The sequence below is a fragment of the Thiomicrospira cyclica ALM1 genome, from assembly GCF_000214825.1.
GTDB classification, from domain to species: domain Bacteria; phylum Pseudomonadota; class Gammaproteobacteria; order Thiomicrospirales; family Thiomicrospiraceae; genus Thiomicrospira; species Thiomicrospira cyclica.
This window is the reverse complement of sequence record NC_015581.1, coordinates 1,786,799-1,842,638: the sequence shown is the minus strand read 5'-3', so window position 1 is coordinate 1,842,638 and position 55,840 is coordinate 1,786,799. Positions and strand designations below refer to the sequence as shown.

The following is a 55,840-nucleotide window of genomic DNA, read 5'->3' as shown; positions in this document are numbered from 1 at the left end:
ACGACCTTCAAAACCGGCACGATAGCCGCCCCATGGATCGGTACCTTCACCAATTTTGTTGGCGACAATTTTAATCGGCTTAGTGACACCATTAAGGGTAAAGTTACCTTTAATAAGTTTCGTGCCATCGGGTTGGTTAGTGACACTCGTACTCACAAATTCAGCCTGTGGATGTTGCTCGACATTCAAAAAATCATCACTGCGTAGGTGATCATCGCGCTCGCCGTGATTCGAGTTGACGCTACGGGTATCAATACGCACCACAACCTTCTCATTAGCGGCATTCGTTTCGTCATGGATAAAATAGCCTATTTGACAAAATACTTTTTCCATACAGAAATCTTAGCTCATAAAAAACCCCAGTGATACGATCAACTGGGGTTGGTTTATGTCCTGGTTTTAAAATCGCTCGGTTCAGGCGAGTGCTTTTAGCGCCGCTAAGGCTGCATCATAATTTGGCTCTTGGGCAATTTCAGGCACCAACTCGGTATAGGCAATTTTTCCCTTGGCATCAATAATAATCACCGCACGCGCCAGTAGGCCTGCTAATGGGCCATCAACAATAGTTAGACCATAGTGGTTGCCAAAATCGGCATTGCGAAAGCTCGACAAGGTTTTAACCTTATCTAAACCTTCGGCACCACAAAACCGTTGTTGCGCAAAGGGTAGATCGGCAGAAATACACCAGACTTCGGCATCACCGATTTGAGCGGCTAAGGCATTGAACTGGCGCACCGATTCGGCACATACACCGGTATCGATGCTTGGAAAAACATTCAGGAGTAAGGCTTTACCGCTTGCGAAACAGGTTTCTGATAAATCAGCGGCTACCAAACAAAAATCAGCCACAGTGCTTCCTTGTGAAGGAAGTTCGCCTACGGTATTGATAGGGTTACCTTTTAGAGTGATTTTAGCCATACTGCAACTCCATAATAAGTGGGTTGAATCAATATTTAATCAGGCCATACACGGCGTGATGAGAAAATACGGCGAGGTTCTTCCTCTTTTTTGAGTTCCGCAGTTGGTGCGGTTTTTGCATCCGCTTTTGGTGCGGTTTTAGCGGCTGGTTTTACAGCAGCGTTGCTTTTAGGTTCTGGAGCGGTAGCCGTTTCTTCAACGGTTGTTGTGGTTACCGTTTTCTCTTCGGTGGGTTTTGCAGCAGTAGCGGTATTACGCGCTGATGTTTGGCGTGTGCGTGGGGTACGTTTAGTGACCATGGAGTTCCTCCCATAATTGATTAATTTCAAATTTAGCTTTGTCATTGTCCATTTCAACCACGCCTTTACCCAGGCCCATGGCGTCACGGTAGACTTTACGATCTCTTATTATACTGCTTAACAGCTTAATGTCTCGATAATCACTGATATAGTCCTGAGCTTCCTCGATTTCACGGATCGATGGATTGGTCGGTGCCAGAGTTAGAATGGCGCTCACCTGTAGGTTAGGATTGAAGTCTTTGGAGAGCTGAATCACCTCTTGTAGTTGCGGTAAGACATCTAAATCTGGCTGTGAGGGTCGAAAAGGAACTAATAATCTATCGACTGCTGTTAAACCGGTGCGTAATTCGCGCCCGTCTTGACCTGCTGAATCAACAATCACGTACTCATAGCGTTTGCCGAGATCCTTAACGGTATCGCGGATATTGTCAAATACCTGCACATGATTAACGCGAGGTAAACCGGTTTCATTACGGTCTAGCACCCAGTTCGATGAGGTGGCCTGGCGGTCGGCATCAATAATGATGACATCTTTCCCTAGGTTAGCAAGCAGTGCGGCTAAATTCACACTGACGGTACTTTTACCGCAACCGCCTTTAATATTGCCGATTTGAATGATCATAGAGGCCTCTTAACTAAGACAAAATTTCGCGAATTTTAGGTAAATAATATTGATTCTAACCGAAATTGTGGATTCTGGCGCGATTAATCTTGATGCCAAAACGGGGTGCCGAGGGTGGGAGTGGAGGCACTGGCGAAATTGCGTTGTGGCATAGCACCGGCTTCATAGCCCAACCGCCCGGCGTCAATTGCGTATTTAAAGGCGCTGGCCATTTTTACTGGATCATTGGCGAGGGCGACGGCGGAATTAAGTAATACGCCATCAAATCCCATTTCCAAGGCTTGCGCCGCGTGCGACGGTTTACCGATACCGGCATCGACAATCAGAGTCGTGTCAGGCAGTCGTTGGCGAATTAATTCCATATTGTAGGGATTCATTATGCCTTTGCCCGAACCAATAGGGGATGCCCAGGGCATGACGATGCGGCAACCGACATCGACTAAACGCTGACATAAAACAAGATCATCGCTGGCGTAAGGGAAGACTTCAAAGCCGTCTTCAATTAAGGCTTGCGCCGCTTTGACCAAATCAAACGGATCGGGTTGTAAGGTGTAATCATCGCCGATCACTTCGAGTTTAATCCAATTTGTACCAAAGATTTCACGCGCCATTTGCGCGGTGGTAATGGCTTCTTTGGCATTTCGACAACCGGCGGTATTCGGCAGAATATGACAACCCAGCGATTGGATAATTTGCCAAAAGGCTTGCCCACTTTGATCACCTGGGTTTTGGCGGCGAATCGACACCGTGACCACTTGGCTGCCACTGGCTTCAATCGCTTGACGCATAATATCCGGTGACGGATAAAGCGCAGAGCCAATCAGTAAACGGCTGTTAATTTCCTTATCATCGATTAACCAGGTTTTTATGCCCGTAGGGGTATGGTTGTTCATATATTTTCTACCTTAACTATGTATGGCTATTGCAGGATTTGCTCCTGTTGCAGAATCGGGGTAAAACTAAAGCTTGCCTTTTGGCTTGGCACAACTCGCTTCACCTGCAATACCGCCCGCTTGATTCAATATTCAAAACGAAACACTCACCACTAGAAATTAACCGCCTTGCATTGGGGCGACGATCTCTATGCGGTCGTTTTCCGCTATGGGTGTATCGGCATATTGGCTTTTGGGTACAAAGTTTTCATTAAGCGCCAACGCAAATGCGCCCTCAATATTCAGCTTTGCCACCAGGCCTGCTAGGTTGGTGGAAATTGTGTCAGTTGGTTCACCATTAATGATGACGATCATTTTTTAATCCTGTTTTAGTTGCTTGATAGTAGGTAGCGCGTAGCCTTGTGTACTTGCTCCTTCGGCTTTTTGCTGCGCAAAAAGAGGCGTCACTAGCACACAAGAGCGAAAGCGCGTTCAAGCAAGCTGCGCCAAAGCTTTTTCAACACTCGCGGGCGAAAACAAATAGCCGTGGCGATATAAGCCGTTAATGCGTGTCACGCCGTCTTGTTGCTCGATACGCGGTAAATTATCGCCCAACGCCGGGCGGCAATTAGTCAACTGATTGACAATTCGCGCTTCGGCAAAACCTGGATGTACGCTATAGGCCGCCGATAATAACTCCAAGCTGGAGCGCACCGACATCGGACTGCGGTCTTCGCTTTCGATTTCACTCGCGCCAATCACATAACGCCCATTAGCGCGCGGCACGATATAAATGCGATAACGCGGGTGCATTAAGCGCACTGGCCGCGAAAGTTTAACTTCGGGCGCATCCAGCCAAAACACCTCGCCACGCACACCGCGTAAATCCGGAATAGCCGCTTTCGCGCCTAAACCACGACAGTCAAACACCCAGTCGAATGCTTGACCGTCAATTTGATGGTTTTCGACCTTCTCAACAGGCTGGTTTTCTCTCCACTCAACCAGCGGATGATTTTTCAGCAGCCGTTCGCTTTGGGTAAAAAATTGCATCGAATCCACCTGACCTTCGTTGGGTAATAACCAGGCCTGGTGGTGATGGGCGAGTTCCGGTTCGAGTTCAGTAATACGTGCATTATTGAGTTGTTCAACCCGATAGCCCGCCGGTAGTTTATGCTGCAGTTGACGCATAAAATGTTGCAGGTCGGCACGATCATTAGGGTGCGCTAAAATCAGACTGCCGCGTTGTTGAAAATCGACCGCGCAATCCTGTTCGGCCATCCATTGCACCAGGCCTGGCCAAAGTTCAATCGAGCGCACACCAAGCTGAAAAAGTTCGGCATCCATCAGTTCCAGTTCAGCATAGGGTGACAGCATACCTGCCGCCGTATAGCCAGCCGCATTAGGTGGGGTGATGGCGCTATCTTTTTCATAGAGCGTAACTTGGATGCCGCGCTGAATTAAATTCAACGCCAAAACCCGACCCACCAGGCCTGCTCCGGCAATCCCGATGGAATGCATTTCTGACCAACGTTTCATTGCTTTAAGCCCCTTAAGCCAGCTTTTGAATTTTATCAACCGGCACCGAAATTTCACTACCGAGTTCTTTAAAGGCTTTGGCCTGTTCCGCCATGCCCGCTGCCAGCGCGGCTTTTTCATCGACGCCCATTTGGTCGGCGTAATCACGCACTTCTTGGCTGATTTTCATCGAACAGAACTTCGGCCCACACATCGAGCAGAAATGCGCTACTTTCGCCGAATCACGCGGCAAGGTTTCGTCGTGATAGGCCATCGCGCGTTCTGGGTCAAGGCCAATATTAAACTGGTCCATCCAGCGGAATTCAAAGCGGGCTTTACTCATCGCATCGTCGCGGTAACGCGCGCCCGGGTGACCCTTGGCGACATCGGCGGCATGGGCGGCAATTTTGTAGGCCATTAAACCTTCTTTCACGTCTTCGCGATTCGGTAAACCTAGGTGTTCTTTCGGTGTGACATAACAGAGCATGGCGGTGCCGTACCAACCAATCATCGCCGCGCCAATCGCCGAGGTGATATGGTCGTAACCGGGTGCAATATCTGTGGTCAAGGGACCGAGGGTGTAAAACGGCGCTTCGTGACACAGCTTGAGTTGCAAGTCCATATTCTCTTTAATCTTGTGCATCGGCACATGGCCAGGACCTTCGATAATGGTTTGCACATCGTGTTTCCACGCGATTTGGGTCAATTCGCCCAGAGTCTGCAGTTCGGAGAGTTGCGCTTCGTCATTGGCATCGGCAATCGAGCCCGGACGCAAACCGTCACCCAACGAAAAGCTGACATCATAAGCCTTCATAATCTCGCAAATTTCTTCGAAATGGGTGTAAAGGAAGTTTTCTTTATGATGCGCTAAACACCATTTCGCCATAATCGAGCCGCCACGCGACACAATCCCAGTCACACGTTTGGCGGTCATTGGCACATAACGTAATAGTACCCCGGCGTGAATGGTGAAATAATCCACCCCTTGTTCGGCTTGTTCAATCAAGGTATCGCGATAGACCTCCCAGGTGAGGTCTTCTGCAATGCCGTTGACCTTTTCCAAGGCTTGATACAAAGGTACGGTGCCAATGGGCACCGGCGAGTTGCGGATAATCCAGTCGCGGGTGGCGTGAATGTTTTTGCCAGTCGATAAATCCATCACCGTATCACCGCCCCAGCGGGTTGACCAGACCATTTTTTCGACTTCTTCGGCAATTGACGAGGTAATCGCTGAGTTACCAATATTGGCATTAATTTTGACCAGGAAATTACGACCGATAATCATCGGCTCGGATTCAGGATGGTTGATATTGCACGGAATCACCGCACGACCGGCGGCGACTTCAGCGCGCACAAATTCTGGCGTAATCAATTCCGGCAGGTTCGCGCCAAAGCTTTCGCCTTTTAAACGCGCTTCGCGTTCGGCGTCGATGACTTCTTGGCGGCGTTGGTTTTCACGAATCGCGATAAATTCCATTTCCGGCGTAATGATGCCCTGGCGCGCATAGTGCATTTGGCTCACATTTTTGCCCGTTTTGGCGCGAAGAGGGGTGCGTTTTAGCCCTTGTTCGGCTTTTAAGAGTGCCCCCGGTACATCGGTTTCACGTTTGTAGCCGTTATCGACCGCCAGTGTTTGACGACCTTCGTATTCTTCAACATCGCCGCGCGCCGCAATCCAGACCTGGCGAATCGGTGTTAAGCCCTGGGTTAAGTCAATGTCAGCGTTCGGGTCGGTATAAGGGCCGGAGGTGTCGTAAACCGTCAGGGTTTGACCGTTGGTGAGTTCAATTTCGCGCATCGGCACACGGATGTTCGGATGAATGTCGCCCGCAATATAGATTTTTTTCGACGCCGGAAACGGGTTACGGGTGATTTCACTGTGTTCAGCGGTATATTTTGTGTTTTGAGTCATGTTTTCTCCGATTAGCCCTAGGTCTTAGGACGCTTTCGCCTTGTGTACTTGCTCCTTCGGCTTTTTGCTGCGCAAAAAGAGGCGTCGCTAGCACACAAGGCTGCGCTTTATATAAAGCATAAGGTAAAAAATAAAGGTAGAAAAACAGCGTGAAAAGTCGGTGTATTAACAGGTGTTGAATAAGGCGAGTTGATGTGTGATCACCAGGCCTGGTCTATCAACACGCAGGCACCGGAGGCATTCAGAAACGGCGAGAAAAGGTTACAAAAATTGAAACACACGCCGATTAAATGATTCTCTTCCCTACGCTGGTTCTAACCAGTTCAAGTTCAGCGGGTTCGGTCATTCGACCATCTCAGCGCAAACGCGCACCCCGAGAGATATCATGCAGGTTAAACAAGCCGGGCAAAATTGTCAAGCACCAGGCCTGGTGATGGGCGGTTTAACAGGTGAAATCTACAAATCGGTGGAGAGGTGTCTGGAAATATCCATTTGCTGATGAAGAATACGAATGACGGTGATAGTGTCTGAAGCTTGTTTAAAAAAGATGACATGTGAACCGGTTTGTATTTTGCGGTAACCCGCTCTAACAAAATCGATACTTTGTGAAGAGTTGTAACTGGATTTTAAACTTTCAATAGCATGCCAAATGTTGCGAACGTAGGTTTCAGCTTGCATTGTGCCCCATTGGTGGTAGGTGTAGTCCCAAATATAACTTAAATCTTCTTGCGCTTTGGGTGATAGTTCAATCTTCATTGCGCAGCTTGTTTTTTAGTGTTGATAAACGCCTCGATATCAAATTCACATGCAAAACCGGACTTTTCACCTTCGATTAACGCTTGGCGTAACGCCGCCATTTTTTGATGATCCTGACGAATTAGGTCACGAACATAATCCGATGCATTGGCATAAAGCCCTGTTTGCACCGACTCTTCAACCCAGTCTTTCATTTTATCCGGTAACGAAATATTCATAGTCGCCATAATATTACTCCGATTAATTTCGATGATTCTAGATTATGGCAATCTTTGCCATAGGTCAAGATTTGGTTTGAGCTTGAGCAAAGGCGAATACGATTTCACCGACCATTTTGCGTTTCTCCGCCGGCAGGCTCATAAAGGTTTCCACCACCTGGCGTTCTTGCGGGGTCATATTCGCATCCCAGCGTTTGCGCTGTTGTTGCACCGAGCCGGATAATTTCTCCCCAAACCGCAACCAATGCGGATCGACATTTAACCATTCAGCGAGGACTTGTAGGCGGTCTTGTGTAGGAACTGCTTCACCATGCAACCAACGACGTGCAGCTTGGAAGGAAATCGATTTACCCCAATAGCGTTGATTAAACTCGCGTTCAATTACGATTGGGCGTAATTCATAGCCATGATTCTGCATGGCTTCTTGTAGGCGTAGACTAAACATTTGGGCTTCATTCATGTAACAAAAAGTTAAATTAAAACACTGAAGTTAATTAACTAGTAGTTAACTTAAAATTAACTAACTAGTTAATTTTTGTTAAACTTCGGGTTTTATTTCTAATGCCTAAGTAATATGAACCACCTACCTTCTCCCGTACTCTACCGCGAAGACATTAACGGCCTGCGTGCCTAAGCTGTGATTGCCGTATTGTTATTCCATTTCCAACTACCAGGCCTGTAAGCCGGTTTTCTTGGGGTGGATATTTTCTTTGTGATTTCCGGTTTTTTAATGACCGCGATTATTGTTAAAGGCTTAGAGCGCAATAACTTTTCGATTTGGAAGTTTTATATGGCGCGTGCGCGACGCATTTTGCCGGCATTGATGTTGGTGATTGCGGTGTTACTGGTTTTAGGTTGGTTTTTCTTGCCCGCGCCGGATTATCAAACTTTGGGTGCACAGTCGGCTTATTCGCTGTCGTTTTTATCTAATATTCATTTCTGGCGTTCAACCGGTTATTTTGATGCTGCCGCGCATGAAAAGTGGTTGTTGCATACTTGGTCGTTAGCGGTGGAAGCCCAGTTTTATTTGTTGTTCCCCATCTTTTTAATCATTCTATGGAAAATTAAACCGCAGCTTAAAACCCTGTTTTGGGGGTTGGGTTTGGTGTTTGTCGCTTCACTGGTTTTGAGTATAGTCGCAAGTGAATGGAAACCAACGGCCGCGTTTTATTTATTACCGACACGCGGCTGGGAACTCGCCGCCGGTGGCTTAGCATTTTTAATTGGCCGCGAAATGTTCAGTTTACAAAAATACAGCAAACCGCTGTTATGGAGTGGATTTGGATTATGGGCAATAGCGATGTTATTGCTCGATAGCACTTATGCGTGGCCAAGCGGTTGGGCGCTCTTGCCGGTGCTGGGCACGGTATTGATTATTCTCGCCAATCAAACCCAAGGAACACAAGCTAAATTAACGGTGAATCCGCTCGCGCAATGGCTTGGCGACCGTTCGTATTCGTTGTATTTATGGCACTGGCTGTTGGTGGTGGCGTTGTATTTTGCGGGATTACAAAACGATTGGCTGTGGGTCAGTGGCGCGATTGCTTTGAGTTTGGTTTTAGCGCACTTATTTTACCATCTAGTCGAAGTGCCAACCCGATCTTATCTATCGGCATCCAGCCTCCGCAAAGAAATCTTCGCCATCGCCTTGGCAGGCCTGGTAATCGGCTTAGCAGCGGTAAGCGTCAGAGTGCTTACCTTTGAAAACCGCTTGCCACCAGCGGTTGAATTAGCCGCAGCGGCGGCAAATAATAAAGATCCAAGGCGCAAAGAGTGTTTTGAATCTGCAGCAGGCAATAGTTCACCGGGATGTGTTTATGGAGAAGGTGCTGTTGGCGCAATTTTGTTGGGAGATAGTCATGCTGCTTCAGCTATTACAGCAGCAGAAACGTCAGCATCGAATTACAAAAATTCTGTACTTTTTTATGGACTAAGTGGTTGTGCAACTATACGTGGAATCAAAAGAACTAACGATGAAGGTCGTTGCTATTCGTTCAATAACTGGTTGCTTGATGATCTTATCCCAAACAAAAACTCTGTTCCTCCTTTAGTGTTAATAAGCCGAACAAGTGTATATACAAAATGGCACAACGAACAATAGCCTGAGCCCATTGCATATTTTGACAAGCCTTTTACTGAATTAGAAAACCCTATCTACTGGTCTAGGTTTCAAGATGCGTATAAAAAGACTGCATGTGAGCTTCAAAAAATTAATCAGGTGTATTTGGTCAGACCAGTACCCGAATTGGGTGTTCATGTTCCAAACCAACTAGCTAGAAATTTGATGTTTAGCCGCGGCAATGACGACATCAAAATCACGCTTGAGGAATATGACCAGCGCCATAAATTGGTATGGGAAGCACAAGACCAAGCGGTAGAACAATGCGGGGTAAAAATCCTCGATCCATTGCCGTATTTGTGTGACGATCAATATTGCTATGGCTCCCGCAACGGTCGCCCGCTTTACTATGACGATGACCACCTCAGCGAATACGGCAATAAATATCTCCTGCCGATGTTTGAGCAGGTGTTCCGCGATCAGTTGGCAAAAGACTAGGCGCAAATTCAAACCAAGCCGACAATTCCAAAGCATTTCACAACCAGGCCTGGTTGTTTTGTTATCAAAGTCGATTGAGTTAATTGATGACAGGCAGTTTGGAGTCTAAATCAAGGTGTAAAGGTGAGATGTTAGGCTTTGTTCGCCAGGCGCGATATAATGCCCGCCAAGTTTTTAGTAAGAGGGTGGTGGCATGCTGTGTCAGGTTTTTCCGCAACAATATCAACAACAGTTGGCCGATAAACAGCAGCGTTTGCTTGATTTGGTGCCTAGTATAGCGGACTCGTTGCAGGTTTACGCGTCACCCCCCAAACATTATCGTCAACGCGCAGAGTTTCGGATTTGGCATACGCCGGAGCGTTTGTTTTATGCGATGTTCGACTCAGCCAATCCAAAACAGCCGATAGAAATTACATCCTGCCCGATGGCATGTGAAGCAATTGATCAGTTGATGCAACCGCTGTTGGCGGCAATCAGTGACAGTGACACGCTCAAAAACGGTCTGTTTGAAATCGATTTCTTAGCGACCTTGAGTGGCGAAATGCTGGTTACGCTCATTTATCGAAAAAAAATCGATGAGCAGGTCTGGTCCTTAGCTGCTCAAAAATTGCGCGAAACCTTGCCGATTAATCACCTGATAGGTCGTAGCCGCAAACAAAAAATTCTACTAGATCAGGATTTTGTTATTGAGCGTTTAGCGACCGATAACCAGGCCTGGTTATTCCAACAAATCGAAAACAGTTTTACCCAGCCGAATGCTGAAATGGCGCAAAATATGCTCGCATGGGCGCGCGAACAAAGTCGTCAAATTGTGGCGCAGCAGCCGAGTGATTTGTTAGAGCTCTATTGTGGTAATGGCCATTTTTCGATTGCCTTAGCCGATATTTATTCAAGCGTGTTGGCCACTGAAATTTCCAAAACCTCGGTGAAATCGGCCCAGTTCAACCTGGCTCAAAACGCCATTGCTAATGTAACGGTGGTTAAAATGGCAGCGGAGGAAGTGGCGCAGGCGCTTGCGGGGAAAGCGTTTAATCGCATGGCCGATGTCGATTTAAATCGCTACAACTTCAAAACTATTTTTGTTGATCCACCGCGCTCAGGGCTTGATGATCTGACTCGAGGGATGGCGACATACCACGATAACATTTTATATATTTCCTGCAACCCAGAAACGCTTGCGCATGATCTAGACACCTTGTTAACCACTCATGACCTTGTCTCGGCCGCGCTGTTTGATCAATTTCCCTATAGTCATCATATTGAGTCTGGCGTCTGGTTAAGACGCAAGGCGTAGGTGTATATCCGTCATTATTTAAAATGAGATTTTTGTTAGTGGCTTGTTTATACTGTTGTTCTTTTCACGTTAATGTGTGTTATGAAAATCAAACCTCCTAAAAAAATCCTCCAATCGGTTGGGCGCGCTATCGCGCAATACAAAATGTTGCGCGACGGTGATCGCGTACTGTTAGGCTTATCCGGTGGCAAAGACTCCCTGGCGCTGTTGATGGTGTTAAAACATTTGCAACGCCATGCCCCGATTAAATTTGAGTTAGCAGCCTGTACCATTGACCCAGAAATACCCGGCTTTGACCCATCACCACTGAAGGCTTTTTTGGCCGATCTTGACGTGCCGTATTTTTATGAATCGGAAGATTTGGTTGCGCTGGCTAATCAATATATGAAAGGCGATTCATTTTGTAGTTTTTGTTCACGGCATAAGCGCGGCAAGCTTTACACCGTCTGTCGTCGTGAGGGCTATAACGTGTTGGCCCTAGCACAGCATCTCGACGATTTGACTGAAAGCTTTGTGATGTCGGCGTTTAATGCCGGTCAGTTGCGCACCATGAAAGCGCACTATCTTAATAACGAAAAAGACATTCGCATAATTCGTCCGTTTGTGCGGGTGCGCGAAAATCAAACCCGTGATTTTGCGGCATCAGCAGGCCTGCCGGTGATTCCGGATAACTGTCCCGCGTGTTTTGCCAAGCCGCAAGCCCGTCAGCATTTTAAAGACCTTTTGCTGGCAGAAGAACAACGTAATAAACACCTCTATGCGAATTTATGGACGGCCATGCAACCCCTTATTGGTGATGACAATCATGCGGGTTTAGCAGGCCTGGTCACGGAGGATGTTGATGAGTAAAACGCTGGCTTCGAGTGACCGTCATCCTATTGCAGGCGTATTGTTTAAAGGTTTAATTTGGGGCTTTTCTAAATTGCCTTTGGGATTGAATCGTCGATTGGGGCAGGGGTTAGGCTGGTTGCTGTGGCGTCTGCCTAATAAGGCTAAACGCATTACCTTGATCAATTTGGCTATTGCCTATCCTCAACACGACCAGGCCTGGCGTGATCAAATGGCCAAGCAAAGTTTGGTCGAGTTAGGCAAAACCGTTACGGAATTAGGGCCTTTATGGCTCTGGCCAAAAGAGAAATTATTACCCTTGGTAAAAGAGGTGCGTGGTTTAGAGCAACTCGAAGCAGGTCTGGCAAAGCAACGAGGCGTGATCGTGTTGTCGCCGCATTTGGGCGCTTGGGAATTGATGGGCTGGTATTGGTCGGTTAAATATGGCATTACCAGTTTGTATCGGCCGCCGCGGATGGCGTCTATTGAAACTTTTATGCGTGCCGTGCGTGAGCGGGGTGGTGCCGATCTTGTACCCACAGATATGAGCGGTGTAAAGGCTTTGCGACGCGCACTTAAAGACCAGCAAATGGTTGGCATTCTTCCCGACCAGGATCCTGGTGCCAGTGGCGGTGTGATTGCGCCATTTTTTGCGCAGCCAGCGAATACCATGTTGTTAGTGGCTAAATTAGCGCAAAAGGCACAGTGTCCGGTTTTTTATACCTTTACGGAGCGCTTAGCCGGTGCTGATGGCTACCGTGTTCACGTGATTCCAGCGACTGATTTAGTTAGCAGTACCGATGATATTGAGGCAGCAGCAGCATTAAATAAAGGGGTTGAGCAAGCTCTGAGCTTATGTCCAGCGCAATATCAATGGTCTTATAAGCGCTTCAAAAACGTACCCGGTCAAAAAATATATTGATATGGCTATAAGCTTTTATAAAACTTCCTTGATTTAGACATAGTCTTTTGTCTAGCTTAAATTAACATCTGCTAGTGAAGTTTATTTTTAATCGGGAGTTTAGCAATGCATAAGTCAATTTTAAGTGGTGTGTTATTCGGTTTAATGGGAATGAGCTCAATGGTTGTTTATGCAGAAGCAAAAAAACCTTTGACGGCAGGTGAAGCCCAAACAATTCGTATCATGGCTGGCGCTACTATCGGTCAAGTTTTGCAGGGCGCTATGAATGTAAATAATCTGGGCATTATCAGTAATCGTTCTCGTATTTGTGGAACCCTAGTAGGCGGTATTGGTGGTGGTTATTTAACCAAAAAAGGTGATGCTAATTTAGTTTTTGAGTCTGTTGCAACAGACGAAGACGCTAAAATTGCTGTTGCACGAATTATGGATCAAGAGGCCGTTTTTCTAGCGTTTGGCGGTGAATTCCTGCGTGATGATAATGTTGAAATACTTGAGCAAACTTTAGTTGCACTTGCTGATGCGAATTACCAAGGCACTGTTGTGTTTCATGCGACCACCTGGGCACAACAGCAGCCGCAGGATATTTTGAAAAATAACGCTAAGGTTGCGAGTTATTTAGCGAGTGCAAAATTAGCTGCGATTACTCTTGATATTCCTAATTCGCAAGCAGCATTACAAAAGGTGACCGTAACAGGAACAGACGTTAAGCTTGAAGAAATGGGTCGTGTAGATTTACGTGATGACTTAGTAGCTCTTTTCCGTCGTGCTTAATCGCGCTTTGAGAATTTAACAATCATAAAACAACGGCCCTAGTCGCTTTAAAACCTCTAGAGGTCGTTTCTTAATGCGCCTGGTCCCAGTTATCGCCCTGACCGATTTCCACAATCAGCGGCACATTCAGCGGCATGGCGCTTTCCATCAGGCGTTTGATTTCAGGTTTGATCTGTTCCAGCTGTTCAGTTTTGACTTCAAACACCAATTCATCGTGTACCTGCATCAGCATCCGAATATCTAAGTCACTTTGTTCAATCCAGCGATCAAGCCCTATCATCGCTTTTTTAATAATATCCGCTGCCGTGCCTTGCATCGGCGCATTAATTGCGGTGCGTTCGGCATGTTGTTTGCGTGGGCCACGGGCTTTAATATCAGGCAGATAAAAACGTCGCCCAGCGAGGGTTTCGACATAACCGTAGTATTCGGCATCGGCCTTGGTGGTGTTCATATAGGCTTTTACACCCGGATAGCGATCAAAATAACGGTCGATATAGGCTTGTGCCAAGCCTCGGTCAATTCCCAGTTGGTTGGCCAAGCCAAATGCCGACATGCCATAAATTAAGCCAAAGTTCACTGCTTTGGCGCTGCGGCGTTGTTCGCTGGTCACCTCGTTCAACGGCATATCAAAAATCTCAGCTGCGGTCGCTTGGTGAATATCCTTGCCTTCGGCAAAGGCTTGCACTAGGCCTGGATCTTCGCTTAAATGCGCCATAATCCGCAACTCAATTTGCGAGTAGTCGGCGGCGAGGAGTTGATAGCCCGACCTGGCGATAAAGGCTTGACGAATACGACGACCTTCGGCGGTACGAATCGGTATATTTTGCAGATTCGGCTCGGTTGACGACAAGCGTCCGGTCGAGGCCACCGCTTGTTGGTAAGAGGTGTGCACCCGTCCGGTTTGCAGGTTGATTTGCTTGGGCAAGGCATCAGTATAAGTGGACTTGAGTTTGGCCAAACTGCGATGCTGGGTAATCACCTTCGGCAGTTCGTGGCCTTGTTCTGCTAGTTCCGCCAAAACCGGTTCAGCGGTAGAGGGCACGCCTTTCGGGGTTTTTTTTATCACCGGCAGTCCGAGTTGTTCAAACAGAATCTCTTGCAGTTGCTTGGGTGAGCCGAGGTTAAATTCTTGCCCCGCAATGCGATAGGCCTCGTTTTCCAGCGTGGTGATTTTTTTGGCCAATTCGCCGCTTTGAATCTTCAGCAGATCCTTGTCGATTAACATGCCGTGGCGTTCCATTTTCGCCAGCACCGGCATCAGTGGCATTTCAATCTCGTTTAAAACCTGCGCGAGATCGGCTTTTTCGGTCAGTTGTGGATACAGGGTTTGATGGAGTTGCAGGGTTATATCCGCATCTTCTGCGGCATAGGGCGCAGCCTGTGCAAGGTCAATCTGGTTAAAGGTTTTTTGCGCCTTACCTTTGCCGGCAATGTCTTCAAAGGTAATCGTGGTTTTATTGAGGTAATGCTGTGCTAGATCGTCCATATTATGCCGAGTCGCAACCGAGTTCAGCACATAGGATTCCAGCATGGTATCAAACGCCATTCCGCGTAATTGAATGCCGTGGTTGGCCAACACGTGCCAATCGTATTTCAGGTTTTGACCGACTTTCTGCGGTTGTTCGGATTCCAACAGCGGTTTCAGATTGGCGAGGGTGGTTTCAAAATCCAGTTGGGTCGGAGCGCCGTCATAGTCATGTTTCAGCGGTAAATACGCCGCTTCCACCAGGCCTGTTGCTGACTCGACCGCAAAACTCAATCCGACCAACTGCGCGTGCAGGGGTTCAAGTGAGGTGGTTTCGGTGTCCAGCGCAAACAGTTCGGCTTGCTGAAGCTTGGTCAGCCAGGTGTCAAACTGCGCTTGGGTCAAAATGGTTTCGTAATCGGCTGAGTTGATTTGCAAGGCGGCTTGTTCGTCACTCACCAGACCTTGTTGAGCGCTTTCTTGGGTGCTGCTCGTCGTGTTTTTGGCGGCCGGTTTGGCGTGGTGGTTTTGTTGGCGACTAAACGGCAACTGCCCGTCTTCTAACTGTTTTAGCCAGTTTTTAAACTCATATTCCGCAAGCAGGGTTTTTAGCGCGTCGATATCTGGTGCTTGGCGGGTTAAATCCGGCAGATTAATCGGCAAATCGCAATCAGTGCGAATGGTGGTCAACTGACGCGACAAGGCTAAATGCGGAATATGCTCACGCAGGGTGTCACCAATTTTTCCTTTGATCTCATTCGCATGCGCGATCAGATTATCCATGGTGTCGTAAGCGGTCAGCCACTTTACCGCGGTTTTTGGCCCACATTTTGGAATCCCTGGAATATTGTCGGAGGTGTCGCCCATCAGCGCCAGATAATCAATAATTTGATCAGGTCGAATGCCGAATTTTTCCACCACCTTGTCGGGTGTCATTAGCGTATCGGTCATGGTATTAATCAAGGTGATATGTTCATTCACCAGTTGCGCCATGTCTTTATCGCCGGTCGAAATCAATGCATCCTTTTTGGCCTGGGTTGCTTGCACAGCCAGCGTACCGATCACATCGTCCGCCTCCACGCCCTCTATCACCAGCAGCGGCAACCCCAGTGCTTTGACAATCTCATGAATCGGCGCAATTTGCACCCGCAATTCATCCGGCATCGGTGGGCGATGGGCCTTGTAGTCAGCGTATAAATCATTGCGAAAGGTTTTACCCTTGGCATCAAACACCACCGCGATCTGTTCCGGCTGATAGGTTTCCAACAGCTTGCCAATCATATTGGTCACACCATAAATCGCACCGGTCGGATGGCCTTCGCGATTGGTCAAAGGCGGCATCGCATGAAAGGCGCGGAATAAATACGACGAACCATCAACAAGAATAATTGGAGCAGAATCGGTGTGCGTCATAAGAAACCCTTTTCAACATACAAAACTTAATTAATAGCCTAATGTTTGATGAGCATCAGGCTCTGACTGGGATTCGGCAAACTATTGTTTATTAAATATCAAATCCCATACGCCATGCCCTAAACGATGGCCGCGCTGTTCGAATTTGGTGAGTGGGCGATAGGCGGGGCGTGGGGTAAATTGACCGTCACCGGCGGCATTGCGATAATCGGGCGCGGCGCTCATGACTTCCATCATGTGCAACGCATAATCTTCCCAGTCGGTGGCCATGTGAAATTCGCCGCCTATTTTCAGATGTTGCGCCAGTTTGGCGGCAAATTCAGGTTGTACAATGCGGCGTTTTTTATGACGCGCTTTGTGCCAAGGATCGGGGAAAAACAAGTACACGCCCGCCAGACTGTTCAGCGGAATGCGTTTTTCCAACACGTCAATCGCGTCGTGATTAAAAATTCGAATATTGGTTAATCCCTGTTCTTCAATCAGTTTGCATAACGCGCCGACGCCGGGACGATGGACTTCAATACCAATGTAGTTGCGATCAGGGTTATCCGCTGCCATTTGCGCCAAGCTCGTACCCATCCCAAAACCGATTTCGACATAGGTGTCGGCATCACGACCAAACAAAGCCATTAAATCCAAGCTCGCCCCTGCCGGTTCTAAGCCATACACTGGCCAAAGGCGTTCTAATGCGCCTTGTTGCGCTTTGGACATGCGGCCTTGGCGCAGTACAAAGCTTTTAATCCGTCGCGCTAAACCGGTTGGCTCGCCTTGGTTTGAGGTGTTTAATGCTTCAGTAGAAAGGTTGGGGGTCTGGGCAGAATGTTCAGTCATGTTACGCTTCTTTAGCAGCCATTGAAAAGTTTGATAGTATAACCGACTTAGGAAAGCTTGTCCTTGGAGGGTAGAGTGAGTTTTGTTGCGCCTTTATTAGCCTGGTTTGATGACCATGGTCGTCATGATTTGCCGTGGCACCAGCCACGCACCGCTTATCATGTTTGGGTGTCAGAAATTATGCTGCAACAAACTCAGGTGCAAACCGTTATTCCTTATTATCAACGGTTTATGCAGCGTTTTCCTGATGTGGCCAGTTTGGCGGCGGCAAGTCAAGATGAGGTTTTAGCGCACTGGTCGGGTTTAGGCTACTATGCTCGCGGTCGCAATTTGCACCAGGCGGCACAGCAGATTATCAATCAGCATGATGGCAAGTTTCCGCAAGATTTTGCGGCGATTTTAGCCTTGCCTGGGGTCGGGCGGTCAACTGCAGGCGCGATTCTAGCCCAGGCTTTTAATCAGCCCTATGCTATTTTAGATGGCAATGTTAAACGAGTATTAGCGCGTTATTTTGCGATTGCGGGTTGGCCCGGCACTACAGGGGTTCAACAGCAGTTATGGCAACAGGCCGAGCAACTTTTAAGCGAGGTACCAACACATCGATTGGCAGACTATACCCAAGCGCAAATGGACTTAGGTGCTACGCTTTGTACACGCTCCAAGCCGCGCTGCCAGCAGTGCCCGGTACAAGCGACTTGCCAGGCCTGGCAAACCGTTCAAGTGGCTAGCTTGCCGAGTACGAAACCTAAAAAAACGCGACCTACCAAGCAGACCTGCTGTTGGCTTCTGCGTAATAAACAAGGCCAGTTATGGTTGCAACCTCGGCCTGGGCAAGGGATTTGGGGTGGTTTGTATAGTTTGCCTGAAACGCCTTTGGCTGACCCAGAGGAACTTAATCTTGCGATGTTTGAGTCAGCGGTTGAGTCTTTGGTAGAATGGCCTAGTCTTAAACATAGCTTTAGTCATTATCATTTGATGATGTATCCAGTAGAAGTGATGCTAGACGTGACGCTGGGTGATTCGATAGCAATCCAAAAGGATCAGGTCTGTGAAGGGGTGCCTAATTATGCGGCAGCACTGGATGCAACAGGCAGTTGGTTTAACCTACCGGATGCCTTAGAACTGGGTTTACCCGCGCCCATTAGACAGTTGATTGAACAGCTACAAGCACGCGAAGCGTAAAGAATTTAATGAAGGGGAGTAACCATGGCTAGACGAGTACAGTGTGTCAAGTTGAAGCAAGAGATGGATGGTTTGGATTTTGCACCATTTCCAGGTGAGTTGGGCCAGAAGGTGTTTGATAATGTATCCAAAGAAGCCTGGAAGCAATGGTTGGGTCAGCAGACGATTTTGATTAACGAGTATCGTTTATCGAGTTTAGATCCGAAAGCGCGCAGCTTTTTACAGGAAGAAATGCAGAAGTTTTTATTTAGCGATCAAGAGGTTGAATTACCAAAAGAATTTAATCCGGTTTGAGCGTGTTGTATAGCTAGGTAGGTCTGGTGGTTAACCAGACCTACCTAGACCTGCCAGCGGATTAAGCTTAATGGTAGGCAGGACTTAAAGCCACCACGGCTTCAATGAAGGCACGAGCATGTTCTGGATCGACTTCTGGATGAATGCCGTGTCCCAAATTAAACACATGACCAGAGCCGTGACCGTATTGAGATAAAATACTGGCGACTTCTTCACGAATACGTGCTGGGCTGGCATAAAGCATACTTGGATCCATATTGCCTTGCAGGGCGACGCGATCACCAACGCGACGACGCGCCTCACTAATATCGGTGGTCCAATCTAATCCGAGCGCATCAGCACCAGTATCAGCTAGGGCTTCCAACCACTGGCCGCCACCTTTGGTAAACAAAATCACCGGAATTTTCTGACCGTTATGTTCACGCTTTAAGCCATCAACAATCTTCGCCATATAGTTAAGTGAAAATTCTTTGTAATCGCGTGGTGTTAATACGCCACCCCAGGTATCGAATACTTGCACCGCTTGAGCGCCGGCTTCAATTTGGGCATTAAGGTAGGCAATGACGGAATCCGCCAACACATCTAAGATATGATGAAGGGTAGCGGGTTGATCATACATCATGGCCTTGACAATCGAGAAGGTTTTGCTTGATCCGCCTTCTACCATATAGGTGGCGAGTGTCCACGGACTACCTGAAAATCCAATTAAGGGTACACGGCCATTGAGTGCCTTGCGAATCGTGCTGACCGCATTCATCACATAACCTAAATCGGAACCCATGTCAGGTACATAGAGTTTTTTGGCATCCGCCATCGAGCGCACGGGTTTGTCAAAAATCGGACCTTCGCCTTGTGCAAAACGTAAGCCTAAGCCCATCGCATCAGGAATTGTGAGAATGTCGGAGAACAAAATAGCGGCGTCCAGCGGGAAACGCTCTAGCGGCTGCAGGGTGACTTCGCAAGCCAATTCAGCATTACGGCATAAATCCATAAACGACCCTGCTTGGGCACGGGTTGCGCGATATTCTGGCAAATAACGTCCAGCCTGACGCATCATCCATACAGGTGTGCGATCTACTGGTTGACGAAGCAGGGCGCGAAGAAAACGATCATTTTGCAATCCAGACATTGGGGCTGCCTTTATAAAAATTCAAAAGCAATATTCTAGCTTTATTTCAATCCACTGTCACGGTAAGACTGCGCGATAGCGGTTAAGCTTGTGCTCAGCTAATCGGTTATTGAAAACAAGATTGTGTGGTGAAAATAAAAAAACCGGCAGGCTAAAAATAGCACGGCCGGTTTTTTTAAGATAAAGATTCGCTTAGCGACGAAGTGAACCGTATTTTTGACGGAACTTCTCAACGCGACCTTCGGTGTCAACCAAAGTTTGCTTGCCAGTGTAGAATGGGTGCGAAGCACTTGAAACTTCTACACGAACTAAAGGGTAATCTTTACCGTCTAGGGTGATAGTATCACCAGAAGTTTTAATGGTAGAACGTGTTTTAAACGTCTCACCGGTTGAAATGTCTTGGAAGACCACTTCGTTGTATTCTGGATGAATGTCTGCTTTCATAGTGACGGTCCAAATTAAAATGTGGATAAAAATTTTGAAGACGTGATTCTAACAGAAAGATTTGTTATTTCAAGCCTTCAAAGCGTTTTTTAACGTTTCATGGATGTAAAGAGTTGCGCATTGGTTTTGCTGACCTTCATTTGGTCAATCAACGTTTCAATGGCTTCAATTTCATTCATGGTATGTAAGAAGCGACGCAGAATCCAAATGTTCTGCAACTCTTCAGGTGTGGTTAGCAATTCTTCTTTACGTGTGCCAGATTTGGTCAGATTAATGGCAGGGAAGGTACGTTTCTCAGCAATCGCACGTGATAAGTGCAATTCCATGTTACCGGTACCTTTAAATTCCTCAAAGATGACCTCATCCATTTTAGAACCGGTATCTACCAACGCGGTAGCAATGATCGTCAGTGAACCGCCTTCTTCAATATTACGTGCCGCACCAAAGAAACGCTTTGGACGGTGTAGCGCATTGGCATCTACACCACCGGTTAAGATTTTACCTGATGCCGGCACCACGGTGTTGTAGGCACGTGCTAAACGAGTAATCGAGTCAAGTAAAATGACCACGTCGGTTTTGTGTTCCACTAGGCGTTTGGCCTTTTCAATGACCATTTCTGCTACTTGCACATGGCGAGTGGCAGGTTCGTCAAAGGTTGAAGCAATCACCTCACCCTTAACGGTGCGCTGCATTTCGGTGACCTCTTCTGGGCGCTCGTCAATGAGTAGCACAATCAAATAACATTCTGGATGGTTTTCCGCAATTGATTGCGCCAGGCTTTGTAATATTACCGTTTTACCTGATTTAGGCGGTGCGACAATCAAGCCGCGCTGACCCTTACCAATCGGCGAAGCTAGATCAATGATACGAGGAGTGATGTCTTCGGTGCTACCGTTACCAATTTCCATTTTGAGGCGTTGCTCAGCATGGAGCGGGGTTAGGTTTTCGAAGGCGATTTTTTTACGAGCAACATCTGGGTCTTCGAAATTGATTCTATCAACTTTTAGTAAAGCAAAGTAACGTTCGCCCTCTTTTGGTGGGCGAATTTTGCCTTGAACAGTATCGCCTGTGCGTAAACCGAATCGACGGATTTGAGAGGGTGATACATAGAGGTCATCGGGACCGGCAAGGTAAGAGCCATCACCGGAGCGCAAGAAACCGAAGCCGTCGGGCAAAATTTCAAGAACGCCTTCGCCAAAAATGTCTTCGCCCTTTTGAGCGTGACCCTTAAGAATGGCAAAAATAATGTCTTGTTTACGTTGACGAGCTAGGTTATCAAGCCCCATGTCGTTGGCCATATCAAGTAGCGATGCGGCAGAAAGTTTTTTTAGATCTGTTAGATTCATAATCAGTTGGTATCACATATAAGTGTTGGAATAAGGTGAGTCAAAAGGAATTAAGCGTTGTGAGCTGAGGCTAAATAAAAAAAGGGCCTTTGGGGCCCAAATAACGTGTGTATTACAAATTGTTATCTAAGAAGGTGCAAAGCTGCGATTTAGAAAGCGCGCCAACCTGAGTCGCATCTACTTCACCATTCTTAAATAACATAAGTGTTGGAATGCCACGAACACCATATTGCGGTGGTGTTGATGGGTTTTCATCAATATTTAATTTAACCACTTTAACTTTGCCCGCATATTCGGTAGCAATGTCGTCAAGAATAGGGGCAATCATTTTACATGGGCCACACCATTCTGCCCAAAAGTCAACAAGTACAGGTAAGCTTGAATTTAATACTTCCGCTTCAAAATTGGCATCTGAGGTTACAAAAATTTTGTCACTCATAAGGTAACTCCTTATTATTATTTTATTTGGGTACGACTACCCTAAATATTTGTAATATTTAAGGGAATTAGAGGCGTTCGTACGGAATATGGCAGATTGCTTAAATTAAAAATTTCTTTGTAAGCATATTAACTTAAGCGGGGGATCTGTATAGTCTAAAACTAAGAGAGCATTTTTACACCAAAGGGTTTAATGTTGCAAGCTTTATCATAAAAAAAAACTTATAAACAGGGTTTTTTCACTTTTGGTTCAAATTCGCCTAGCATAGTAGCGAATTTAGTCGGTTGAGTAGAGATAGAATATGGATGTAAATTATATTTTGGATGGTTTAAATGATGCGCAGCGCCAAGCGGTCACACTAGAAACAGGCCATGGCTTGGTGTTGGCTGGTGCCGGTTCGGGAAAAACCCGTGTATTGGTGCATCGAATTGCCTGGGTGGTCGAAGTGCTAGGCGCCAGCCCCTACAATGTGTTGGCGGTGACGTTTACCAATAAAGCCGCACGCGAAATGCGCGGACGCATGGAAGCACTGATGGGGCCGGCGGCTAAAAGTGTCACCATGGGCACTTTTCATGGTATTGCTTATCAGCTCCTACGCCAGCACTATCAAGCAGCAGGCCTGCCGCAAGCCTTTCAGATTTTAGATAGTGACGATCAAAAGCGGATGGTTAAACGCTTATTAAAAGCCATGAATCTTGATGAAACCCAGTGGCCAGTCAAGCAGGTGGTCGGATTTATTAATAGTGAAAAAGAAGAGGGACGACGTGCTAAACACGTTGATGCGGGTCATAACCCCTATTTAAAAACCCTGGTAGCGGTTTATGAATCTTATGAACAACAGTGCCAACAAGCAGGCCTGGTTGATTTTGCCGAATTGTTATTGCGTGCGCACGAACTTTGGTTGCGCTCCCCCGAGGTGTTGGCCTTTTATCAACAGCGTTATCAGCACATTTTGGTGGATGAGTTTCAAGATACCAATAGTTTGCAATATGCTTGGTTGCGTGTGCTTGCTGGTGGTCGCGGGCGTTTGTTTGTCGTAGGTGATGATGATCAGTCGATTTACGGCTGGCGGGGTGCCAAGGTCGAAAATATCCGCTTATTTGAGCAGCAGTTTGCCGAGGTGGCCTTGGTGCGCCTTGAGCAAAACTATCGGTCGACTAATCGCATTTTGCTGGCCGCCAATCATTTAATTTCACACAACACCGAGCGGATGGGCAAAAATCTGTGGAGTGACGGCGAGCCGGGTGAGCCGATACTCATCTATGAGGCTTTTAATGATTTGGATGAGTGTCAATATGTTATTGAGCAAATCCAGGGCTGGTTGCGTGAGGGTGGTACACGGGAACAGGTTGCCATTTTGTATCGCTCTAATTCGCAATCGCGGGTGTTTGAACAGGGTTTACTGCAAGCGGAGATGCCCTATCGTATTTATGGTGGTTTGCGCTTTTATGACCGTGCTGAAATTAAAGATGTGTTGGCCTATTTACGCTTGATTATGAACTCGGCGGATGATGCCGCTTTTGAGCGAGTTTACAATCTGCCAACTCGTGGCTTGGGTGATAAAACCATGCAACAGGTGCGTGATTTGGCGCGTGACCAGGCCTGCTCAATGTGGCAAGCGAGTGAGTTACTGCTTAACCAAGGTGGATTAGCTGCAAGAGCTAAAGGTGCGTTGCAAGGCTTTTTGAATTTAATTACCGAGTTGGCAAGCTTGCAACCGAGTTTGGCTTTAGCGGATTTTGTATTGCAGGTGATGCAGGATTCGGGGTTACAGGCACATTACGAAAAAGATCGCTCCGAGCAAGGTCAATCCAAATTAGAAAACTTAGACGAGCTGGTTAACGCGGCGGCGAGTTTTGAAAAACGCCAAGATCTGCAGGCGGATACCGATAACGACAATAGTCTGCTCAATTTCTTAGCGCAAGCGACCTTGGAAGCAGGCGATAATCAAGCAAGTGCTGGGGAGTCGGCTATTCAGTTGATGACGTTGCACGCTGCAAAAGGCTTGGAATTTCCCTTAGTCTTTATGGTGGGTATGGAGGAAGGGCTGTTTCCGTCACAGTCGTCACAAGACGATCCTTCGCGCCTTGAGGAAGAGCGGCGGTTGGCTTATGTGGGCATTACCCGGGCGGAGCAACGTTTGTTTATGTGTGCTGCGCAACGCCGTCGGTTACATGGCAATGAGATTTACAGCCAGCCATCGCGATTTTTGCGTGAGTTACCCGAAGATGCGGTGAACTGGGTGCGCATGTCTGGGCGCGTGCAACCCACTCGTGCTTGGGGTAATGAAGCCTCGACACAAAACGCCGCCACGAATGAGACGGGGTTATCTTTAGGCCAAGCTGTATTCCATCAAAAGTTTGGTCAGGGGGTGGTAATGGCCACGGAAGGCAGTGGCGATCATACCCGTATTCAAGTGTCGTTTAAGCATGCCGGTGTAAAGTGGTTGGTGATGGCCTATGCGAATTTAACTCCCGCCTAGTCGATATCTGTGTGATTTGGTGATCCCGAAAAAGTATGATTTAATAAAAATAACTTATTACTAAGCGCGGGGGATCACCATGATTGATTGGTTGATCACGACGGATCTAGACGGTACGCTGCTCAATCATCATACGTATGATGTCTCGGGAATTGCCGAGATTATTGAGCGCCTGCAAAGCCAGCATATTCCCGTTATCCTGAATTCCTCAAAAACTCTGGCTGAGCTGTCTGCTTGGCGCCATCAATTAAATTTATCCTCACCGGTTATTGCTGAAAATGGCGGCGTTGTCGCACATCATGCCACGACTTGTTACGGCGCCTTGTTGACAGATTTTTTACCGAAATTACACCATTGGCGTGACCAACAGGAGGAGGCTAGCTTTGTGGGTTTTAGCGATTGGTCAGTGGCCGAGGTGGCGAAAGCAACTGGGTTGTCTGTGGAGGAAGCCCGTCTAGCCAAAACTCGCTGGGTAACGGAACCGATTCAGTGGTTGGGCACTGAGGCGCTGTTGAAACAATTTCAAACTTTTATTGCCTCACTGGGGTTGCAATGTGTGGCCGGTGGTCGATTTTATCATCTGATGGGACACCATTCGAAGTCGACAGCATTACAGCACTTACTGGCCGACCCACACAGCGGGTTGCCAACCGCAACTTATAAAGTTTTAGCCCTAGGTGATGGTGAAAACGACCGAGCCATGTTGATGGCGGCTGATGTGGCGGTGGTGATGCCCAAGCCAGACGGTTCTTATCTCAAACTTGCGACCAGGCCTGGTTATGAGGTCATTTATAGTCCACTGGCAGCACCTAACGGTTGGATTCAGGCAGTTATTCAGCGTATTTTTCAGGAGGCAATATGAGCGATTTTTTTCAAAATGGCACGGTAACCACGTTTCATAATTTAACCCAGCGTTCGGTTGAAGCATTAGAAAAAGACTTGATGCAGTTTAGCCAGTCGCGTCCAATGACATTAATTTTGCCCTCGTTATTCAGTGAGTTATCTGGCGCCGCCTTGAGCAAAATTGTTGATGAGCTGGCGCAAGTGCCTTATTTGACCGAAATTGTGATTGGCCTAGACCGTGCCAATCAGCAAGAGTTTGATTTTGCCAAACGGTTTTTTGCTCGCTTACCGCAAGCCCATAAGATTTTGTGGAACGATGGCCCCAACATCCAAGGCGTAATGCAACCTTTAGTCGATTTGGGTTTAGCACCGCAGGAGCCAGGTAAAGGCAAAAACGTTTGGGGTTGTTTTGGTTATGTGTTGGCCTCGCAGCGGGCGCAAGTTGTCGCGTTGCATGATTGCGATGTTATTACCTATGAGCGTGAGATGTTGGCGCGCTTATTCTACCCTGTGGCGCACCCAACCTTTAACTTCGTGTTTTCAAAGGGCTACTATGCGCGTCATGCCGATGGCAAGCTTAATGGTCGGGTGGCGCGTTTATTGGTCACACCCTTATTACGCGCTTTGGAAACCGTGTTAGGGCCAGATGACTTATTAGCCTATTTGGATTCCTTTCGATATCCCTTAGCCGGTGAGTTTGCGCTTGAAGTGAATGCCTTGCGTGATGTTCGTATTCCAAGCGACTGGGGACTGGAAATTGGGATATTGGCGGAAATTCGGCGTAATTTTTCGAATCGTCGCGTTTGTCAGGTAGAGATTGCGGATCGCTATGATCATAAACATCAACAGGTTTCGTTTGATGATGCCAACGGTGGCTTATCGCGGATGAGTCAGGACATTGCAAAATCCTTGTACCGTAAATTAGCGACCAGCGGACATCAGTTTTCACGGGCGACCTTGCGCTCGATTCGTGCGGTCTATCATCGAACCGCGTTGGACCAGTTAGAATCCTATGCCTTTGATGCTGAAATGAACGGTCTGACACTTGATCGTCATGAGGAAGAGCGCGTGGTGGAACTGTTTGCGGACAATATTATTAGCGCCGGTGATGCGTTTATTGCGATGGTCGATGAGCAGCCTTTTGTGCCTAACTGGAACCGGGTAATTAGTGCCCGACCGAGTATTTTGCAAGAGTTGCGTGAAGCCGTTGAACGAGATAATAGCTAACGTTTGGAGTGAAATATGTCAAGCTTAGACCCCCATTTAGCCCAAATACTGGCCCGTTTGCAGCGATTGTATCCAATGGAGCAAGCTCATGCGTGTTTTGAGCAGCTTTGTAATGCCATGCAAACGTCGCGGAGTCGATTAGCCACGTCAGATAACTCGGAGCAAGTGCAACAGTCATCACCGAGCTGGTCGCAGCAGGATGTCGTGCTGATTAGTTATGGCGACAGCATTTACGATGCCAGCGCGGGGATGCCACTGCAGGTATTAGATGCGTTTTTGCAAAAGCATGTACAGGATGCGATTAGTCACGTGCATCTGCTGCCCTTCTTTCCCTATAGTTCCGATGATGGGTTTTCCGTGATTGATTATTTGCAAGTCGATCCCGATTTGGGTGACTGGGCGGATATCGCCGCTTTGCATAAACGCTATAAATTGATGTTTGATTATGTGCTGAATCATGTATCGCGGGAAAGCTTATGGTTTACTGACTTCAAAGCAAATGTAGCGCCGTTTAATCAGTTTTTTATTGAGGTAGACCCAAGTACCGATGTGTCGATGGTCGTGCGGCCACGCAATACCCCGTTGCTAGTGCCAGCTTATACTCATGCTGGGCGCAAATGGGTTTGGGCTACCTTTAGTGCCGACCAAATCGATCTCAACTTTGAGAATCCGGCGGTGTTGCTTAAGATGCTGGAGGTGTTACTGTTTTATATTGAGCAGGGTGCGGAAATCGTTCGTTTGGATGCGGTGGCGTTTTTATGGAAAGTATTGGGTACTCCGTCGATTCATCTGCCACAAACCCATGAGGTGGTAAAGATGATTCGTGATGTGATGGCCTGGGTGAGCCCAAATAGTTTGGTACTGACTGAAACGAATGTGCCGCATCAAGAAAATGTTTCGTATTTTGGGGCCGGGGATGAAGCGCATCTAGTCTATCAGTTCAGCCTGGCTCCATTGGTGTTGCACGCGCTGTATCGTGGGGATGGCAACTATCTGACGGCTTGGGCGCAGGATTTAGCCGCGCCCCCGCCAGGCTGTAATTATTTAAACTTTACCGCATCGCATGACGGTATCGGTTTGCGTCCCGTCGAAGGTTTATTGCCAGAACGTGAAATCGAAGACCTTATTGCCGGTATGCATCGGCAAGGCGGCTATGTGTCAATGCGCAGTCGTCCAGATGGCACTCAGTCACCCTATGAAATTAATATTTCATTATTTAGCGCATTTCGAGAAACCTGTCATGGCTTAGGGCCAGATCAATGGCAAGTTGACCGTTTTATTTGTTCTCAGTTGATTATGTTGAGTTTGCAAGGGATACCTGCGCTCTATATTCATAGCTTGCTGGCCACGGTGAATGATCAAGAGGGTGTTGAGCGCACGGGGCGCACGCGTTCGATTAATCGACGCAAATGGGAGCGACCTTATCTGGAGGCGTTATTGGCGCGTGAGCATTCGCCAAATGCCAAGGTTTTAAAGCGCTTAGTCGCGGTTTTAAAACGACGTAAAAAACATCGCGCCTTTCATCCGGACACTAGACAGCAGGTGCTTGATTTAGGGCCGGCATTTTTTGCGCTATGGCGAGGTTTGGAGGAGCTGAAGTTTCCTCTGTTGGCGGTGTTTAACTTAACCAATGACTTTCAGAATTTTGATTTAGTTCATCAGCTAGCCGATTTACCTATGGTTGCATCGCAAAATGATCAGTGGGTGAATTTATTGGATCAACAGACCTATGATACCGCCGAGAATCAACTGTTAATGGCGCCTTATCAAGTGCTCTGGTTGATGCCAGCGCAGATTGATGATGTGAATCCGCTTTGGGCGATGCAGACGGATTAGTGGGGTGATTACCAGCAGATTAGCGAGCCGATTCAGCCGCGATAGAAAAGTTTGAGCGCTGAGTAGAGGCGTTGTTCTAGCCAAGCCGGTGCATTGTCTAGCGCATGAGTTTCCGTAACCAGGCCTGGTACTAAGCTAAAAATAGCTAAAAACTCATTGAGCTCATGGGGCGCAACGGCTAATTGACCACAGAGTGCGAGGGTAGGAACTTGGTGCTGTTGAGCTAATTGCGCGACTCGCATTGGGAGTTTGCCATGGCGTGTCTGGGCATCAAGCTTACCTTCGCCGGTAATCACTAGGTCTATTGGCTGATTCGGTTGCTCAAATAACTGTTTAAATTCGGTTGCTTCGGCCAAAAGATCAAAACCATTCTGAGTCTGTGCGCCGAGTATGCCAATAAATCCACCCGCCATGCCGCCAGCCGCACCCGCTCCAGGTTGGGTTAATATCGCACGACTAAATTGCTGTTTCACCAAATCCGCAAAGTGGGCTAGTCCGTTTTCTAAGATGGTAAATTGTTCCGGTTGTAGCCCCTTTTGTGGGCCATAGACGGCCGTTGCGCCTTGTGGTCCTGTCAGCGGGTTAGTGACATCGCAGGCTATTAGCCATTCTATCTTTTGTAAGTGGGGTGGAATCTCTCCAATGCTGGCTAAATGCTGTAGTGCGCCACCACCTTGTGAAATCGCTCGTCCCTGTTTATCTAAACAGGGAATCCCTAACGCCTGCAAAGCGCCAACGCCGCCGTCGTTGGTGGCACTGCCGCCAAGTCCTAAAATAATCCGCTGAGCGCCTCGTTCAATGGCCGCTTTGATAATTAAGCCAGCGCCATAACTACTGGTGTGCAGTGGGTTGCGTTCGTTAGGCGCTAATCTGGGCAGACCAGATGCTTGGGCCATTTCAACAATGGCGGTTTGGGTGCTCGCCTGCCAAGCATAGTGCGCAGTGACGTTTCGACCCAGAGGATCTTGTGTTTCAACCGACTGGCTTTGTGCCAAGCCGGCATAGCAGAAGGCATCAACAAAACCTTCACCCCCATCTGAGAGTGGTCGAGAAATGACCGCGACTTCCGGCCAATGTTGCTGAATTAATTGTTGGCTGATGCGGCAAAAATCGACGGCAGATAACGAGCCTTTAAAGCTATCGGGTGCAATTAAGATGCGCGGCATAGGGGAACTCTCTGACTAATCTTTTTTATCATACTAGCATAGCTAACTTGATGATTTAACGTGTTTTTGCCAAAGCCCAGGCATGAATTTCTAAGCGAGGATGGTGTTTTTTAAGCTGTTGGGCGGCGGCCTGCAGGGTAGCTCCGGTGGTAATGACATCATCAATAAGGGCGATGCGCTGGAGCTTAAGCAGTTCGGCTTGCTGATTGGGTTTGATAGCAAAGGCATTGACGAGATTTTGTTGGCGCTGGCTGCGGTTGAGTAAGGTTTGACTCGAGGTGGCTTGTTGGCGAACGAGACCGCTGTAGATTGGAATCTGGAGGTTTTTACTTAAAACACGAGCGATTTCATAGGCTTGGTTATAGCCACGTTGAGTGAGTCGGCGCGGGTGTAATGGAATGGGTACGAGTGCATCGACCGGCTCTAGTCTGAGTTGTTGTTGCATCAGTGTGGCAAATAGTCGGCTTAAGTGCAGTTGTTCCATGTATTTAAACTGGTGTACCAGTTTGCGAAGCTCACCCCGAAAAGCAAAAGCAACTTGGGTGTAATTGATTAATCGAGGCGTTGTATTTTGGCATTGAGCGCAGATTTTGCCTTGTGGACTTAGCGCCGCACAGCAGGGGCAAGCGTCACCATAGCGTTGCCACTGTTGAATAAATCTAGGGTCGAGGTCAAGCCTATCCGTTGGTGCGCTAGTTACAACACAACAGGGCGGAAATAACCATTTCTCTAGCCAATGCATCGGCATCTCCATGTGCTTGGGCTATAATAAGCCTTTATTTTTAGGTTTAGGTGTCGCTATGCAGCAAGTTGATTCGCTACGTCATGATTGGTCGGTCGCTGAAATTCGGGCCATTATGGCGCAACCTTTTCATGATCTTATGTTTCAGGCTCACGGTATTCATCGTAAGTATTTTAACCCATCTGAGGTTCAGGTGAGTACGTTGGTTAACATAAAATCAGGCGGTTGTGCTGAGGACTGTGCTTATTGCTCGCAAAGTGCACGTTATGACACCGGCCTAGAAAAGCAAAAAATGCTGGCGGTACAAGAGGTGTTAGACAAAGCCATGCAGGCGAAAGCACAAGGCGCCACGCGTTTGTGTATGGGTGCGGCTTGGCGCAACCCGAATAAAAAAGATTTTCCAGTGGTGCTGGAAATGGTGAAGGTAGTGCGTGATTTGGGCATGGAAACCTGTATGACCCTTGGTATGTTGGATGATGAGCAAGTACAACAGCTAAAAGAAGCAGGCCTGGATTATTACAATCATAATTTGGATACCTCTGAAGCCTATTATCCGCAGGTGATTACCACGCGCTCGTTTCAGGATCGTTTAGATACTATTGATAAAGTGCGTGATGCGGGGATTAATGTCTGCTCTGGTGGCATTATTGGGATGGGTGAAGCCCAGCAGGATCGGGCCGAGTTGCTAAAAACCTTTGCCAATATGAGTCATCATCCAGATTCGGTACCGATTAATCTATTGGTGCCGATTGATGGTACGCCGTTAGCCGAGATGCGGGATAAAACCGATCCGTTTGATTTTATTCGGGTGATTGCGACGGCGCGAATTTTAATGCCTAAGTCGTATGTGCGTTTATCGGCGGGGCGGATGTCGTTGAATGAACAGGCGCAGGCCTGGTGCTTTTTTGCCGGCGCGAATTCAATTTTTTATGGTGATAAGTTGCTGACCACCGATAATCCTGAAGCGGATCACGATCACCAGTTGTTTAAAAAATTGGGAATTAATGTTCATTTGACAGCCAAGGCGGAGATGGCTGTGTCGACTGCGGCTGTGTCTGCTTAGCCTAAGAGGGATAGGTGACGATGACCGGCTCTATCGCACAAAGGTTTGGTCCGCGTTTAGCGGAGCGTCGAGCGCAAGCCTTGTATCGACAGCGGCCTATTGTATCGAGCCCTCAGGGTGTAACGATGGTTGTCAATGGCCAGCCCTATATTAATTTTTGCGCCAATGATTACTTGGGGCTGGCGAGTCATGCAGCGATCAAGCAGGTGTTAGCGGCAGACTCAACAGCGGGATGGGGCTCGGGTGCCGCGCATCTGGTCACTGGGCACCATGAGTATCACCATCAACTTGAGCTGGCGTTGGCCGAATGGTTAGGTGTCGAGCGGGCGTTGCTATTTTCTACCGGTTATATGGCCAATTTGGCGGTTCAACAAACCCTGTTGCAGGCCGGCGACCTAATTGTAGGCGATAAGCTGAATCATGCCTCCTTAATCGATGGGGCGCTGGCATCAGCGGCCGCGTTTAAACGTTACCCTCATTTGGATTATCAGGCTTTGGCGCGGCGGCTGGAACGGGCGGAAGGTCAGTCGATGATTGTGACCGATAGCGTGTTCAGCATGGATGGTGACTTAGCGGATATTGTGGCTTTGGCGAAATTAGCCCATGAGCACCAGGCCTGGTTACTGGTTGATGATGCGCATGCGATGGGTGTATTGGGTGAGCAGGGGCGCGGCAGCTTCAGTTACTTTGGGCTGACCCCTGCGGCGGATCACGTATTGATGGGTACCTTTGGTAAAGCGTTTGGCACCAGTGGTGCGTTTGTAGCCGGGAGTGAGGTGCTTATTGAGAGTTTGATTCAGTTTGCAAGACCGTTTATCTACACCACGGCGATGTCACCATTAAACGCCTTAGCAACGCTGAAAGCCTTAGAGCTTGTAATGGAGGGAGATGATCTTAGAGCCCAGTTGAATGCTAATATTGCCCAATTGCGCAGCGGTTTAAGTGCGCTAGGATTAGATTTGACCGCCTCGCAAAGTGCGATTCAACCGGTGTTGTGTGCGAGTTCCGAACAGGCGTTAGCCTGGAGTGAGCAATTAAAACACCAAGGTTTTTGGGTGGCCGCCATCCGACCACCCACAGTAGCGCAAGCACGTTTACGAATTACGCTCAGTGCCGAACATCATCCTGAGCAGATTGCTCGTTTGATTGAGGCCTTTGCTGATATTACCAAGCAATAAATGCAAAGCCATTGGCTTGTAGCTCCATTAGGGCCGATGCACCCACTTCAACATATTCAGCAAATGGGCGCATATCGTCGTGTTGCCAACCAATAGAGTTCATAGTGTTGCCGCAAGCAATCCAGCGTACGTTATAGTCATTGGCAAAACTTTCAACCCGTTCGTAAATTAAAGGATCGACTTCACGCTGTGGTTCTTTCGCTAACACGTGAATTCCTGGACCGATCACCACCACCGCAATCTCGACATCGTCGTCATACATTCTTAGCATGGCTTGAATAGAATTAAGAATCGATGTTTGATAGTCATTATCTGCCTGATTAAACATATAGACGACTTTGTGCGTGGCGGGGTCGCCCGGGAAGCGGTCTTGCGTTGGGCCTTGGATTTCTGGAACGGGTTTGAGGGTTTGGGCTTGAATCGGCATCGCGAGTCCAAGAAAAATCATCATCGGCAATACAAAACGGGTTAAGCGTGCCATGGAATGCTCCTTCATGTATCTTATATATTTTATGGGTATAAAAAAACCGTGGAGTTGAAAACTTCACGGTTTCGATTGCATTAACACAAGGTTTAGTGCAATTAAATTTACAGCGCGGTAACGTTATCCGCTTGTAAACCTTTATCACTTTCAGTGATGTTGAACGTCACAGCTTGACCTTCAACTAAAGTTCTACGGCCACTACCATTGATTGCGCGGAAATGGACAAATACATCTGGACCATTTTCTTGTGCTAGGAAACCGAAACCTTTTTCATCGTTAAACCATTTAACGGTGCCTGTAACTAAATCTGACATAACTACCTCAAAATACAAAAAATTCATCATCGGATTTGATGACGTGAGTTAATCCTACCACAGTATTTTTCTAAAAGACTACTTAGTTTTCAAAACTTAGGTGTTTTTTATGTTTTTTTTTATTAAAACTTGTTTTTTTCAAATTTAGTGGCTATTTTTGCCTAATTTATAACCACTTGTTCAGGCTTTGTTGGGAGAGTTTAATGGCAGTAGAGCGAGATAGGCCTAGTTTAGTCCTAATTCATGGCTGGGGAGCTGATAATCAGGTTTGGCAGGCTTGGGCAGAAAAATACTTGGCAGAACTCTTTAAATTGCATTTTATTGAATTACCTGGGTTTGGTGAGCAGGCGGAAATAGCTTTATCGTTAAGTGCAACAGCAGGTCAAGTGAACCAGGCCTGGTTGGCAGACTTGGTCGCCAGATTACCCGATCAACCGACTTGGTTACTGGGTTGGTCTTTGGGTGGTTTGATGGCTCAGCAAATATTTTTACAGAACCCGGAGCGTATTTTGGGTGTAGTGAATTTGGCATCCACCCCCTGTTTTCAGCAAGCACAGGGGTGGCGTTATGGCGTGGCACCAACGCTCATGATAGATTTTATTCATGCGTTGCAAGAAGATGGTAAAGCGCTACTGCATAAGTTTTATGCATTGCAGTGCCAAGGTGGTGATCAGGCACGAGTATTTACTAAACAACTTCGAGAGCAATATTTAGGTCGAAAACTTGCCACTTTTAAAGGGCTTTACCAGGGCCTACAGCTACTGCAGTCACTAGACCTGCGAGAGAAAATGAGCCACAATAAACGACCTTGTTTGTGGCTGCTGGGTGAAAATGATCCATTAGTTTCTGCGTTAGGCCTGCAGGTCTGGGTTGAGCAAGCGGAAGCGGGGCAAGTTAAGGTTTTAGAGGGTGCTGCGCATATTCCATTTCTATCGCACCCCGAATTAACCAGCAAATATATAACTAATTTTATAAATACTGGGAAGTCATTTGATTAATCGCCTGCGTGTTAGACAACATTTTTCAAAAGCGGCAGATACCTATGATGAGGCGGCCGTAGTGCAGCGTCGAACTGCGGAGGATATGGCAGAACGCACTTTGCTATTAACCAGTGATAAGCATTCAATTCTCGAGCTTGGTTGTGGTACCGGTTTGTTAACCGAGCAGCTTTATCAGCATTATCCTAAGGCGGATATTTATGCGGTCGATTTTGCTGATAATATGTTGCAGCAGGCTAAGGCTAGACTGATGGCCAAGCCGCCTTCTTGGCAGTTCTGGTCTAGGAAAACATTACCGGTTAAATTGATTCAAGCCGATGCTTTTTCGTTGCCATTTGCAGATGCATCCTTCGACTTGGTGGTGAGTAACTTTATGTTGCAGTGGTGTCATGATCTGGATGCTGTCTTTGCTGAAGTTCGTCGTGTTACTAAACCAGGTGGGGCACTGTTATTTAGCACGTTCGGGCCTGATACCTTAAAGGAATTGCGCCAGGCCTGGTTAGCCGTAGAGGGTGATGCGGCGCATCAGCGGTTTAATGATTTTATTGACATGCATGATATAGGGGATGCCCTTATTCGCTCAGGTTTTGGTCAGCCGGTAATGGATGTTGAGCAGGTGCGGATTGTTTATAAAAACGCGATGGATGTTATGCGCGACCTTAAAGCTATGGGTGCAACGAATGCTAAAAGTGTAAATGCTCCAAAAGGTCTGCTGCGTCGTGATACATTAAAGGCCGTTGAGGCGTTTTATGAAGCGCAGTCTTCAATCAAGCATCAGGTGACAGCGACTTATGAGGTTGTGCAGGGCCACGCTTGGGCGGCTCAAGAAATAATGAAGGGTCCAAACAGAGATAAGTCTGGAGTAATTAACATTACGCTTGATGAGTTGTCGGTACAATTAAAAAACAGTCGTAACAATAATTAAGTAAATTAGGGGTTCTACTATGTATGCGAGTTTGCTGTTGTTGCATAAATTAGCCGTGCTGACTAGCATTGCAGTCTTTTTCGTGCGTGGTTTGGGTGTGATATATGATCGTGAATGGGTTAAGCTCAAGCCGGTTAAAATTGTGCCGCATATTGTTGACACACTGCTCATAGCCAGTGCTATAGGTATTGTGATAGTTACGCCATTTGCATTTAGCGATCCATGGATTTTGTTAAAACTAATAGGTATATTCGTTTATGTGGGTTTGAGTGTGGTGGTTTTTAAAATAGCCAAATCGCGAACCCAGCGTGCACTATTTTGGGTATTAAATTTAGCGGTATTGTTTTTCCTAGTTGCAGTGACCGTAGAAAAGCAGGTGTGGCCTTTCTAGGGTATTGGTACTGGGTTTTTAGCACAAAATTTTCACAAAGCATAAAAAAATATTATAAATTGGCACCGTGTATTGATAATTGTCTATACAAAGCATTAGATTTTCCAATTAGTCATTATGGTTTGAGGTAATTATTATGTTCGGTGAGTTCGTAACAACCTTTAATTTGAGGTGATAGTAGTATGGCAAATCAAACATTTAACGCTGGTGTTCAGGATTATAAACTGACCTATTGGACGCCAGATTACACTCCGCTTGACACTGACCTTTTGGCGTGTTTCAAAGTAATACCACAGGCGGGTGTTCCACGTGAAGAAGCAGCGGCAGCTGTTGCAGCTGAGTCATCAACAGGTACTTGGACCACTGTATGGACCGACCTATTGACCGACATGGAATTCTACAAAGGTCGTTGCTATAGAATCGAAGACGTTCCAGGTAACAAAGATGCGTTCTACGCATTTATCGCTTATCCATTGGATCTCTTCGAAGAAGGTTCTGTTGTTAACGTACTAACCTCGCTGGTTGGTAACGTATTCGGTTTCAAGGCTGTTCGTTCACTCCGTCTTGAAGACATTCGTTTCCCAGTTGCATTCATCAAAACTTGCGGTGGTCCACCAAGCGGTATCCAGGTTGAGCGTGATAAATTAAACAAATATGGTCGCCCAATGCTGGGTTGTACTATCAAGCCAAAGTTAGGCTTGTCTGCTAAGAACTACGGTCGTGCTGTATATGAGTGTTTGCGTGGTGGTTTGGACTTAACCAAAGACGACGAAAACATTAACTCTCAGCCATTTCAGCGTTGGAGAGATCGTTTCTCATTCGTTGCTGATGCAATCAATAAAGCAGAAGCAGAAACTGGCGAAGTTAAAGGTCACTACCTAAACGTAACAGCTGCAACCTGTGAAGACATGATGGAACGTGCTGAATATGCAAAAGAGTTAGGTGTGCGTATCGTTATGCATGATTTCTTAACTGGTGGTTTTACTGCTAACACGTCGTTAGCAAATTGGTGTCGCAAAAACGGTATGTTGTTACACATCCACCGCGCCATGCACGCTGTAATCGACCGTAACCCTAACCACGGTATTCACTTCCGTGTATTAGCTAAGTGCTTACGTTTGTCAGGTGGCGACCATCTACATACTGGTACCGTTGTTGGTAAGTTGGAAGGTGATCGTGCCTCTACACTAGGTTTCGTAGATCAGTTGCGTGAAGCATTTGTTCCAGAAGATCGCTCACGTGGTGTATTCTTCGATCAAGACTGGGGTTCAATGCCAGGTGTTATGGCGGTTGCTTCAGGTGGTATCCACGTATGGCACATGCCAGCATTGGTTACAATCTTCGGTGATGACTCAGTTCTTCAGTTCGGTGGTGGTACACAAGGTCACCCAGGTGGTAACGCAGCCGGCGCCGCAGCTAACCGTGTTGCTTTGGAAGCCTGTGTTAAAGCACGTAACGAAGGTCGTGATCTAGAGCGTGAAGGTGGTGACATTCTTCGTGATGCAGCGCGTCATAGCCCAGAACTAGCCGTTGCACTAGAAACTTGGAAAGAAATCAAGTTTGAATTTGACACTGTTGATAAGCTTGACGCTTAATTTCAGACTTGCCCAATTAGTTTAAGGAGAATTCTATGTCAGTAATGAGTTCAGGTGATTTCCGCACTACGCGCACCTATGAAACTTTTTCGTTTTTGCCGCCTTTGAGTCAGGACGAAATCTACGATCAAATCGTATACATCATTAACCAAGGCTGGACTCCAGCACTTGAGCATGAAGCACCGCAAAATGCATCTGAGCATTATTGGGGTATGTGGAAGCTACCATTTTTCGGTATGCGCAACCCAGATCAAGTACTTGCAGAGCTAGAAGAGTGTAAGCGCGCATATCCTGATCATTTGATCCGTATGGTTGGTTATGACAATTATACTCAGTGTAAAGGGCATGAATTCGTAGTTTATCGTCCACGCGGTCTATAATCTATAAATCAGCCAGCTCTTAGGAGGCTATGCATGAGTTCAAATACACAAGGGCTAACTGGTCGCGATCTCGCAAGAGCTCGCCGTCAAGCTCAAACGAAGGGCAAGGGAGCGTCAGTTGCTCCTAAAGCTCATCAGCCTATTGTGAATACCTCTGCATCTGTCAAGAGTTCGGAGTCTGTGCGTAGTGAAGTTATCGCTACGCCAGCACGTTCAAGAAACACGGTTGCCACAGCAGCCCCCGTTGTTAACGAGGGTCGTAAGGCAGCTGTTGAACGCCGTAAACAGCTTGTCAAAGGCAGTGGATACAAAGCGAAATCTCAGCCAGCACGTCAACCAAGACAAAAGCCCGTTGTTGAAGCAATAATAACTGATAACAAATCCGTTGAGCATGCTGCACCAGTAGGTGTTGAGCGTTCACGTCAGGAAGTTAAAAGTAAAGCAACAGGTGTTAAACCTATGGGCACAGTTATGCCTAAAGGCCGTTTAGTTGCACGTACTTACCGTAAAGCGCAGTCTGAAGGTAAGGCGGCATTGAAAGCAAAGCTTTCAGGTTCAAGCTCTGTATCAAGTATTGCAAAAATGGCAAACCCAGACGCAAGTGGGCGTCAGATTGCTCGTGAAGTGAGGCAGCAACGTTGTACACAAGGCAAAACATCATCAGGTGTTTGTCGTCCAACCGGTAAGATCACACGTAAACCAGCAACATCTGAACCATATCCTGCAAAAGTTGGGTTTTCTCAGACTGGTTATGACCAGACAGTGAGTGGAACAATGGTATCTGATACGAAAAAGATGACAGGATCAGAGGCCGGTTCATGTCGAGTAATAAGCGGCACTGAATATACAAGTCCAAATGAATTTCAGGCTAAATGTAGTTTTAAACCTGAAGCTAATCCACGAAAAGTGGCCATGACACAGACAGCATCAGGTCGCCATGTAAGTGGTACTGAAGTTGGTTTGTCTGAAAAGGTTACTGGTACAGAACCAGGGCAATGCCGTGGTGTAACTGGTACTGAATATCTCCCGGCTGATCAGGGGGAAATGTTTTGTGGAAGTAAGCCAGCGTCTGGTCCAAGCAAAGTGAGCCAATCACGTACTGCAAAAAACCAGATTATTTCTGGCCCTTCAATGTTACCTCGCGAAACAATGACGGGTTTGGAGGCTGGTCAGGAGCGTTCTATTACGGGTACACAGTATCTATCTAGTAGCGCAAATTTGACAAAAGAGCCGTCACGTCAGGCAAGGCCAGGCATTATGTCAGTGCCAACAAAAGTTGATGTTTCTGAAACGTCATCTGGAAATCGTGTATCGGGCACTAACGTAAATTTTTATAAGCCTGTTACAGGCGATGAAGCGGGTTTTTGTAAAACAGTTTCTGGAAGCGAATATCAATCACGCGAAGCACGAACTGCTCGCTGTGGAGATACTTTGCAACCTGCTGCTACCAAAGTTGCGGAATCAAAAACATTTGCAGGGCATAAAGTCACGGGTGATAGAGCTGGCTTAGGCGGTAAAATTACCGGTGCTGGGGCGGGTCGCTGCAAAAGTGTAACAGGGTCAAACTATCAAAGCCTTGATGCAGCTGAAGAGTGTGATTTACCAATTGAAAAGGTAAAACCAGATTATATGAACAGGCCTGGCTTTTATGCAAAGCCAACCACGGGAACACAGCCAGGCCCAATGGGGCTGACTGGTGCGCAACAGGGGGTTTGTAGTAATGTAAGTGGTACGCCATATCAGGGTGTTGATCAGACGTCTTCTATGTGTCAGAACAGTGTTGCATCAGTTCCTGGTGAGTCTGACTTTCCAGTCTTGATGAATCCAGCAAATATGCACGTGATGGCACAGCCGATGATGATGTCTATGCCATCACCATCAATGGCTATGTCTGAACCCCAAATTGTTGAAGGTTCGCCTTCTCGATTAACGGGCCATGGCGCAGATAGTGGATTCTCTATTACTGGAGATTCTTGGGGACGTGGAAATAGCGTGACTGGCACTGAAGGCCGGTGGGCTAAAGGTCGTAACGTGAGTATGAAGGGTAATTCTTCAAAGCCTCAAAATCTTGCTCGCGACTTTAGACCAGAAACAAATCCGCAGGTAGCCGAAAGTCCAATTACTGGTTCTTCCGGTAATACTAAACATGGCGCAAGTGTTACCGTTTCTGGTGGTGCCAGAGCCTAAGATATGCAGAGTGAAGTTATTAGAGCCCCAAACGGGCGAGTGATAACAAATAACTATATTGCAGTGCAATATAGCAACAAAAACTCAGTTAATGATTCTGGTAATAGAATCGGTGCTAAGCCTAAGTCATCGACTCTTTTACCAGCTATTTCTCCATATTTAATGGAGGTAGATGTTGCAGGTTTAAATAGGCGTATTTCACGTTTATTTACATCTAGGATGGACCCGTGTTTTATTGAAACGGTTAAAAACGAACTTTATAGAGATTATGGCCATGTTCCCGATAACCTGTGGCTAAGGGGGCTAAGTCTTAGGACGAAGACTCAGTGGGATCTCTTCTATTATTATTTAACAGTTCGTTTATTAAGCGTTCCAATAGTGCATGAATTTAATATAAAGCCTACTTTTAAGTTTGACCTTGATGATATGGAAAGTGGTCTTGACAGACGAGCGATTAATGGATTTAAGAACGCAATTAGTTCTTATATAGTGCCTGATAGTGCTATAGAGGTAAGACTCTCTCTTAACAGCTCCACGATGAGTTCCGGTCTTGAAATTAAGACTGATGGGCAAATTTACAGTGTTAGTATTAATACAATTGATAAGATTGTGGCTAAAGTAGATATAAACCTTGGCCTTCAGTTAATAAGACTTTATCTAAACGATGTTTTGTTTAAATCAAATCTCGTTATTACGCGATCAAGTCGGATATTGTTAAGCGTTATTTTGTTTATGGCAGTCGTAATACTGTCGCCTAAGATTGGGAATGTTGGCCAATGAAGATATACCAAGTAGATAGAGCCATAGTGTCAACCAATCGAATTGCGAGCATGGATCATAAACCATTGCTTTTAGTGAGAGAAAGGGCTGATGGAACACCGATGGTTGCAGTCGATGCTGTTGGATGTAAGCCTGGTGACTGGGTGCTTTGTGTGGGCAGCTCTGCTGCACGTGACGCAACAGGTACAAAAGCCTACCCTAGTGACCTTACTATAGTTGGTATTATAGATAATTGGGAAGGTTGATGGAAATCCATCAAGTAACACATCAGCTAATACTTACAAGTCGATTAGAAGACCTTGGTCATCTACCGGTTAAGGTATTAAAAAGTGTCTCAGGAGGCACAGCTGTAGCTCTAGACCCGATTGGGTGCAAGGTTGGTGAATGGGTTTTTACCATCGCAAACTCAGCTGCAAGAACGGCATCAGGTGATGACCGTTTTTTAACAGATTTAACGATTAGTGGCATTATTGATAATTGGCCACTGGACGTTGATAAGGATTAATCTTCTTGTTGAGAAGATTTATTGGTAGAGTCAGTAAAAACATTTGTTTTTACAGAATTTTTAACAGTTACGAACTCAAATTAGTTAATTGTTGAATTTTTTATTTTAGGAGAAAGTTATGTCAACTGAATATGGTATCGCTCTAGGTATGATTGAAACTCGTGGTCTTGTTCCAGCAATTGAAGCAGCTGATGCGATGACTAAAGCAGCCGAAGTACGTTTAGTATCTCGTGATTTTGTTGGTGGTGGTTATGTAACCGTTATGGTTCGTGGCGAAACTGGTGCGGTAAACGCAGCGGTCCGTGCTGGTGCTGACGCTTGTGAACGTGTTGGTGATGGCCTTGTAGCGGCTCACATTATTGCACGTCCGCACAAAGAAGTTGAACCTGTACTAACTTCAACTCTTCAGCAAGCTTAATTTATTAATTGAATTTAACCCTGTTACGAACTCAAACAATTAACAGTGATTAAAGTCAGAATGGAGTTATAAACAATGAGCAATGAATACGGTATTGCCTTAGGAATGATTGAAACTCGCGGTCTAGTTCCTGCTATCGAAGCAGCTGATGCGATGACAAAAGCAGCGGAAGTACGTTTAATTACACGTGAGTTTGTTGGTGGTGGTTATGTAACTGTTATGGTTCGTGGCGAAACTGGTGCGGTAAACGCAGCGGTTCGTGCTGGTGCTGACGCTTGTGAACGTGTTGGTGATGGCCTTGTAGCGGCTCACATTATTGCACGTCCTCATAAAGAAGTTGAGCCAGTACTGGTTGCGGGTCTTAACCCAGCAGCACGTCTGTAATTAAGTGTTTATTTAGAGGTACTGGTTACCTCTAAATTAGGAGTATTAAATGCCTTATCGTACTAACAGCAGAAGTGTAATGGCAGGAGTAGGTCAGCTTACTCGCCGTGAGTTACGCAGCGCTAACGGCATGAATCCTCAAATACTTGGTTTTTTGGGTCGTGCTATGAGTCTTGAGTTCTCTGCTGCTCAGCAGTATCTCGCTCATGCAGCACTGTCTCAAAAACGCTCTGAAGATGCGTTTGCGGAACAGTTTGTACAGTTAGCTAACGAAGAACTTCGTCATGCTTCTGAATTGACCGAACGCATGGTTGATCATGGCGCATTGCCGGCAGGATCAATTCTTACGCCTTCAAAGCCGTCCTTTGATGTTATAGAAGCTTTGTCTATTTGTGAATTGCATGAAGTGCAGTTAATAAATTTATATGAACAGGCTTATAACTTTAGCGCTAATCTTGGTGCAATTCAGGATGCCGAGCTTTTTGGTCGTTTATATGAAGAAGAGCAGGATCAGTTGATGAGAATTCGTCAGTGGTCGGCTGACTACATTGCACAATCAAGAACTCAGCAAATGAGCAGAGGATTTTTATGAGTGAGAGTTGGCGTGAAAACAAAAACTCTACGACCCTTGAAGCAAAATTCTTGTTTGAGAATTATACAGCCTTGCGTGATTTTTTAGACGATGTAGCCAGTATCACAGAAGATGCTAATCTATATCCTAACATCAGCTTTGGGCGTGATTTTGCGAGTTTAATTATCTACGCTGCTGGTGATAACCTGTCAGCAGATGAATACAAACTAGCTGAAGATATACAACGCGTATACAAAAAATAAAGCGATTTGTTTTTTATGAAAGGCTGGTTATCCAGCCTTTTTTTTTATGAGTAGAGGGATGTTTAAAAGATGTCGTACCTCTATGTTTCTTAATGCAATTGTTATTCATTAGTCTTTTGTGCCAAAAGCTTTGATTAATGTCGTTTCAGCAGAACGTAGGTTCTTAATTGGTTTGATGGATCTTGTATTGAGCCCTAAACGAAAGTATTTTTTTATGTCTAACACAGCAAATTCAAATTCCTCACAGGACGTACAGTGCGAAACTAAGAGCTGTGCGGCTTTTCAGAAGCAATATGTTACACGTGATATTCAGGCCGGTATTATTACCGCTGCTATGGCAATACCTTTGTCTATCGGTATTGCTATCATGTCGGATTATCCTATTCAGGTAGGCCTTGCTACAGTTGCTTTCGCCTCATTTATTGGTTGGATGTTTGCTTGGTTTCGCCCTGGTAATTTTATTGGAGCGCCTGGTATAGCAGCAGGCTTGGCACCTATTTTGGCCATGGGGGTATCGATATTCGGTATTTCGAATATGGCATTTATCATATTCCTAACGGCCGCATTCCAGGCTCTTATATGGAAGTTCAATTGGCAGCGTTACATATTGCAGTTAGTGCCGACCTATTTAGTTGAGGGTCTATTGGCGGGTATTGGTTTAAAAATTGTCCTGGCCTTTTTGGTTTTCACCTATGAGGTTCCAGAGTCAGTTGTAACCGCAGATGGTTTTTTTACAACGGAGCGTCTGTTAATGATTGGTTTATCATTGGTTGGTGCGATACTGTTCTTGGTGTTGTTTAAATTATTTAAGGATCGCCAGCCTGCGGTACCCTATTTTGCACTTATTGTATTCGGAATTTTAGTTTCCTTGTTTTTACCCTTGTCGATGTTGCAGGTTGAAGATGCCGAGCTTGCTCTTGCTTTACCCATACCAGATTTCAACTCAGTAAGTCTTTGGGCTTACGCGATTGGCTTTGCGCTTATGTTGGCGATTATTGATGTTATAGAGCAGGTTATGAGCAATGCTGCGATTGAAAAAATAGATCCACTGAAACGTAAATGTAATAGTAATAATAGCCTGCTGTCTATTTGGGTTTCGAATATGGGATCAAGTTTTTTTGGTGGCATGACAAACTTAGATGGTCTTGCCAAGAGCTCAACGAATCGACTAGCAGGTGCCTTTACTAAGTTTTCAGTTTTAGTTATAGCGCTTGTGATCACTTTCTTTGTTATCAACATTCAATATTTAGAGTTTTTACCCAAGTTTGCTCTGGGTATTATCATGATATTTGTTGGCATCAAAATGATTTTGGGCCTGTTGCATGTCGCTAATTTTGGACGTTATGCCATGTTATTAGCCATTCTGTGTGGGTTACTGGTCTACTGGGTCGGTATATTTGAAGGGCTGTTGATTGCACTAGCAATACACGCATTTATCAATTTTGTTATTTTTAAAGAGCGGGACAACATCGGTACGCATGATATTGTCCGCAACTACCTTAAGAAATTTAAAGAGCAAGATGGTCTTAATTAACAAAGCATTCAATCAGATAACGCTTAATTCATAGAGTTAGATCTATGGGTAAGGAAGGAAATTCCGATTTAATTTTAAAATTTTTTTGCCCTATCATGACATTTGATTTTAATTAGGAGTGTCTACAATGGGTTTAGATGCAATTTTAATTCCAGCTATTTTGTTTTTCGCGCTAGGCGTTTTTGCAAAAGTTATTAAGTCAGATTTGAAATTTCCTGATGGATTGGGCAAAGGCTTATCCATCTACCTATTAATTGCAATAGGCCTTAAGGGCGGTGCTGAGTTAGCGAACGCTGAGATTGGTTTGGCGTTTAAATCTATTTTTTGGGCTATGGTGTTAGGCTTCCTAACCCCTATGATTGGCTACATGATTTTGCGTTTTAGAGACCGCATAGACCGGTTTAATGCGGCGGCTATTACGGCTCATTATGGCTCAGTGAGCGCGGGTACCTTTTTAACAGCGATTGCATTTTTGGATGTGTCTGGTATTGAGTACGAAACCTATCCGATTATCATGATGGTGGTTATGGAAGCGCCTGCCATTATTATTGGTCTATTGCTCGCTGCAATGGCACGAAGTAAATTGCAGGCCGCGGGCAGTGAAGCAGTTGCGACACCTTGGAAGTCTTTGATACATGAAGCGACTACAAATGGTAGTGTTGTACTATTGCTTGGTGCAATGGTGATTGGTGCGGTTTCTAGTCCAGAGGCCATGGAAAAAGTATACCCCTTCTCGCATGGTATTTTTATGGGTGTACTGTGTCTTTTCTTACTTGACTTGGGGATGGAAGCGGCTAGACGTATGAAGGCTTTCAAGCAGGTCGGTATTCCGCTCGTCGCTTTTGGTATAATCATGCCATTGATTGGTGGTTTAATCGGTATTTTTGTTGGCGCGACTATTCTTGGGTTTAGCGCTGGTGGAACAATGTTAGTTGCAATTTTGGCAGCAAGTGCTTCATATATTGCCGTGCCACCGGCCATGCGAATGGGGGTGCCAGAAGCTAACCCATCCTATTATTTAACACTGGCCTTAGGTGTTACCTTCCCATTCAACGTGCTAGTAGGCATTCCATTGTTCTATAGCTTGTCGGTTTGGTATATCGGCTAGGCAGAGGAGAGAAGGCTGTATGGATAATTTATGTAACCAAAAGTTAGTTCAAATTATTACATCGAACATCTTGGATTCACGCATTAAAAAGATTTTTAAAAAACTGGCTATTAGCAGTTATACCAATCTTAGTGTGAATGGTGAAGGGGATTCGGGGTTGCAATCAGGGCATTTTGACGCCGATAGTAACATTATGTTTATGGTGATGGTATCCACTGATAAGTTCGATCCCTTAATAGCCGAACTCAATCGTGATATTGAAAAGGGCTACCATCATTTTGTATTTAGTTTAAATGCCGAGGTACATACACCCAACAAATGCCGTCCGGCTGCAAAATAGTTGCTGATAAGTTAAAATGAGTGCGAGTAGCCATTTAGATAACCCGATCATTACGCATCACTATTTGATTCGTCATTTAACTTTGCGTCAAATTCAGGTGTTTGAAGCGGTGGCTCGCCTTGCAAGTTTTACTCGTGCTGCAGAAGAGCTGCATCTAACTCAGCCAACGGTGTCGGCTCAGGTAAAAAGCTTTCAAGATTCTATTGATACCCCATTGTATGAGCAACTTGGGCGCAATATTTTTCTCACGGAGGTTGGTGAAGAAGTTGCTATTGCTTGTCGAGAGGTTATGGACGTACTGGCAAACCTTGAGATGCGTTTGCATGATTTCAAAGGGATGCGTAAGGGGCGATTACGCATTGCAGTGGTAACCACCGCAAAATATTTTTTACCTCTCGCTTTGGGTGAGTTTTCGAAGGTCTATCCAAATATTGATTTGAGTTTTACGGTATGTAACCGCGAAACGATCTTAAATCGAATCGCGGATAACCTTGACGATATGTATATTATGGGGCAAAAACCCCCTAGCTCTCTGGATGCGGTAGTTATTCCATTTGCTCCCAACCCATTGGTGTTTATCGCTCACCGAGATCATCCTTTGGTTGGTCAAGCGAATATTCCTCTGTCACGAATTGCTGAGGAACCTATTTTGATGCGTGAGTTTGGTTCGGGTATACGCTCTGCAGTAGAAGAGCGTTTTAATGAACAGCATTTGCGGGTTAATGAGCGTCTTACGCTTGAGAGTACAGAAACGATAAAGCACGCCGTTTTTGGTGGCTTGGGTATCTCTGTTGTGCCCAAGCATTCATTGTATCTTGAGGGTGTGGAAGGGCCATTGGCTGTTTTAGATGTCGAGGGTTTCCCGTTAGAGAAAGAGCTGAATATTGTTTATCCTAGTGGTAAATCCATGTCGATACTGGCAAGTAAGTTTTTGGATTTTCTGCTTGAGAAGGGGGCGGAGTATTTCCAAACCAGTGTCGATGCCTCAGAAAGTGCATCAAGTGTGAAGCAGTAAGTATCAAATTTTGTTAAACTAGCGCGTCTATTTAGGCGTTTTTATGGAAATAAATTTAAATGAAATCAACCTCATTTCAAATTACCGGAACTTCCGGAATTGATCACTCACAAGCCGCGGGAGTAAGTTTAAGTAACTCGCTACGCACGCCTTATCAAGCGATTACAGGTTCGGGCGTTTCTCGTCGTCCTATTGATACACCGGTATCTTCGGAAAGTTGTTACTGCGAACCAGCCGATGAAAAGTTAGCGGCCAGTTTATTTGATAAGTGGAATGCGGCTTTGCAAACTGGTAAGGCGTCCAATGTTGCGGACCTTTATGCTGATGACGCTATTTTGTTACCGACTGTTTCTAATGTGCCACGCACATCGCGTAATGAAATTATTGATTACTTTAATCATTTTCTCGAAAAGCAGCCAGTTGGCATCATTAAGCAACGGAATGTTAAGAAGGGCTGTAATAAGCTAACTGACGCTGGTGTGTATGTGTTCAAGTTAACAAGTAATGGTCAAACGCAAGAAGTTAATGCGCGTTATACCTTTGTTTATGAACACCGCAACGGTGACTGGAAAATTATTCATCATCATTCATCCATGATGCCAGAGTAAAGCTGTGCCAAGACTACGACCACAACAAGCTGTAAAACGACCAAAGCCTCTGTCCTATAGTCGCAATAAGCCGGTTGCACGCAAACAGGCTGATGGCGTGAGTCAAAGTAGTGCTGCCAAATTGGTAAAGCCTAAAGTGGTTTTGGCAACAGGTAATTTAAATAAGGCCGCTGAGGTCATGCCTTGTTTTGCTGAAGTAACCTTGATGATGCAATCAGAGTTTGCGATTGATCCTATCGAGGAAACGGGTGGTACTTTAATTGAAAATGCTATTTTGAAAGCCCGATATGCTTGCGAGCAAACCGGTTTACCGGCTATTGGTGATGATTCAGGCTTATTTGTTCCAGCATTAGGCCAGCTGCCCGGACTTTTTTCGGCTAGGTTTGCTGGTCAGGGTGCAACAGACCAACAAAATTGTGAGAAGTTGTTAGCGTTAGCAGAGCCTTTTAAGGGTGAAGAACGTCGAGCAAGTTATATATCGACCGTTGTTTTTATGCGCCATGCCGCCGATCCTTTACCGATAATTGTCACACGGGAGTGGGCCGGCTATTTACATGACCGCATAGAGGGTGATAGCGGTTATGGTTATGATGCCGTATTTTATGTGCCAGAATTTGGTATGACGGCAGCCTTACTTAATTTTGAACAGAAGCAAACCTTAAGCAATCGCCTTGAAGCATTTAATGCGTTGGTGCCACAGATTGTAAATACAAGACCGTAGAAGGGCGCCCGAAAAACTTTATATGATTAAACTTAGAACCTACATTTTTATCAACTCATTGCAGCCACAAATCGCATCCTACATGGGTACGGCATCACAGGGCTTTTTGCCTGTACCAGGTGATGCTTGTGTGTGGATGGAAGTAGCACCGGGTATGGCTGTCCATCGTTTAACGGATATTGCGTTAAAGGGTTCAAACGTACATTTGGGGCAACAAATTGTTGAACGTTCATATGGTTCAATGTTCCTTCATCACCGTGATCAGAGCGATGTACTTGAGTCAGGTCAAAAAGTTTTAAATTACTTACAAACAGAAGAGTCTTCCCGACAGAAATGTCATATTATGTGGAATGAAATTATTCGTGCCATTACGCCGGATCATGCGGTATTGATTAACCGAGATAACCGACGTGGTTCGATGATTTTACCTGGCCAAAGTATGTATATTTTAGAAACAGAACCCGCTGGCTACATTGTGTATGCGGCCAATGAGGCTGAAAAGGCGTCTAACATCACCCTTATTGAAGCGCGGGCCGTTGGTGCTTATGGTCGTTTAATTATGGCAGGGCGAGAGGCGGATATTAATGTGGCGGCAGAAGCGGCAACTAAAGCTATTCAGAGTTTAACCGGACAAGATGTGCGTGTTTAATATGAACGCTAAAGGCGAGTACTAAAATGGGTAATAGTCGTATTACTGGCACAACAGGTATCGAGTATATGCGCCATTCGAGTGTAAGTCTTGATAACTCATTGCGTCATGTGACACGTCCGAGACTTCCAACGCTTCAACAGCCATTTGATACACCATCGGCGCAAGAGGTAAACTACTGTGCGCCGGTTGATGAAGCTCTTGCCGAACAATTATTTACTCTATGGAACGAAGCCTTGGCATCAGGTGATGCTCGTTATGTAGCCTCTCTTTATTCAGATGACGCGGTGCTCTTACCTACGGTTTCAAACCTGCCGCGTTCGGGATTAGCTGAAATTGAAGCCTACTTTAAACACTTTTTGCTAAAGCAACCATCGGCTAGGGTGTTACAACGCATAGTGCGTAAAGGCTGTAATAAACTGACCGATGCTGGGGTCTACGAGTTTACAGTCGGTGGTGAGGGGGTTAAGCGCAAGGTTGTTAAAGCACGCTATACTTTTGTATATGCGTTTCATGCAGGGCGTTGGAAGATACTTCATCATCACTCGTCGGTAATGCCGAACTAATTTTCGACTCATAAAAAAACCAGCATTACTGCTGGTTTTGTGTTTAGATGCAAAGAACTACTAAGCAGGAATCGATGTGATCGCTAGCTTCATCTTTTTCATGGCTTGCACTTCAATTTGACGTATCCGTTCCATAGATACCTGATAGCGTTCTGCGAGTTCCTTTAATCCTAGTTTGGAATCATCGAGCCAGCGTGTCTGAATAATATCGCGGCTACGCTCATCTAATACTGCTAGAGCTTGTTGCATTGCACGTTGTTGATAGTTTTCTTCACTTTCTTGTAGTAAAGATTCTTCGGGTGTTGCCATTTGGCTAACTAATACCGGTGCGAAGTAGCCTTCAGTCTCTTCATCATCTTGGCTCATATCAACCTGCATATCCTTACCGTATAAACGACTATCCATTTCAAGCACATCGGCACGGGTGACACCCAGCTGCTCAGCGACTTCATCGGCTTCCTTATCGGTAAACCAAGTGAGTGAATTTTTAGCTCCGCGAAGTTTAAAAAATAACTTACGTTGCGCTTTGGTCGTTGCGGTTTTAACTATGCGCCAGTTTTTAATCACAAATTCGTTAATTTCAGCCTTGATCCAATGCACCGCAAAAGTCATAAGACGGACATTTTCTTCTGGATTGAAGCGTTTAACTGCCTTCATCAAACCAATGTTACCTTCTTGGATCAGGTCATTCATTGGTAGTCCATAACCCTGATAACTGCGGGCAATAGGAACCACGAAACGAAGAGATGCCAAAATAAGCTGACGCGCTGCTTCAAGATCTTTATGGTAATAAAGTTTTTCAGCTAGCGACTTTTCTTCCTCGGCACTGAGAACAGGCAAGGATTTAACTGTTTTGATGTAGGATTCCAGGTTTTGACCCGGAGTAAGTTGTTGAATTGTAAGTGCCGTACTTGTCATCTCTACAACCTCCATTAGTAAATAGTAATACTATTAAAATAGCACGGTTTCGGTCGTTTTGCAATTAGCGTCGCCAGCCACTAAACCAGCGCCATAGATTAAATAGGCTGGCTAGGCTAGCGCTAACATAGGTGAAGGCACAGGCGGTAAGAATGTGGCGAGCCGCACGCAAGTCTTTTTGATTAAGGTATTCGCCATCTTTTAATAAGGGTAAGGCGCGCTTATAGCTGGCATCAAACTCTACGGGTAAGGTGCTTAGATGAATTAATACAGGAATTCCCATCGCAATAAAACCAGCGGCAAAGGTAATCAAGCCAATCATTGGAGTATGGAGTAAGGGAATGAGCACTGGGGTTGCAAGCAGAGCTAAACCACTAAATTTTTGCAACCATTGAGCTCGCATTACCATATCAGTTCGTTGTAGTAAGGGTTCATAGCGCTCATGATGTTGGAGTGCATGACCAAATTCGTGTGCGGCCGTCACAATCGCCGTTAGTGAACTGCTGTGATAGTTTTGAAAGGATAGATGGATGCTATGAGTTAATGGGTCATAGTGATCACCTTGTGCACTATTTTCAGGTAAACAATGCAGGGTCACTTCAGAAAGCTGATGTTTTTTAATGAGGTGTTCGGTAAAGGTTTTAGCATCGCCAGGTAGCTCTGGATGTGGTTGGCTATGTTTTTTTAGGATCGCATGAGTCCATAGCTGAGGCACAAAGCTAATCGTTGCCAGAACAATCACTGCAATTATGATTAAAGCCATCGATTAATCACAACGATAACGCAGGTAACTGGCATATTGCCAAGGTTGAAAATCATTCGAGTAGGCAATTTGGGGCTCGGCGCATCGCATAATAGCGGTACTCGATGGCGTAGCTAGGTCAATTAAATCAAAGTAGCGACTTTGTCCCGGCAAAAGTGCTTGAGTGCTGGTATGCCACTGAGAGTTAATAAAAAACAGCTGTTGAGCGCGGGCGCGTAAGGTCTTCGCTTGCTCCAACCAATAGTCGTCATCCAGGTAATATGCCATGTCATCAAGGGCACTAATTGTGTAGGCAAAATCTTCTAAGGTTGCGTATTCCACAAGCTGGCCTTGATTATTGAGTGCTCGCGGAGGTTGTGGTAATTGCAGTAGTTGTTGGAGGCGGTCTGCTAGGCTTATCATTCGGTGATAATAAGTCGGATTTTCGCTAGCCAAGAAGCCATGCAAATAACTGCGAATCAGTAGGCCATTCCAACTGAGCAGTTGTTTATCATCCGTTATGGCCGGTCGATGGGCGAGTGCTTCACGAATAGCTGGCCATTCTGGCGCTGCGATCGGTTTTGGTAGCCAGCCGGTTTCAAATGGTGCAGGTCCATCCAGTTGCCAGGCCTGGTTTGCGATAGCAAACTGTTCCGCTGTTAGTGTTTCAGCTAGTTGGGTGCGTGACCAAATATAACGTCCACCATCAATACCTTGCTCATCAATCGCAGATTGACTAGATTTTGCTAAGCCCGTTATCGGTGAAAAAAGTTCGCGTTCAACATAGGCTAATGTTTCGTTAGCCGTGACAATAAAATCATCGCGCTGAAACCTCTGACCAGCGATAAAAAACAATTCTGCTAATTGAGCATTATCGTAGAGCATTTTCTCAAAATGCGGCTCCTGCCAATTAGGGTCAACGGTGTAGCGAAAAAAGCCTTGATGAACATGATCACGTAGGTGTTCCTGTTGCATTTGTTCTAGGGTGATTTCTAGCCATTCATCTAGATCTTCAGCGCCTTTTTTTAACAAGCTCAGTAATAATGGGCTATGCGGAAATTTTTGAGTTTGATTAATACCACCCTCAAAGGTATCTAGCAGGTCTGGTAACTGGCCATTCAAACTTTCTAATAACGTATGACGTGACATAAGCGCTTCATTGGCTTGAGTAGCAGGCCTGCTTAGTGTGCGAATGTGCTCGGCATCCTCTCGCCACCATTGATTAAGGAGCAGTAAAGTTTGCAAAAGGGTATCGCGTGGTTGATATACAAAGCCACTGAATAGATGTCCTTCGGGCGTTAGGATGCCATGTAATGGCCAGCCAGCCGCACCTGTCGCGGCGCGTAATCGATTGAGTAGATAGTCATCTAGGTCTGGCAAGAGTTCGCGATCAATTTTTACCGAAATAAAGTGTTGATTAAGTAGTTCAGCGACTAAGCCATCTTTATAGTTTTCCTGATGCATCACGTGGCACCAATGGCAAGCAAAATAGCCAGAAGAAATAAATAGGGGTTTCTGTTGTTCTTGCGCTAACTGTATCGCTTCAGGCCCCCATAAATGCCAGTTGATGGGGTCATCGGCATGGAGCGCAATGTAGGCAGATGGGTGGCTGGTTAAAGCATTGTTTGCGAATGCATGAGTTGCAGGGAGCCATGTAAAGGCACACGCCATAATGAGCGCTGCCCATAGGGATAGCCGATGATTTGGTCTATTTGTTTGGACCTTTTGGCTCCTGCTGATCATCACTGGACTTGCCCTCTGTGTCATTTGATTTAGTTGACGTTGACTGATTGCGCAAAGCCGCCATTTCACGTTCAATCTTATCAAATTCGCTGTCAAAGTCGAAATCATCATCACTGGATTTACTATTTTGTTCTGCAAAGCCACGGTCAAATTTTTGGGCGGAACCTTGATAACTTTTACTACTAGGTTCATGCTCATAAGCGGTTTCTTCCGCTTCAGCTTCGCTTTTATCCAACCCTTTGCGTTTCAGAATGATGGTACCAATAATAATGCCCAGCTCGTAAAGTAACCAAACAGGAACCGCAAGCAGTGTTTGCGAAATAATATCTGGCGGTGTTAACAGCATACCCAGAACAAAGGCCGCAACAATCACATAGGGTCTGGCATGCGACATAGTTTTGGGTTTCACCATGCCGGTCAAAATCAACAGTACTGTGATGACTGGAACCTCAAAGGCTAAACCAAATGCAAAGAACATCTTGATAACAAAGTCAAGATAGAGCGCGATGTCAGTTGCAATTGTTACACCCTCAGGCGCGGTTTGAGATAAAAACCCAAAAACTAATGGGAAAACGACAAAATAAGAAAAAGCACCACCAGCATAAAACAAAAAAGAGCTAAAAAAGAGCACTGGGCCAACCAATTGCTTTTCGTGGCTATAAAGCGCAGGAGCAATGAAGCTCCATAGCTGATAGAGTAAAAATGGCATGGCTAAATAGATCGCTAAGACCAAGCTTAACTTGAAGGGTGTTAAGAAGGGTGATGCCACACCAACCGCAATCATGCTGGTGTTATCGGGTAAATAGCGTGTTAAGGGTTCGGCAATAAAGGTGTAAATATCATTTGCAAAGGGAAATAAAATAAGAAACATTACCGCAATTGCGATTACCGACTTGGTGACTGAATTTCTGAGCTCCAGCAGGTGTTGAACCAGCGTCATTTCTTGATCGTTTGGCGGTAATGCACTCTGTTTCATTATGGATTATTCTCTTGCGGTCTTATCTTGCCGTAGTGTTGATGCCGTTGTTTCGGCCGACTCAGGCGGGGAGGACTCAGTTGGTACGTCATTAGTTGATTCAAGTTGCTTACTAGCTTGCTCGCGTTGAGCATCTGAAGGAGGGCCTGCTACTGACTTGCTGTCAAAGGGGCGTTGAAGTTCATCAAAATTAACTTGATCTTTGATATCATCAAACCCCGTCATCAAGTCTTTTCGAATATGCTCAATGTTTTTCTTTTCTTCTTTAAGATCAACAGCTTGCTGTAATTCACGAACCGTATCTCTTAAATTAGAGTCATCTTTAACCGAGTTGATAAAGTTACGCGCTTTAGCAACCATCTGACCAGCTTTTCTAGCAACTTCGGGCATGCGTTCAGGACCTACAACCAATAGAGTGATAACGAGGATGACGGCTATTTCCAGAATACCCATATCAAACATGGCATTTAGTCCTTTGTCTGTTGCAATGAAAAAAGTTCTGTTAAGCCTTAAGCTTTTGGCTTTGTATCGTTACTTTCTTTTTCTGTTGCCTGAACGTCATAGACATTTTGATCTTGCTGTTCATCAGTTAGGTTTTTTGTCTGCGCTTGATCGGCAGCTTTTTTGTCTTCATCTTCTGCAACGGCTTTTTTGAAACCTTTGATGGCACTACCTAGGTCTGTTCCTACGTTTTTTAAGCGCTTTGCACCGAAGATAACTAACACGATAGCTAAAATAATTAATAATTGCCAAATACTAATGCCCATATTGCACTCCAAAATTAGCGGGTTGGGTTAAAGAATGAATAATAACAAACTTAGATGTTAGTTACCAAGTAAATGTATGTGGATGTGGAAAACCTCTTGCCCGCCCGATTCGCCTGTGTGTACTTGAGTTTTAAAGCCGTCAAGATTTTGCGCTTGTGCAAGTTGAGGTAGTAACAACATCATATGCCCCATCAGGTCTTTGTCTTCAGGTGTTAAATCAAACAAGGTTGCAATGGGCTTTTTAGGGATAACAAGAAGATGAATGCGGGCCCTGGGATTGATGTCTTTGATAACAATGCATTTATCGTCTTCATAAACAATATCAGCGGGTATTTCACGGTTAATAATGCGGGTAAAAACGCTGGGTTCATTATTCATGTTTTGTTCCTAATTAATCAGTTAATGGACGCTGCGCTTTTTCAGTATGACCTGATACGCCAAATCTTCGTTCTAGTTCGTTGAGAATATCCTCACTGGTTAGGTTTTTGTGGGCCAATAAAATTAAGGTATGAAACCAAAGGTCAGTGATCTCATAAACTAGGTGCTCATTATCGCCATCTTTAGCGGCCATAATGGTTTCAACGGCTTCTTCCCCTACTTTTTTTAGTATTTTATCTAGTCCTTTAGCATAGAGGCTGGCAACATAGGATGAGTCAGGACTCATCCCTTTGCGGGCGTTAAGCTCTTGATCCAATCGGTTTAGAATGTCGTTCATAATCTTACCTCTACGCCCGCGTTCTGCATGGCCTGTTTGGCTTGGGCAATGGTATGTTGACCAAAGTGAAAAATACTGGCAGCCAATACCGCTTGTGCATGACCTTCAACAACACCATCTACCAGGTCTTGGAGTTCTCCAACGCCTCCTGAGGCAATAACGGGAGCACTAACATTGTCAGCAATGGCTCGCGTTAGCTCTAGATCAAAACCACTTTTTGTGCCATCTTTATCCATGCTGGTGACAAGTAGTTCGCCGGCACCTAAGGACACCATTTTTTGAGCCCACTCGATGGCATCAATGCCAGTTGCGTTGCGGCCGCCATGGGTGAATATTTCCCAACGTAATGGCTCATTAGCTTGACTGACACGCTTTGCGTCAATAGCAACAACGATACACTGTGAACCAAAGCGATCAGAGGCTTCTTTGACAAATTCGGGACGATGAATGGCCGCCGTATTAATGGAAACTTTATCAGCACCGGCATTAAGAAGGCGGCGAATATCATCTACCGTTCTTACGCCCCCCCCAACGGTCAGCGGAATAAATACTTGGCTGGCAACCTGGGCGACGGTTTCAATTAGGGTGTCACGTTGATCAGAGCTCGCTGTAATATCTAGAAAGGTGATTTCATCAGCGCCTTGCAAGTCATAACGTTTAGCGACTTCAACGGGGTCAC

At 45.9% G+C, this 55,840-nt stretch carries 63 protein-coding genes, 1 pseudogene and 1 riboswitch (2 of these 65 cut by a window edge); of the genes and pseudogenes, 34 read left to right on the top strand and 30 right to left on the bottom strand.

Annotated elements, in window-relative coordinates:
- The 11 genes from THICY_RS08125 to THICY_RS08075 form a co-directional block, all read right to left on the bottom strand.
- On the bottom strand, positions 1-333 hold the 5' portion of the coding sequence (locus THICY_RS08125; RefSeq protein ID WP_013836130.1) for a YceI family protein. The gene continues 102 nt to the left of window position 1, outside the view; the window shows 333 of its 435 coding nt (coding positions 1-333); the start codon lies at positions 331-333; its stop codon lies off the left edge, out of view.
- Between the two features lie 81 nt (positions 334-414).
- On the bottom strand, positions 415-918 hold the full coding sequence (gene tpx, locus THICY_RS08120) for a thiol peroxidase (protein ID WP_013836129.1): 504 nt from the start codon (positions 916-918) through the stop codon (positions 415-417).
- A 35-nt stretch (positions 919-953) separates the two neighbouring features.
- Positions 954-1,217, bottom strand: a complete 264-nt coding sequence (locus THICY_RS08115; protein WP_013836128.1) for a hypothetical protein — start codon at positions 1,215-1,217, stop codon at positions 954-956.
- Positions 1,207-1,839, bottom strand: coding sequence for an AAA family ATPase (locus THICY_RS08110; protein ID WP_013836127.1), 633 nt, complete (start codon positions 1,837-1,839; stop codon positions 1,207-1,209). Before THICY_RS08110 ends, THICY_RS08115 begins: the two co-directional genes overlap by 11 nt.
- Before the next feature lie 83 nt (positions 1,840-1,922).
- Entirely contained in the window at positions 1,923-2,732 is an 810-nt protein-coding gene (locus THICY_RS08105) for a thiazole synthase (protein WP_013836126.1), read from the bottom strand.
- A 159-nt stretch (positions 2,733-2,891) separates the two neighbouring features.
- Positions 2,892-3,086: a sulfur carrier protein ThiS gene (thiS, locus tag THICY_RS08100; protein ID WP_013836125.1), complete on the bottom strand. Its 195-nt coding sequence runs from the start codon at positions 3,084-3,086 to the stop codon at positions 2,892-2,894.
- Positions 3,087-3,203: 117 nt separating this feature from the next.
- Positions 3,204-4,247 carry an FAD-dependent oxidoreductase gene (locus THICY_RS08095; protein ID WP_013836124.1) on the bottom strand — a complete coding sequence of 348 codons (1,044 nt, stop codon included), beginning with the start codon at positions 4,245-4,247 and terminating at the stop codon, positions 3,204-3,206.
- 13 nt (positions 4,248-4,260) lie between these two features.
- On the bottom strand, positions 4,261-6,138 hold the full coding sequence (thiC, locus tag THICY_RS08090; protein ID WP_013836123.1) for a phosphomethylpyrimidine synthase ThiC: 1,878 nt from the start codon (positions 6,136-6,138) through the stop codon (positions 4,261-4,263).
- 283 nt (positions 6,139-6,421) lie between these two features.
- Positions 6,422-6,524: riboswitch (TPP riboswitch) on the bottom strand.
- A gap of 70 nt (positions 6,525-6,594) precedes the next feature.
- Entirely contained in the window at positions 6,595-6,894 is a 300-nt protein-coding gene (locus tag THICY_RS08085; protein WP_013836122.1) for a type II toxin-antitoxin system RelE/ParE family toxin, read from the bottom strand.
- Positions 6,891-7,121 carry a type II toxin-antitoxin system ParD family antitoxin gene (locus THICY_RS08080; protein WP_013836121.1) on the bottom strand — a complete coding sequence of 77 codons (231 nt, stop codon included), beginning with the start codon at positions 7,119-7,121 and terminating at the stop codon, positions 6,891-6,893. Before THICY_RS08080 ends, THICY_RS08085 begins: the two co-directional genes overlap by 4 nt.
- Before the next feature lie 55 nt (positions 7,122-7,176).
- Positions 7,177-7,557 (bottom strand): transcriptional regulator, encoded by a 381-nt coding sequence (locus tag THICY_RS08075; RefSeq protein ID WP_245534956.1) that lies wholly within the window; start codon positions 7,555-7,557, stop codon positions 7,177-7,179.
- Positions 7,558-7,842: 285 nt separating this feature from the next.
- Here THICY_RS08075 and THICY_RS08070 point away from each other — a divergent pair.
- From THICY_RS08070 to THICY_RS08050, 5 genes and pseudogenes are all read left to right on the top strand, one after another.
- Positions 7,843-9,669 (top strand): annotated as a pseudogene (locus tag THICY_RS08070) (acyltransferase family protein).
- 193 nt (positions 9,670-9,862) lie between these two features.
- Positions 9,863-10,963 carry a tRNA (uridine(54)-C5)-methyltransferase TrmA gene (trmA, locus tag THICY_RS08065; protein WP_013836119.1) on the top strand — a complete coding sequence of 367 codons (1,101 nt, stop codon included), beginning with the start codon at positions 9,863-9,865 and terminating at the stop codon, positions 10,961-10,963.
- Between the two features lie 81 nt (positions 10,964-11,044).
- Complete coding sequence (locus tag THICY_RS08060) at positions 11,045-11,812, top strand: tRNA 2-thiocytidine(32) synthetase TtcA (protein ID WP_013836118.1); 768 nt, start codon at positions 11,045-11,047, stop codon at positions 11,810-11,812.
- The gene (locus THICY_RS08055) at positions 11,805-12,713 is read left to right on the top strand and encodes a lysophospholipid acyltransferase family protein (protein WP_013836117.1); all 909 of its coding nucleotides are present in this window, start codon (positions 11,805-11,807) and stop codon (positions 12,711-12,713) included. Before THICY_RS08060 ends, THICY_RS08055 begins: the two co-directional genes overlap by 8 nt.
- A gap of 105 nt (positions 12,714-12,818) precedes the next feature.
- Complete coding sequence (locus THICY_RS08050; RefSeq protein WP_013836116.1) at positions 12,819-13,484, top strand: hypothetical protein; 666 nt, start codon at positions 12,819-12,821, stop codon at positions 13,482-13,484.
- Between the two features lie 70 nt (positions 13,485-13,554).
- On the opposite strand, the gene polA is transcribed toward THICY_RS08050, so the two are convergent.
- Both polA and trmB read right to left on the bottom strand, forming a co-directional pair.
- The gene (gene polA, locus THICY_RS08045) at positions 13,555-16,362 is read right to left on the bottom strand and encodes a DNA polymerase I (protein WP_013836115.1); all 2,808 of its coding nucleotides are present in this window, start codon (positions 16,360-16,362) and stop codon (positions 13,555-13,557) included.
- Positions 16,363-16,443: 81 nt separating this feature from the next.
- Entirely contained in the window at positions 16,444-17,193 is a 750-nt protein-coding gene (gene trmB / locus THICY_RS08040; protein WP_013836114.1) for a tRNA (guanosine(46)-N7)-methyltransferase TrmB, read from the bottom strand.
- A gap of 75 nt (positions 17,194-17,268) precedes the next feature.
- Here trmB and mutY point away from each other — a divergent pair, with 75 nt between their 5' ends.
- Together mutY and THICY_RS08030 are read left to right on the top strand one after the other, a co-directional pair.
- On the top strand, positions 17,269-18,375 hold the full coding sequence (gene mutY, locus THICY_RS08035) for an A/G-specific adenine glycosylase (RefSeq protein ID WP_013836113.1): 1,107 nt from the start codon (positions 17,269-17,271) through the stop codon (positions 18,373-18,375).
- Positions 18,376-18,399: 24 nt separating this feature from the next.
- Positions 18,400-18,669, top strand: coding sequence for an oxidative damage protection protein (locus tag THICY_RS08030; RefSeq protein WP_006460141.1), 270 nt, complete (start codon positions 18,400-18,402; stop codon positions 18,667-18,669).
- Positions 18,670-18,736: 67 nt separating this feature from the next.
- Here the strand turns inward: THICY_RS08030 and hemE are convergent, their stop codons facing one another.
- From hemE to trxA, 4 genes are all read right to left on the bottom strand, one after another.
- A complete protein-coding gene (gene hemE / locus THICY_RS08025; protein WP_013836112.1) occupies positions 18,737-19,798 on the bottom strand; it encodes a uroporphyrinogen decarboxylase in 1,062 nt (353 codons plus the stop codon).
- 192 nt (positions 19,799-19,990) lie between these two features.
- Positions 19,991-20,242 (bottom strand): type B 50S ribosomal protein L31, encoded by a 252-nt coding sequence (locus THICY_RS08020; RefSeq protein WP_006460144.1) that lies wholly within the window; start codon positions 20,240-20,242, stop codon positions 19,991-19,993.
- A gap of 89 nt (positions 20,243-20,331) precedes the next feature.
- Positions 20,332-21,588, bottom strand: coding sequence for a transcription termination factor Rho (gene rho, locus THICY_RS08015; protein ID WP_013836111.1), 1,257 nt, complete (start codon positions 21,586-21,588; stop codon positions 20,332-20,334).
- A gap of 112 nt (positions 21,589-21,700) precedes the next feature.
- A complete protein-coding gene (gene trxA, locus THICY_RS08010; protein ID WP_013836110.1) occupies positions 21,701-22,027 on the bottom strand; it encodes a thioredoxin TrxA in 327 nt (108 codons plus the stop codon).
- Positions 22,028-22,328: 301 nt separating this feature from the next.
- On the opposite strand from trxA, the gene uvrD reads away from it, so the two are divergent.
- The 4 genes from uvrD to THICY_RS07990 all read left to right on the top strand — a co-directional run bounded on the left by uvrD (position 22,329) and on the right by THICY_RS07990 (position 28,415).
- Positions 22,329-24,509, top strand: coding sequence for a DNA helicase II (gene uvrD / locus THICY_RS08005; protein ID WP_013836109.1), 2,181 nt, complete (start codon positions 22,329-22,331; stop codon positions 24,507-24,509).
- A 79-nt stretch (positions 24,510-24,588) separates the two neighbouring features.
- The gene (locus THICY_RS08000) at positions 24,589-25,371 is read left to right on the top strand and encodes an HAD-IIB family hydrolase (protein ID WP_013836108.1); all 783 of its coding nucleotides are present in this window, start codon (positions 24,589-24,591) and stop codon (positions 25,369-25,371) included.
- On the top strand, positions 25,368-26,579 hold the full coding sequence (locus THICY_RS07995; RefSeq protein ID WP_013836107.1) for a glycosyltransferase family protein: 1,212 nt from the start codon (positions 25,368-25,370) through the stop codon (positions 26,577-26,579). Before THICY_RS08000 ends, THICY_RS07995 begins: the two co-directional genes overlap by 4 nt.
- A 15-nt stretch (positions 26,580-26,594) precedes the next feature.
- A complete protein-coding gene (locus THICY_RS07990) occupies positions 26,595-28,415 on the top strand; it encodes a sugar phosphorylase (protein ID WP_013836106.1) in 1,821 nt (606 codons plus the stop codon).
- 32 nt (positions 28,416-28,447) lie between these two features.
- Here the strand turns inward: THICY_RS07990 and THICY_RS07985 are convergent, their stop codons facing one another.
- Together THICY_RS07985 and THICY_RS07980 are read right to left on the bottom strand one after the other, a co-directional pair.
- Positions 28,448-29,581 (bottom strand): glycerate kinase, encoded by a 1,134-nt coding sequence (locus THICY_RS07985; protein ID WP_013836105.1) that lies wholly within the window; start codon positions 29,579-29,581, stop codon positions 28,448-28,450.
- A 55-nt stretch (positions 29,582-29,636) separates the two neighbouring features.
- A complete protein-coding gene (locus THICY_RS07980; RefSeq protein ID WP_013836104.1) occupies positions 29,637-30,323 on the bottom strand; it encodes a ComF family protein in 687 nt (228 codons plus the stop codon).
- A gap of 58 nt (positions 30,324-30,381) precedes the next feature.
- On the opposite strand from THICY_RS07980, the gene bioB reads away from it, so the two are divergent.
- The gene (gene bioB / locus THICY_RS07975; RefSeq protein WP_041435865.1) at positions 30,382-31,386 is read left to right on the top strand and encodes a biotin synthase BioB; all 1,005 of its coding nucleotides are present in this window, start codon (positions 30,382-30,384) and stop codon (positions 31,384-31,386) included.
- A gap of 20 nt (positions 31,387-31,406) precedes the next feature.
- Entirely contained in the window at positions 31,407-32,564 is a 1,158-nt protein-coding gene (gene bioF / locus THICY_RS07970) for an 8-amino-7-oxononanoate synthase (protein ID WP_013836102.1), read from the top strand.
- On the opposite strand, the gene THICY_RS07965 is transcribed toward bioF, so the two are convergent.
- Together THICY_RS07965 and THICY_RS07960 are read right to left on the bottom strand one after the other, a co-directional pair.
- Entirely contained in the window at positions 32,551-33,045 is a 495-nt protein-coding gene (locus THICY_RS07965) for a DsrE family protein (protein WP_013836101.1), read from the bottom strand. The genes bioF and THICY_RS07965 overlap by 14 nt on opposite strands.
- 107 nt (positions 33,046-33,152) lie before the next feature.
- Entirely contained in the window at positions 33,153-33,362 is a 210-nt protein-coding gene (locus tag THICY_RS07960; RefSeq protein WP_006460156.1) for a cold-shock protein, read from the bottom strand.
- Positions 33,363-33,565: 203 nt separating this feature from the next.
- Between THICY_RS07960 and THICY_RS07955 the strand changes: the two genes are divergently transcribed.
- The 21 genes from THICY_RS07955 to THICY_RS07855 all read left to right on the top strand — a co-directional run bounded on the left by THICY_RS07955 (position 33,566) and on the right by THICY_RS07855 (position 49,300).
- On the top strand, positions 33,566-34,360 hold the full coding sequence (locus tag THICY_RS07955; RefSeq protein WP_013836100.1) for an alpha/beta fold hydrolase: 795 nt from the start codon (positions 33,566-33,568) through the stop codon (positions 34,358-34,360).
- On the top strand, positions 34,353-35,285 hold the full coding sequence (gene bioC / locus THICY_RS07950; RefSeq protein WP_013836099.1) for a malonyl-ACP O-methyltransferase BioC: 933 nt from the start codon (positions 34,353-34,355) through the stop codon (positions 35,283-35,285). Before THICY_RS07955 ends, bioC begins: the two co-directional genes overlap by 8 nt.
- A 19-nt stretch (positions 35,286-35,304) precedes the next feature.
- Positions 35,305-35,676, top strand: coding sequence for a SirB2 family protein (locus THICY_RS07945; RefSeq protein WP_013836098.1), 372 nt, complete (start codon positions 35,305-35,307; stop codon positions 35,674-35,676).
- Positions 35,677-35,858: 182 nt separating this feature from the next.
- Entirely contained in the window at positions 35,859-37,271 is a 1,413-nt protein-coding gene (locus tag THICY_RS07940) for a form I ribulose bisphosphate carboxylase large subunit (protein ID WP_013836097.1), read from the top strand.
- A 35-nt stretch (positions 37,272-37,306) separates the two neighbouring features.
- Positions 37,307-37,651 (top strand): ribulose bisphosphate carboxylase small subunit, encoded by a 345-nt coding sequence (locus tag THICY_RS07935; RefSeq protein ID WP_013836096.1) that lies wholly within the window; start codon positions 37,307-37,309, stop codon positions 37,649-37,651.
- 180 nt (positions 37,652-37,831) lie between these two features.
- Positions 37,832-39,838 (top strand): CsoS2 family carboxysome shell protein, encoded by a 2,007-nt coding sequence (locus tag THICY_RS07930; protein ID WP_245534955.1) that lies wholly within the window; start codon positions 37,832-37,834, stop codon positions 39,836-39,838.
- 3 nt (positions 39,839-39,841) lie between these two features.
- Positions 39,842-40,618, top strand: a complete 777-nt coding sequence (locus THICY_RS07925) for a hypothetical protein (RefSeq protein ID WP_013836094.1) — start codon at positions 39,842-39,844, stop codon at positions 40,616-40,618.
- The gene (locus THICY_RS07920; protein ID WP_013836093.1) at positions 40,615-40,863 is read left to right on the top strand and encodes a carboxysome peptide A; all 249 of its coding nucleotides are present in this window, start codon (positions 40,615-40,617) and stop codon (positions 40,861-40,863) included. The genes THICY_RS07925 and THICY_RS07920 overlap by 4 nt, the downstream gene beginning before the upstream one ends.
- Entirely contained in the window at positions 40,863-41,123 is a 261-nt protein-coding gene (locus tag THICY_RS07915) for a carboxysome peptide B (protein WP_013836092.1), read from the top strand. The genes THICY_RS07920 and THICY_RS07915 overlap by 1 nt, the downstream gene beginning before the upstream one ends.
- Positions 41,124-41,241: 118 nt before the next feature.
- Complete coding sequence (locus tag THICY_RS07910) at positions 41,242-41,541, top strand: BMC domain-containing protein (RefSeq protein WP_013836091.1); 300 nt, start codon at positions 41,242-41,244, stop codon at positions 41,539-41,541.
- A gap of 75 nt (positions 41,542-41,616) precedes the next feature.
- Positions 41,617-41,925: a BMC domain-containing protein gene (locus THICY_RS07905; protein WP_006460167.1), complete on the top strand. Its 309-nt coding sequence runs from the start codon at positions 41,617-41,619 to the stop codon at positions 41,923-41,925.
- A 49-nt stretch (positions 41,926-41,974) separates the two neighbouring features.
- Positions 41,975-42,517: a ferritin-like domain-containing protein gene (locus tag THICY_RS07900; RefSeq protein ID WP_013836090.1), complete on the top strand. Its 543-nt coding sequence runs from the start codon at positions 41,975-41,977 to the stop codon at positions 42,515-42,517.
- On the top strand, positions 42,514-42,759 hold the full coding sequence (locus THICY_RS07895; protein WP_013836089.1) for a hypothetical protein: 246 nt from the start codon (positions 42,514-42,516) through the stop codon (positions 42,757-42,759). Before THICY_RS07900 ends, THICY_RS07895 begins: the two co-directional genes overlap by 4 nt.
- A 214-nt stretch (positions 42,760-42,973) precedes the next feature.
- A complete protein-coding gene (locus THICY_RS07890) occupies positions 42,974-44,293 on the top strand; it encodes a SulP family inorganic anion transporter (RefSeq protein WP_041435476.1) in 1,320 nt (439 codons plus the stop codon).
- A 127-nt stretch (positions 44,294-44,420) separates the two neighbouring features.
- The gene (locus THICY_RS07885) at positions 44,421-45,401 is read left to right on the top strand and encodes a sodium-dependent bicarbonate transport family permease (protein ID WP_013836087.1); all 981 of its coding nucleotides are present in this window, start codon (positions 44,421-44,423) and stop codon (positions 45,399-45,401) included.
- Positions 45,402-45,420: 19 nt separating this feature from the next.
- Positions 45,421-45,741 carry a P-II family nitrogen regulator gene (locus THICY_RS07880; RefSeq protein WP_013836086.1) on the top strand — a complete coding sequence of 107 codons (321 nt, stop codon included), beginning with the start codon at positions 45,421-45,423 and terminating at the stop codon, positions 45,739-45,741.
- 16 nt (positions 45,742-45,757) lie between these two features.
- Entirely contained in the window at positions 45,758-46,756 is a 999-nt protein-coding gene (locus THICY_RS07875; protein WP_013836085.1) for a LysR family transcriptional regulator, read from the top strand.
- A 59-nt stretch (positions 46,757-46,815) separates the two neighbouring features.
- A complete protein-coding gene (locus tag THICY_RS07870) occupies positions 46,816-47,364 on the top strand; it encodes an SgcJ/EcaC family oxidoreductase (RefSeq protein ID WP_013836084.1) in 549 nt (182 codons plus the stop codon).
- Between the two features lie 4 nt (positions 47,365-47,368).
- On the top strand, positions 47,369-48,085 hold the full coding sequence (locus THICY_RS07865; protein WP_013836083.1) for a non-canonical purine NTP pyrophosphatase: 717 nt from the start codon (positions 47,369-47,371) through the stop codon (positions 48,083-48,085).
- 22 nt (positions 48,086-48,107) lie between these two features.
- The gene (locus tag THICY_RS07860; RefSeq protein WP_013836082.1) at positions 48,108-48,734 is read left to right on the top strand and encodes a BMC domain-containing protein; all 627 of its coding nucleotides are present in this window, start codon (positions 48,108-48,110) and stop codon (positions 48,732-48,734) included.
- 26 nt (positions 48,735-48,760) lie between these two features.
- Positions 48,761-49,300: an SgcJ/EcaC family oxidoreductase gene (locus THICY_RS07855; protein WP_013836081.1), complete on the top strand. Its 540-nt coding sequence runs from the start codon at positions 48,761-48,763 to the stop codon at positions 49,298-49,300.
- 60 nt (positions 49,301-49,360) lie between these two features.
- Here the strand turns inward: THICY_RS07855 and rpoH are convergent, their stop codons facing one another.
- The 9 genes from rpoH to hisF form a co-directional block, all read right to left on the bottom strand.
- On the bottom strand, positions 49,361-50,218 hold the full coding sequence (gene rpoH / locus THICY_RS07850; RefSeq protein WP_013836080.1) for an RNA polymerase sigma factor RpoH: 858 nt from the start codon (positions 50,216-50,218) through the stop codon (positions 49,361-49,363).
- Between the two features lie 64 nt (positions 50,219-50,282).
- Entirely contained in the window at positions 50,283-50,981 is a 699-nt protein-coding gene (locus THICY_RS07845; protein WP_013836079.1) for a zinc metallopeptidase, read from the bottom strand.
- Positions 50,982-50,984: 3 nt separating this feature from the next.
- On the bottom strand, positions 50,985-52,631 hold the full coding sequence (locus THICY_RS07840; RefSeq protein ID WP_245534954.1) for a thioredoxin domain-containing protein: 1,647 nt from the start codon (positions 52,629-52,631) through the stop codon (positions 50,985-50,987).
- A gap of 37 nt (positions 52,632-52,668) precedes the next feature.
- Entirely contained in the window at positions 52,669-53,679 is a 1,011-nt protein-coding gene (tatC, locus tag THICY_RS07835; protein ID WP_013836077.1) for a twin-arginine translocase subunit TatC, read from the bottom strand.
- Positions 53,680-53,685: 6 nt separating this feature from the next.
- Complete coding sequence (locus THICY_RS07830; RefSeq protein ID WP_013836076.1) at positions 53,686-54,141, bottom strand: twin-arginine translocase TatA/TatE family subunit; 456 nt, start codon at positions 54,139-54,141, stop codon at positions 53,686-53,688.
- 47 nt (positions 54,142-54,188) lie between these two features.
- A complete protein-coding gene (locus THICY_RS07825; RefSeq protein WP_013836075.1) occupies positions 54,189-54,446 on the bottom strand; it encodes a Sec-independent protein translocase subunit TatA in 258 nt (85 codons plus the stop codon).
- 57 nt (positions 54,447-54,503) lie between these two features.
- Positions 54,504-54,824, bottom strand: coding sequence for a histidine triad nucleotide-binding protein (locus THICY_RS07820; RefSeq protein WP_013836074.1), 321 nt, complete (start codon positions 54,822-54,824; stop codon positions 54,504-54,506).
- A 13-nt stretch (positions 54,825-54,837) separates the two neighbouring features.
- On the bottom strand, positions 54,838-55,161 hold the full coding sequence (locus THICY_RS07815) for a phosphoribosyl-ATP diphosphatase (protein ID WP_013836073.1): 324 nt from the start codon (positions 55,159-55,161) through the stop codon (positions 54,838-54,840).
- On the bottom strand, positions 55,158-55,840 hold the 3' portion of the coding sequence (hisF, locus tag THICY_RS07810; RefSeq protein WP_013836072.1) for an imidazole glycerol phosphate synthase subunit HisF. 91 nt of this gene lie beyond the right edge of the window; the window shows 683 of its 774 coding nt (coding positions 92-774); the start codon falls outside the window, past its right edge; the stop codon is at positions 55,158-55,160. The genes THICY_RS07815 and hisF overlap by 4 nt, the downstream gene beginning before the upstream one ends.

Excerpts from the sequence above, each read along its gene's own strand:
- THICY_RS07990 (WP_013836106.1), top strand. The coding sequence starts at position 26,595 with ATGTCAAGCTTAGACCCCCATTTAGCCCAAATACTGGCCCGTTTGCAG.
- thiS (WP_013836125.1), bottom strand. The coding sequence starts at position 3,086 with ATGATCGTCATCATTAATGGTGAACCAACTGACACAATTTCCACCAAC.
- THICY_RS08000 (WP_013836108.1), top strand. The coding sequence starts at position 24,589 with ATGATTGATTGGTTGATCACGACGGATCTAGACGGTACGCTGCTCAAT.
- THICY_RS08095 (WP_013836124.1), bottom strand. The coding sequence starts at position 4,247 with ATGAAACGTTGGTCAGAAATGCATTCCATCGGGATTGCCGGAGCAGGC.
- THICY_RS07915 (WP_013836092.1), top strand. The coding sequence starts at position 40,863 with ATGGAAATCCATCAAGTAACACATCAGCTAATACTTACAAGTCGATTA.
- trmB (WP_013836114.1), bottom strand. The coding sequence starts at position 17,193 with ATGACTGAACATTCTGCCCAGACCCCCAACCTTTCTACTGAAGCATTA.
- trxA (WP_013836110.1), bottom strand. The coding sequence starts at position 22,027 with ATGAGTGACAAAATTTTTGTAACCTCAGATGCCAATTTTGAAGCGGAA.
- rho (WP_013836111.1), bottom strand. The coding sequence starts at position 21,588 with ATGAATCTAACAGATCTAAAAAAACTTTCTGCCGCATCGCTACTTGAT.
- THICY_RS07940 (WP_013836097.1), top strand. The coding sequence starts at position 35,859 with ATGGCAAATCAAACATTTAACGCTGGTGTTCAGGATTATAAACTGACC.
- THICY_RS07985 (WP_013836105.1), bottom strand. The coding sequence starts at position 29,581 with ATGCCGCGCATCTTAATTGCACCCGATAGCTTTAAAGGCTCGTTATCT.
- hemE (WP_013836112.1), bottom strand. The coding sequence starts at position 19,798 with ATGTCTGGATTGCAAAATGATCGTTTTCTTCGCGCCCTGCTTCGTCAA.
- THICY_RS07960 (WP_006460156.1), bottom strand. The coding sequence starts at position 33,362 with ATGTCAGATTTAGTTACAGGCACCGTTAAATGGTTTAACGATGAAAAA.
- THICY_RS07880 (WP_013836086.1), top strand. The coding sequence starts at position 45,421 with ATGGATAATTTATGTAACCAAAAGTTAGTTCAAATTATTACATCGAAC.
- THICY_RS07895 (WP_013836089.1), top strand. The coding sequence starts at position 42,514 with ATGAGTGAGAGTTGGCGTGAAAACAAAAACTCTACGACCCTTGAAGCA.
- THICY_RS07855 (WP_013836081.1), top strand. The coding sequence starts at position 48,761 with ATGGGTAATAGTCGTATTACTGGCACAACAGGTATCGAGTATATGCGC.
- THICY_RS08085 (WP_013836122.1), bottom strand. The coding sequence starts at position 6,894 with ATGAAGATTGAACTATCACCCAAAGCGCAAGAAGATTTAAGTTATATT.
- THICY_RS07875 (WP_013836085.1), top strand. The coding sequence starts at position 45,758 with ATGAGTGCGAGTAGCCATTTAGATAACCCGATCATTACGCATCACTAT.
- THICY_RS07830 (WP_013836076.1), bottom strand. The coding sequence starts at position 54,141 with ATGTTTGATATGGGTATTCTGGAAATAGCCGTCATCCTCGTTATCACT.
- THICY_RS07890 (WP_041435476.1), top strand. The coding sequence starts at position 42,974 with ATGTCTAACACAGCAAATTCAAATTCCTCACAGGACGTACAGTGCGAA.
- THICY_RS07980 (WP_013836104.1), bottom strand. The coding sequence starts at position 30,323 with ATGCATTGGCTAGAGAAATGGTTATTTCCGCCCTGTTGTGTTGTAACT.
- polA (WP_013836115.1), bottom strand. The coding sequence starts at position 16,362 with ATGACGCACACCGATTCTGCTCCAATTATTCTTGTTGATGGTTCGTCG.
- bioF (WP_013836102.1), top strand. The coding sequence starts at position 31,407 with ATGACCGGCTCTATCGCACAAAGGTTTGGTCCGCGTTTAGCGGAGCGT.
- THICY_RS07825 (WP_013836075.1), bottom strand. The coding sequence starts at position 54,446 with ATGGGCATTAGTATTTGGCAATTATTAATTATTTTAGCTATCGTGTTA.
- thiC (WP_013836123.1), bottom strand. The coding sequence starts at position 6,138 with ATGACTCAAAACACAAAATATACCGCTGAACACAGTGAAATCACCCGT.
- THICY_RS07905 (WP_006460167.1), top strand. The coding sequence starts at position 41,617 with ATGAGCAATGAATACGGTATTGCCTTAGGAATGATTGAAACTCGCGGT.
- THICY_RS08115 (WP_013836128.1), bottom strand. The coding sequence starts at position 1,217 with ATGGTCACTAAACGTACCCCACGCACACGCCAAACATCAGCGCGTAAT.
- THICY_RS08055 (WP_013836117.1), top strand. The coding sequence starts at position 11,805 with ATGAGTAAAACGCTGGCTTCGAGTGACCGTCATCCTATTGCAGGCGTA.
- trmA (WP_013836119.1), top strand. The coding sequence starts at position 9,863 with ATGCTGTGTCAGGTTTTTCCGCAACAATATCAACAACAGTTGGCCGAT.
- THICY_RS07820 (WP_013836074.1), bottom strand. The coding sequence starts at position 54,824 with ATGAATAATGAACCCAGCGTTTTTACCCGCATTATTAACCGTGAAATA.
- THICY_RS08060 (WP_013836118.1), top strand. The coding sequence starts at position 11,045 with ATGAAAATCAAACCTCCTAAAAAAATCCTCCAATCGGTTGGGCGCGCT.
- THICY_RS07920 (WP_013836093.1), top strand. The coding sequence starts at position 40,615 with ATGAAGATATACCAAGTAGATAGAGCCATAGTGTCAACCAATCGAATT.
- THICY_RS07935 (WP_013836096.1), top strand. The coding sequence starts at position 37,307 with ATGTCAGTAATGAGTTCAGGTGATTTCCGCACTACGCGCACCTATGAA.
- THICY_RS07910 (WP_013836091.1), top strand. The coding sequence starts at position 41,242 with ATGTCAACTGAATATGGTATCGCTCTAGGTATGATTGAAACTCGTGGT.
- THICY_RS08050 (WP_013836116.1), top strand. The coding sequence starts at position 12,819 with ATGCATAAGTCAATTTTAAGTGGTGTGTTATTCGGTTTAATGGGAATG.
- THICY_RS08110 (WP_013836127.1), bottom strand. The coding sequence starts at position 1,839 with ATGATCATTCAAATCGGCAATATTAAAGGCGGTTGCGGTAAAAGTACC.
- THICY_RS07870 (WP_013836084.1), top strand. The coding sequence starts at position 46,816 with ATGAAATCAACCTCATTTCAAATTACCGGAACTTCCGGAATTGATCAC.
- THICY_RS07845 (WP_013836079.1), bottom strand. The coding sequence starts at position 50,981 with ATGGCTTTAATCATAATTGCAGTGATTGTTCTGGCAACGATTAGCTTT.
- THICY_RS07995 (WP_013836107.1), top strand. The coding sequence starts at position 25,368 with ATGAGCGATTTTTTTCAAAATGGCACGGTAACCACGTTTCATAATTTA.
- THICY_RS07900 (WP_013836090.1), top strand. The coding sequence starts at position 41,975 with ATGCCTTATCGTACTAACAGCAGAAGTGTAATGGCAGGAGTAGGTCAG.
- bioB (WP_041435865.1), top strand. The coding sequence starts at position 30,382 with ATGCAGCAAGTTGATTCGCTACGTCATGATTGGTCGGTCGCTGAAATT.
- THICY_RS08105 (WP_013836126.1), bottom strand. The coding sequence starts at position 2,732 with ATGAACAACCATACCCCTACGGGCATAAAAACCTGGTTAATCGATGAT.
- THICY_RS07945 (WP_013836098.1), top strand. The coding sequence starts at position 35,305 with ATGTATGCGAGTTTGCTGTTGTTGCATAAATTAGCCGTGCTGACTAGC.
- THICY_RS08020 (WP_006460144.1), bottom strand. The coding sequence starts at position 20,242 with ATGAAAGCAGACATTCATCCAGAATACAACGAAGTGGTCTTCCAAGAC.
- THICY_RS07965 (WP_013836101.1), bottom strand. The coding sequence starts at position 33,045 with ATGGCACGCTTAACCCGTTTTGTATTGCCGATGATGATTTTTCTTGGA.
- THICY_RS07860 (WP_013836082.1), top strand. The coding sequence starts at position 48,108 with ATGATTAAACTTAGAACCTACATTTTTATCAACTCATTGCAGCCACAA.
- THICY_RS08080 (WP_013836121.1), bottom strand. The coding sequence starts at position 7,121 with ATGGCGACTATGAATATTTCGTTACCGGATAAAATGAAAGACTGGGTT.
- THICY_RS07815 (WP_013836073.1), bottom strand. The coding sequence starts at position 55,161 with ATGAACGACATTCTAAACCGATTGGATCAAGAGCTTAACGCCCGCAAA.
- uvrD (WP_013836109.1), top strand. The coding sequence starts at position 22,329 with ATGGATGTAAATTATATTTTGGATGGTTTAAATGATGCGCAGCGCCAA.
- THICY_RS07925 (WP_013836094.1), top strand. The coding sequence starts at position 39,842 with ATGCAGAGTGAAGTTATTAGAGCCCCAAACGGGCGAGTGATAACAAAT.
- THICY_RS07955 (WP_013836100.1), top strand. The coding sequence starts at position 33,566 with ATGGCAGTAGAGCGAGATAGGCCTAGTTTAGTCCTAATTCATGGCTGG.
- tatC (WP_013836077.1), bottom strand. The coding sequence starts at position 53,679 with ATGAAACAGAGTGCATTACCGCCAAACGATCAAGAAATGACGCTGGTT.
- tpx (WP_013836129.1), bottom strand. The coding sequence starts at position 918 with ATGGCTAAAATCACTCTAAAAGGTAACCCTATCAATACCGTAGGCGAA.
- THICY_RS07885 (WP_013836087.1), top strand. The coding sequence starts at position 44,421 with ATGGGTTTAGATGCAATTTTAATTCCAGCTATTTTGTTTTTCGCGCTA.
- THICY_RS08075 (WP_245534956.1), bottom strand. The coding sequence starts at position 7,557 with ATGTTTAGTCTACGCCTACAAGAAGCCATGCAGAATCATGGCTATGAA.
- THICY_RS07840 (WP_245534954.1), bottom strand. The coding sequence starts at position 52,631 with ATGGCGTGTGCCTTTACATGGCTCCCTGCAACTCATGCATTCGCAAAC.
- rpoH (WP_013836080.1), bottom strand. The coding sequence starts at position 50,218 with ATGACAAGTACGGCACTTACAATTCAACAACTTACTCCGGGTCAAAAC.
- THICY_RS08030 (WP_006460141.1), top strand. The coding sequence starts at position 18,400 with ATGGCTAGACGAGTACAGTGTGTCAAGTTGAAGCAAGAGATGGATGGT.